Origin of the sequence: Methylobacterium sp. BTF04 (assembly GCF_010692745.1) — a bacterium.
Lineage (GTDB): Bacteria > Pseudomonadota > Alphaproteobacteria > Rhizobiales > Beijerinckiaceae > Methylobacterium.
The window spans coordinates 1-51,768 of the sequence record NZ_JAAHTB010000032.1 but is presented as its reverse complement, the minus strand read 5'-3'; the positions used below and the strand labels follow the sequence as shown (position 1 = coordinate 51,768).

Genomic DNA, 51,768 nt, shown 5'->3' with positions numbered 1-51,768 from the left:
ATGCTTTACGCTACGCTCGCCGCCTCAGATCCACTGCCCTCATGAATAAGACGGGCTATGCTGTCGGAGAACGCGGCACCTGGAATGAATTTAGAGAGCTTACCCGCGCAGCCAACGCATCGTCTTGACTAATATCGATGGGAACGGGCCGGTGCGGAGCATCGACGCCGATTTCTGCGACGAGCTGATCGGCGCGATGCGGGGATCGGTGGGGGTGGATAAAGGTAGCGGCCTCCAGCACGGTCGGGTCGCCCGTGAACGCCGAGGGCGAGCAGAACCGTTCGGGTCCGGCATTGTCCCTGATGCGCGCTGGTTCGCCCAGCCCATGACGCGCTCGATCTGCGCCTTGGACTTCCAAATCGATCATTGCGCCAGTCGCGGGACCGGCTGGCATCGGTCTACGCAAAGCCGCGATATTGGGTTATCTACAAAAACAGCGTGGTGTTCGCTGCGCGCAGAGCGCCTGTGTTTCTTGCATAAGCTCGTGTTCGCCAAGAGCGAACGGATCCGAACCCGGTCTTCGCCGGCCCGGTGGCCCGACCAAGCGGCGCTTCGACTCGGACAAGACCACTGAACTCCGGAGGTTCATGCGCATGACATCTGACGCGGCCGGCTCCGAATACGATGGCGAGGCCGCTGATCCGGAGGCACGGACAGCCCAGACATTCCCGCGCCTCAATGCAGAGATGGCCGGACGGCTTGCCACTTACGGCGTGGAAGAGACGCTCGCGGCCGGCACGGTGATCTTCGCGCGGGGACAGCGCAGCGTCGACTTCTTCTTCGTCCTCGATGGGCGCATCGAGATGTACGATTCCGATCGTTCGGGCGCACCGCACGTCTTCACCACCCATACCGACGGCCAGTTCACCGGCGAACTCGACCTGTTCAACAACCGGGAAATCCTGGTCTCCGGCCGAACCGCCACGGCGACGCGCGTCATCCGGATCGCCCGCGCCGGATTCCGCCAACTCGTCACGGGCGAGCCCGATATCGGCGAGATCATCATGCGGGCCTATATCCTGCGCCGCGTCGGGTTGATCCGGCACGGGACGGGGGGCGTGATCCTGATCGGACCCGGCCACCGGCGCGATACTCTCCGGCTTCAGGGCTTCCTTATCCGGAACGCCTATCCGCATCGCCTCCTCGACGTCGATACCGACCCGGACGCGAAGTGCTTCCTCGCTTGCTTCGATCTTCGGCCTGAAGACCTTCCGGTCATCATCGTTCCCGGTGCCGCGGCCTTGCGCAATCCGACGAACGCGGCGTTGGCTGACACGCTCGGGTTGACGGAGGCGATCGATCCGGCCCGCATCTACGACGTCGCCGTCGTCGGCGCCGGGCCAGCGGGTCTCGCCGCCGCGGTCTACGCAGCCTCGGAGGGGCTCGATACCATCGTGATCGAGGGGTTGGCACCCGGAGGGCAAGCCGGCACGTCGTCCAAGATCGAGAACTACCTCGGTTTTCCCACGGGCATTTCGGGCCAGGCGCTGGCGGGTCGTGCCCAGGTGCAGGCCCAGAAATTCGGCGCGCGCCTCGCCATCTCCCGCATGGTAGCGGCGCTCGATTGCAGCGGAGAGACCTATCGTCTGCAGCTCGACGACGGCAATTCGATCCCGGCGCGCGCGGTCATCGTCGCCACCGGCGCGCGTTATCGCAAGCTCGACGTCGCGGATTTCGAGCGCTTCGAGGGTCAGGGCATCCACTATGCCGCCACCGCGATGGAATCGAACCTGTGTGTCGACGAGGCGATCATCGTCGTCGGAGGCGGAAATTCGGCCGGCCAAGCCGCCGTGTTCCTGTCGCGCACCGCGGCACACGTGCATATCCTGGTTCGGGCCAATGGGCTCGCCGCGACCATGTCGGACTACCTCGTCCAGCGTATCGCCTCATCGCCCCGAATCACGCTCCACAGCCGAACGGAAATCACCGGGCTGTCCGGCGACGACAACCTGCGTGAGGTCACCTGGACCGATCGCGCCACGGGGCTGAGCGAGACGACGCGGATCAGCAACCTCTTCGTGATGATCGGCGCCGACCCGAATACCGGTTGGCTCGACGGCTGCCTCGCCCTCGATGCCAAGGGGTTCGTCCGGACCGGTGAAAGTCACGATGGCCGGGCGGCCGCGTCGCCCTACGCAACCACGCGTCCGGGAATCTATGCGGTCGGCGACGTGCGCGCCGGTTCGGTCAAACGCGTGGCGTCAGGGGTCGGCGAGGGGTCCGTGGTGGTCCAATCGGTCCACCAGTTCCTCAATCCCGGCATCGTGTGAGCGCGGTGTCACGACGCTGAGGCCCGCAATTACCCTGGGAGGTCTAATCGGCCCGGAACTGGGCCGGACCAACCGGCTTCAACCCGGTCAGGCACAGGCAAGGGAGCGCGCCGGCAGCGGCCGGCTTGTCTGGGATCGTCGTGCAGGTCAGCAGATGACAAAGCAGCTCGGCCATCTGACCGCGCTGATAGGGTTTCTGCATCACGGGTACGCCTCGATAGTCGGCCTCTAGCCCGGCGGTGCCGTAGCCGGTCGCGAACAGGAACGGGATGCCGCGCGTAGACAGCAGATCGGCCACCGGGTAGCTGCTCGTCGCGCCGAGATTGACGTCGAGAACGGCGAGATCGAACATCACCGTTCGCGCATAGGCCAAGGCCTTGTCGAGCCGCATCGCCACCACGACCTCGCAGCCGAGATCGAGGAGCATGTCTTCCGCCAACATGGCGACGAGGCTCTCGTCCTCAACCAGCAGGACGCGGCATCCCTCCAAAACGCTCATTCCGCCGACCGCCCTGCCACGACGTCCTGTCCGTGCCAGCCGAGCGCCGTCAGCGGAATATCGATCTGGCAGACCACGCCAGTAGGGGCGTAGGTGATGGTGGCGCTGCCATCGAACTCCATCGGCAGCTGCCGTTCGATCAACCGCGAGCCGAAGCCCTTCCGGGTCGGCTCAGACACGGACGGCCCACCGGATTCGGTCCAGATGAGGCCCAAGTGCTCGGCGCCGGAATCGTCATGCGCGACCGTCCAGGTAAGTGTGACCCGACCCGTCGGTACCGACAGGGCTCCATACTTGGACGCATTGGTCATCAACTCGTGGAGGGCCATGCTCAAGGTCACGGCAACTTTCGGATGCAGCCGCGTATCCGGACCGGTGAGGCGAAATCGTTCGGCATCCGGTTCTGCCAGGGCGTGCGGGGCCAAGGCGCGATCGATCACGCTCCGCAGGCCGGCACTCTCCCAATTGGCATCCGTCAGCACGTTATGGGCGTTCGAGAGGGCGGCGATCCGTGCATCGAAGACCTGGCGCACCGCCGGATCCGTTTGTCCCCGAAACGTCTGCGCGGCGATCGACTGAACCGTGGCCAGCGTGTTCTTGACCCGGTGATTCAATTCGTTGGTCAGCAACCGCTGGCGCTCCGCCGCCGCCTTTTCCTCACTGATGTCGCGCACCTCGATGATGGTGCCGATGATCTTGGTGGTGTCGTCGCGAATCGGGCTCGCGGTGAAGCCCACCGGATAGAAGCGGCCGTCCTTGTGGACGAAGACCTCTTCACCCTTCTCCTGATTGTTCTCGGGAAAAGCGCGGTCGATCGCGCAATCGGCGAGCGGGAACGGGCGCCCATCGGGGTAGGTGTGGTGGACGATGTCATGCAACGGGCAATCGCGCGCGACGACCTCGTCCAGGCCGAAGCCGGTCAGCAATTCGGCAGCCCGGTTCATGTAGACGCAGTGCTGCCGGTCATCCATCAGGAAGATCGCCACCGACGCGTTGTTGAGAACCGCGTTCAGCCGTCGCTCGGTCTCGAACAGTTCTGAGCCACGTCGCAACGTGGGGAGTGTGGCCGAGGCGGACGCAGACGACTTGAAGGATTGCCGGGTGGGCACGGGCAGCGCTCTCGTCCAAAGATGATCAACCAGCCCTCAACGCTGCATCTCCACACGTCGAGGGTCTCCAATCGCGCGAGCCTGCACACGCAGTGCATCGATCCTGGGATCGCACGCCGCTACCCACAATCCCGCCGTGATTGATTCGTTCCACGAACCATTCGGCAGTCGCGATCTGGCGGAATAGGGGTGGTCGGGGCTACCGGAATCGAACCGGTATGGGCAAAGCCCGAGGCATTTTAAGTGCCTTGCGTCTACCAATTTCGCCAAGCCCCGGCGACCTCAGCGGTAGCGGGCGCCGCCGATGAGATCAAGGCGTGCCGTCGTTGTGGGACCATCCGTACAGCCAGGCGTATCGGCGGGTCATGCCGTCCGGTCCGAGGCGGCGCATCACCGCGTTGCGAACCCGCCCGACGAGCGCACCGGCATGGTAGGTCCGACCATTGGCACGGGCCGCCGTGCGAACCCTTTTGGCGCGTGGGCTGCGCGCGCGCGCGTAGGCGTCGAGGGCATCGGGGATTGCTGCGCGCCCGAGGGCGGCGGCGAGGATCGCAGCGTCTTCGATGGCGAGCGCTGCCCCTTGCGCGAGGAACGGCAAGATCGGATGCGCAGCGTCACCGAGCAGCGCTACGCGGCCGCGTGCCATCGGCCTGGCGACCGGCCTGTCGACGAGCGACCAGACCAGCCAGGAATCAGGAATGGCGAGAAGATCGGCGAGCGGCCCGGCCGCGTCGCGAAACTGCGCGCGCAGGACGGCGGGCTCTCCGAGCTGGCCCCAATCCTCGCTGCCGAGCCGCTCGGGCACAACCGCCACGACGTTGATGTGCTGGCCACCCAGGATCGGATAATGCACCACATGCCGGCCACGGCCGAGCCAGAGACCGGTGGCATCACCCTGGAGTTCGGCCGGCGCGGCCTCCCGCGGCAGAACCGCTCTCCAGGCCGCCGCACCGCAGGTTTTGAGGGGCTTGTTGTCGAGGTGACCACGCAACCGCGAGCGCACCCCGTCGGCACCGACCACGAGGTCGGCACCGAGGGTCTCGGTTCGCGTGCCCTCCCCGCTCTCCAGGGTCAGGGTCACGGCATCGGGCGTTTCGACGAGGCCAGTGACGTTGCGCCCGACGAGGAGGCGGATCCCGGGGCGGCCGCGTATCGCATCGAGGAGCAGGGTCTGCAGGTCGGCCCGATGGATGACGTAATAGGGGGCGCCGAACGCCTCGCGGTGGTGTCCGCCGAGCGTCACGCCACCGATCTGGCGGCCGGTGGCCAGGGCCCGGACGACCACCTGCGGCGGTTCGCTCGCCGCTCGGCGCAGGGCCGGCCCGAGCCCGAGGCCGATCAGCACCCGGCTGGCGTTCGGCGAGAGCTGCAGGCCGGCGCCGACTTCGCTGAAGCCGGTGCGCCGCTCGATCAGCGTGACTGTGTGACCCGCCGTATCGAGGGCGAGCGCCGCGACGAGGCCGCCGATCCCGGCGCCGACGATGGCAATGTTCAGACCCGGCATGGTGGGAATGTGCCTGCGATCAGGCGGCGGCCGTGGTCCTGTCGTCCCACACGCAGGCCGCCGGTTCTGCGGTGCCCGCCTTCAGGCTCGGCCGGTGGCGGTACAAGGTCGAGCAATACTGGCAGATGATCTCGTCTTCGGTGCCCATGTCGAGGAACACGTGCGGGTGATCGAAGGGCGGGCGCGCGCCGATACACATGAACTCGCGCGAGCCGACATGGATCACCGCCACGCCGAGGTCGTTGTGGAAGTGCGGAACCGCCTTGTCAGCCATCGCCTCGTCCTGTCTGCCAGCCCGTCGCGACGGTTTAAGTTCCGCTTGGGCGCCCGAATGTCGAGACCTCCGTCTCTAGCCGCTCGCCGGTCCCCCGCCTAGTGCACCGCGGCAGGGTTGGACTCGCCCGCGTGCCACCGTACATAGGAGCCTTCCGATCCGGTACGCTTCACGAAAATCCGCCCCATGACTCAGAATGATCAGGCCGTTTCCGACAGCGGACGACGTGCCCCCCTGCCCCCGATCCATGGGCCTGAGGCATTCGAGGGCATGCGCAGGGCCGGGCGCCTCACGGCGGAAGCCCTCGATGTCCTGATGGAGGCCGTCGAGCCCGGCGTGACCACCGAGGCGCTGGACCGGCTCGCCTACACCTTCGCCATGGACAACGGCGCCTATCCGGCCTCGCTGTTCTACCGCGGCTACCCCAAATCGATCTGTACCTCGATCAACCATGTGGTCTGCCACGGCATTCCCAACGACAAGGCCCTGCGCGAGGGCGACATCGTCAATCTCGACATCTGCCTCATCCTCGATGGCTGGCACGGCGATACGAGCCGGATGGCCTATGTCGGCGAGGTGTCGCGCAAGGCGCAGCGCCTGTGCGAGATCACCCACGAATGCCTGATGCGCGGTATCGCGGCGATCAAACCGGGGGGGTCGACCACCGATATCGGGCGGGCGATCCAGGCCTATGCCGAGGCCGAACGCTGCTCGGTGGTGCGCGATTTCTGCGGCCACGGCCTCGGCCGGATCTACCACGACGCTCCCACCATCCTGCACTACGTCGAGCCGAGCTACGACGTGAAGTTCGCGCCCGGCCAGTTCTTCACCGTGGAGCCAATGATCAACCTCGGGCGGCCTGCGGTGAAGGTCCTCTCCGATGGCTGGACTGCGGTGACGCGGGACCGCTCGCTCTCGGCACAGTTCGAGCACACCGTTGCGGTGACCGAGACGGGGGCGGAGATCTTCACGTTCTCGCCCAAGGGGCTGCACCAGCCGGTCAATCCGGCGCCGTGAGCGCCCGGCCACCGCCCGACGCACCGTCGCTCCTCGGCGAGGGCGCTTCGCCGGCGGCGGCGGAGCCGCATTATCTCGGGCATCGCGACCGGCTTCGCGCCCGTTTCGCGCAAGGCGGTGCCGATGCACTGCCCGATTACGAACTCCTCGAACTTGCCCTGTTCCGCGCCATTCCGCGGCGGGACGTCAAGCCCCTCGCCAAAGCGCTGATCCGGCGCTTCGGCAGCTTTGCCGAGGTGGTGAGCGCCGAGCCAAGTCGGCTTGCTGAAATTGAAGGCATCGGCGCCGGGGTCATCGCCGATCTCAAGCTCATCGAAGCGGCAGGCCACCGGCTCGCGCGCGGGGCCATCTCCGCCCGGCCGCTGCTGTCCTCGTGGAGTGCGGTGCTCGAATATTGTCGCGCCACCATGGCGTTCGCCGCCCGCGAGCAATTCCGCGTGCTGTTCCTAGACAAGCGCAATCACCTCATCGCCGACGAGGTCCAGGGCCGTGGGACCGTCGACCACACCCCCGTCTACCCGCGTGAAGTCGCCCGCCGGGCGCTGGAACTCTCGGCCACCGCGATCATTCTCGCCCACAACCATCCGTCGGGCGATCCGACACCCTCGGCCGCCGATATCCGCATGACGCGCGAGATCGTCGGAGTGCTCGATCCCCTCGGAATCATCGTCCACGACCATGTGATCCTCGGTCGTGAGGGACACGCGAGCTTCAAAGGGTTGAAGCTGATCTGATCGTGCTAACGTTCCATTCCAACGGGGTCGGGGAGGCCTCGAAGACAGGTCGCTCGCCGATGGCGCGCCTCTTGCCTGGAACTTGGCGTTTAAGAAGGAGGCGCGAATGGCGCTCGCTGCGTACGACGAGATGACCGGGCTGCCCGACGGGGCGCTGAAAGACCCTGCCGTGCGCGAGGCCTACAACAATCTCAAGTCCTGGCTCGAGACCACGCCGCCCGAGCATTTCAACACCCGCCGCAGCCAGGCGGAGATGCTGTTCCGACGCATCGGCATCACCTTCGCCGTGTACGGCGCCAACGAATCCACCGAGCGGCTGATTCCGTTCGACATCATCCCGCGGGTGATCACCAAACCGGAATGGACCTTTCTGGAGCGCGGCCTCAAGCAGCGCGTCACCGCGATCAACGCGTTCCTGAAGGACATCTACGGCGCCCAGGAATGCATCAAGGCCGGCATCATTCCGGCCGACCTCGTCTATCGCAACCCGCATTACCGCATGGAGATGCGCGCCTTCCGGGTTCCGCACGATCTCTACGTCCACATCGCCGGCATCGATATCGTGCGCACCGGCGAGAACGACTTCTTCGTGCTGGAGGACAATGCCCGCACCCCGTCGGGCGTGTCCTACATGCTCGAGAACCGCGAAGTGATGCTGCGGCTCTTCCCCGAGCTGTTCTCGCGCCATCGCGTAGCGCCGGTGGAAAACTATCCGGATGCCCTGCTGGCGACGCTGCGGAGCCTTGCGCCCGCCAGCGCCACCCGCGACCCCACCGTCGCACTGCTCACGCCGGGCCGGTACAATTCGGCGTTCTACGAGCACTCGTTCCTGGCCGATAAGCTCGGCGTCGATCTGGTGGAGGCCTCCGACCTCTTCACCAAGGACGACGTGGTCTACATGCGCACCACCGAGGGGCCGCGCCGGGTCGACGTTCTGTATCGCCGCCTCGACGACGACTTCCTCGATCCGCTGGTCTTCCGCCCCGACTCGGTGCTGGGCGTTCCCGGCATCATGAACGCCTACGAGCGTGGAACGGTGACGCTGGCCAATGCGGTCGGCACCGGCATCGCCGACGACAAGGCGGTCTACAGCTACATGCCTGAGATCGTGAAGTTCTTCACCGGCGAGGAGCCGATCCTGCACAACGTGCCGACCTATCGCTGCCGCGAGAAGGAAGCGTTCGCCTACGTGATGGACAACCTCGCCGACCTCGTGGTGAAGGAGGTCAACGGCTCGGGCGGCTACGGCATGCTGGTGGGGCCGCACGCGACCAAGCGTGAGATCGAGGAGTTCGCGCGCAAGCTGAAGCACGCTCCCGAGGGCTTCATCGCCCAGCCGACGCTGGCCCTCTCCACCTGTCCGACCTTCGTTGCGTCGGGAGTGGCACCGCGGCACGTCGATCTGCGTCCGTTCGTGCTGTGCGGTTCGGATGAAATCCGGATCGTGCCCGGCGGCCTGACACGCGTCGCCCTCAAGGAAGGCTCTCTCGTGGTCAATTCGAGCCAGGGTGGGGGCACGAAGGATACCTGGGTGCTCGATGCCTGAGACGCGGCGGGGTTTCCCACCCCGCCGCCCTTTGCGATAGACCATTTCCAAGCCGCTGCCGTCTCCGGCATAGTTTCTTCAGCCCAACGGTCGCGGCGTCTCGCGTCGCCCGGCCGGTGTCTCAACGGTAGCCCATGCTGTCCCGGACTGCAGACAATCTGTACTGGCTCTCGCGCTACGCGGAACGGGCCGAGTTCGTCGCCCGCATCCTCGATGCGGCGCACCGCCTTGCGGCGCTGCCATCGAGCTATGGCGGCGGCGAGACCAATGAATGGGCCTCGGCGCTGGCCTCGGCCGGCGACCCCGAGGTGTTCAAGCCGCTCTACGACAGCGTCAACGAGGCGACGGTCTGCAACTTCCTCGCCTTCAGCCCGCACAACCCGTCTTCGATCCGCTCCTGCATCGAGACGGCGCGCGAGAACGCCCGCAGCGTTCGGACCGCGCTCACCACCGAAATGTGGGATGCAATCAACGGCGCGTGGCTCGAATTGCGCAACTACGAGGGGCGCGACCTCAACCGCGACGAGTTTTCCCGTTTCCTCGACTGGGTGAAGAGCATTTCGCTGGCCTTCGACGGCTCGGCCTACCGCACGATGCTGCGCAACGATGCCTATTGGTTCACGCGGCTCGGCACCGCCATCGAGCGCGCCGACAACACTGCCCGCATTCTCGACGTGAAGTACCGCATCCTGCTGCCGGCCACCGAGAAGATCGGCGGTAGCCTCGACTACTTCCAGTGGACCACGATCCTGCGCGAGGTCTCGGCCTTCAACGCCTATCACTGGGTCTACCGCGAGAGCGTGAAGCCGCTGCTGGTGGCCGACCTGCTGATCCTCAACCGGCAGATGCCGCGCTCGCTGACGAATTGCTACGGCATGCTCGTCGAGCATCTCGATCTCATCGCCGACGCCTACGGCCGACGGGGTGCGAGCCAGCGATTCGCCAGCAACACGCTGGCGCGGCTCGAGAGCGAGAACATCGACCGTATCTTCACCTCCGGCCTGCACGAGTTCGTTACGGCGTTCATTGCCGAGAACAACCGCCTTGGTGCTGCGGTCATCGAACAATATCTGGTGTAGTGGTCGCGGCCGAGCCGTCACCCGCGTAAAGGTCGCCTCATGCGAATTCGCGTCTTTCATGAGACCAATTACACGTACGAGCATCCCGCGCGCGGCCTGATCCAGGTCCTGCGTCTTCGCCCGCGCGATCACGACGGGCAGTATGTCCGGCGTTGGCGGATCGAGCCGTCGATCGACGGACGGATCAGTGAGCGCGAGGACGGATTCGGCAACGTGGTGCATTGGTTCACCGCCGACGAGCCGGCGGAATCGCTCACCATCCGGGTTACCGGCGAGGTCGACACCAACGAGATGCACGGGATCGTGCACGGGACCGTCGAGCGACTGCCGGAGGTTTTCTACCTGCGTGATTCCGATCTCGCACTCGCCAACGAACCGATCCAGCTGTTTGCGCGTGCGGTGGCGGCGGCCGGCGACCCGGCGCCGCTGCCCTGCCTGCATCGGTTGCTCGCGGCAGTCCACGACAAGGTTGTGTTCGAGCCGGGCCCCACCAGCGCCAGCACCACCGCCGCCCAGTCCTTTGAGCAGGAGAAGGGCGTCTGCCAGGACCTGACCCACATCTTCATCGCCGCTGCCCGGCACCTCGAGATTCCCGCCCGCTATGTCTCCGGGTATTTCCACCGCGCCGACGGCATGGTGGACCAGGAGGCCGGCCATGCCTGGGCGGAAGCCCTGGTGCCGGGCCTCGGCTGGATCGGTTTCGATCCGGCCAATGGGATCGGGACCACAGAGGCGCATATCCGCGTCGCCATCGGCCTCGATTACCTGGGTGCGGCGCCCATCCGCGGCAGTCGCATGGGTGGCGGCACCGAAACACTCGACGTAAAGCTCCGCGTCGAGCAAGCACAAGCGACGGTCCAGTCCTGAGTTAGGGACGGTCCGGACCGCTCCAAGGAAACCGGAACCATGACCTATTGCGTTGGCGTCCTCGTGGAGGAGGGCCTCGTGATGATCGCCGACACCCGGACCAATGCCGGGCTCGATGACATCTCGACCTATCGCAAGCTCCACCACTTCAACGTCCCGGGCGAGCGCGTCATGCTGCTGGCCTCGGCCGGCAATCTGTCGATCACCCAATCGGTGCTCAGCCTCCTGTCCGAGGGCGTGGAGGGCGATTCCGGCGAGCCCAAGATGAAGCTCGTCGAGGCGCCGACGATGTTCCAGGCGGCCCAGCTCGTCGGCCGGGCGATCCGCCAGGTCCGGGAAATCGAGAAGGCCGGTTTCGAGGCGGCGAACCTGCGATTCTCGGTGTCGCTGCTGTTCGGCGGTCAGATCGGCACCGAGCCGATGAAGCTGTACCTGATCTATTCGGCGGGCAATTTCATCGAGTGCAGCGGCGACGCGCCCTTCCTGCAGATCGGCGAGCACAAATACGGCAAGCCGATTCTCGATCGGGCGGTGAAGTACGAAACCGAACTCTACGATGCCCTCAAGGTCGGCCTCGTCTCGATGGATTCGACCATGCGGTCGAATCTCGGTGTCGGTCTGCCCATCGACATCGCCCTCGTGCGCCGCAATGCCCTCGACCTCGAAGTGAACCACCGCATCGAGGCGGGCGAGAGCTACTTCCACGATCTGCGCGAGCGCTGGTCGGCGGCTTTGCGGGCAGCGCACCGGGCGATTCCGCGTCCGCCCTATGGGCCGTCCGCTCCGAAGTAGGGAACGTCAGGTCGCCCAGGCGTCGAGCACGGCGCGTGTGGCACCCGCCGGGTCGTGGGTGCGCATCAAGCCACCCATCACCGCGCAGCCTGCGGCGCCGGCCTCCCGGCAGATCGTCATGCGTTCGGCGGTGATGCCGCCGAGCGCGATCACCGGGATACCGAAGCGAGCGGCGGCCGTGAGCGCCGCTGGTGTCAGGGCCGGGCCATATCCGGGTTTGCTCGCGGTCGCGAAAATCGGGCTCAACGTGGCATAATCGGCCCGGGCGCGGGATGCGGCTTCGACCTCACCGGGGCTATGAGCCGACACCCCGATCAGGCCGTCCGGGAGACATGCGCGTGCATCGGCGATCTCGGCCGGCCCAGCCCCCCCGGACAGATGCACACCATCGGCGCCGAGGGCGGCAGCCAGAACGGCGTCGCCGCCGATGCTCAAGCGACCGCCATAGGCCCGAACGAGCCCAAGCACGTCGCGGGCGAGATGCGCGCGGGATTCGGCCGCCATGTCGCGTTCGCGGAACCAGATCCAGCGGGCGCCGCCGGACAGGATCGCCTCCAGGATAGTCAGCAGGTGGTGCTCGTCACCGGATGGAAGCCCATGCCGATCCGTCACCACCAGAAGCGGTGACGGCAGCGCTCTCACGAACCGACCAGGCCGAGTTGCGGGCTCGACGGTTCGGCGCGGCCGCGCTTCGGAATGCGACCGGCGCAATGGGCGTGGCGTCCGGCCTCCACGGCGTACCGCATGGCGGACGCCATCCTGATCGGATCGTCGGCCTTGGCCACGGCGGTGTTGAGGAGACAGCCGGCGGCACCGAGCTCCATCGCGATGACGGCGTCCGAGGCCGTTCCGATGCCGGCATCGACGATGACCGGCACCCCGGCCCGTCGGCAGATCAGTTCGAGATTGGCCGGATTGGCCACTCCCATCCCGGAGCCGATGAGCGAGCCCATCGGCATTACGGCGGCGCAGCCGAGATCGGCCAAGCGCTGGCAGATGACCGGATCGTCGTTGCAATAGGGCAGAACCACGAAGCCGTCGTCCACGAGATGGCGGCAGGCCTCCATCAACTCGACGACGTCGGGATAGAGCGTGTCACGATCACCGATCACCTCGACCTTGATCCAGTTGGTATCGAGCGCCTCGCGGGCGAGTTCGGCGGTCATGATCGCGTCGCGCGCGGTTTCGCAGCCGGCGGTGTTGGGCAGGAAGCGATAGCCCTTCAGCTTGCGCACCGTGTCCGAGCCGTGGCCGTGGAGCGAGACCCGGCGGATCGAGGCCGTGACCACCTCCGCGCCGGACGCCGCTACCGCGTCCGCCATGATGCTCTGGGTCGGATAGCCCGCGGTGCCGATGAAGAGGCGCGAACGCAGGGTCACGCCGGCGATGACGAGGCCATCGTCGTAAGGTTCGGTCATGGTCAGCCTCCCTGCATGGCGCGTACGATTTCCACCCGGTCGCCGTCGCCGAGTGCCGTGGCAGCCCAGTCGCGCCGCCGCACCACCCTGCCGTTCACCGCGATCGCGATCCCCTGCGGGCTCTCGATGCCGGTCTCATCGGCCTCTGCCTGGAACAGGGTTTCGAGGTCGGCCGCCTCGCAGTCGCGGGGCTGGCCGTTGACGGTGAGCCTCATGCGAACACCCTCGCGGTGTTCCGTGGGGCGAAGCGCGACAGGCCGAAGTCACGCGCGTAGGCGGGCAGCGCGCCCGTCGTCACCAGGGTCGCGATGGCATCGGCCGTGGCAGGCGCCAGGAGGTAGCCGTTTCGGTGGTGGCCCGTGGCGACGACGAGACCGGAGGCGATCTCGCCGAGGATCGGCGCGTCGTCGTCCGAGGTCGGGCGATAGCCGCTCCAGACCGCCTCGACGGCCATCTCCTCGATGCCGGGCAGGACCCGGCGGGCGCCCTCGAGCAGCGCGTAGAGACCACCGGCGGTGACGCCGGGAGTAAAACCGCAATCCTCCACGGTGGCGCCGACGATGAGGTGGCCGTCGCTTTTCGGGGCCATGTGGACCTGTTCGGTCCAGACCATGTGGGACAGCGTGCCGGTGCGGGTGGTGGTGCGGAGGGCCAGCGACTGGCCCTTGATCGGCCGCACCGGCAGAGCGAGGTCGTCGGTGAGCAGTCCCGACTCACCGCTCCAGGCCCCAGCAGCGAGAATGACGGTATCGGCCAGGACGGTGTCCTGTGCGGTCCGTACACCGACCACCCGGCCTGCGGCGCGAATGAGAGCCTCGACGGCACAGTTCTCGATGATCGCCACCCCTGCGCGCCGGCAGGCGCGAGTGAGCGCGGCCATGACCTGACGCGGGTCGACCTGATGGTCGGCCTCGCAGAACAGGCCGGCGGTGACCGACGGACGCAGGGCCGGCTCGCGGGCCCGGACCTCGGGGCCGGTGAGCCAGCGCGCGGTGATCCCCGAGCGTTTCTGCAGATCGTGCCGGAATCGTAGGCGATCGACCTCGTCGCGGCCAATGGCGAGGACTAGGGTTCCCTCCTCGCGATAATCGATGTCGAGGCCAGAGGCGGCATGGAGATCGTCGCGAAAGCCGGGCCATTGCGACAGGCTCTCGAGCGCCAGGGGCAGCAGCGGATCCGAGCCCGGCTCGTGTTCGGCGGCCGGGGCCAGCATGCCGGTGGCGGCGAGACTGGCGCCTGCCCCGATGGTTTCGCGTTCGATCACCGTCACCGAGCGCCCGGCTTGCGCGAGACGCCACGCGATGGACAGCCCGATCAGGCCCGCACCGACCACCACGACGTCGCTGCGCTCAGGCATGCGTGACACCACCGATGGCTCGGACGGGCTGCGACGTGCTCCGATGGGGGATGTCGGGACCAGATCCAAGAAAGCCTCCGCGATGATCCGCAGAGATTGGTGGCCCTCAGCTTCTGGTGGAAGCGTGCCGGGCTCGTCGAGGAACCCGCGGTCCAATCCCTACGCCGGTATGAGCCGGTTCAGGTTCGAAGGATTTCCGCGCCGCCATCCGCGAACGGACGGCCATCGGTTTCTCAGCCCCTTGTCGGGGATCTCCCTGGAACGCCACCGATGTGGGGCCGGAGCGCGCCCGGGTCAACACCCGACGATGAATCAGCCAGCCGGCGGCGGACGGCTCGGACGGTAGACCCCCATCGGCTCGGGGAACCCGTCGAGGGGGTGCTCACCCAAAGGCTCGGGGTCGCCCCAGAGAAAATCGACGAAGGGCTTCGACATCAGCAGCGGCTCACCCAGGGTCTTGTTGAGCCGGGCGAGCCGGCTCGCGAGATTCACGTCGCGGCCGATGACGGTGAAGTCGAGGCGTGCGCCGGAGCCGACATTGCCGTAGGCCGCCTCCCCATGATGGAGCGCGATACCGCAGGCGACGGGCTGAGCGAAGCGCTCGAGCGCATTCGCCTCGTCGAGGGCAGCGAGAGCGCTCTGCGCCGCCGTCAAGGCGCCCTTGGCCGCCCCGCCGAGATCGTCGCCCGATTCGCGAAAGATCGCGAGCAGGCCGTCGCCGAGATACTTCAGGACCTCACCGCCTTCGCGTTCGATGGACGGCACCAGGCAGTCAAAGAAGATGTTGAGGAGATCGACGGTCTCCTCCGGCGTCATGTCGGCGGAGATGCGGGTGTAGTCGCGCATGTCGGCGAACAGGATCGCCGAGCGGATACGCTGGACGTGGCCGCGCCGGATCGAGCCGGCCAGGATCGCCTTGTGCGGCTCGTCGCCGACATAGATGCGCAGCACGTGATCGAGTTGCTTGTTGACGCTGCGCATCTCCATCACCGCCGCCAGCGTCGGGATGACGAAGCGCATGATCGCCACGTCCTCGTCGCGAAATCCGGTCTCGGCCCGCGTGGCGAAGGTGATGCCGTTGCGGGTGCCGTTGGTGAAGAACAACGGCGCGATGATGTACTGCGTGTACCCCTCGGCCTTCAGGTCCGGGATCACCGAGAAGGCGTCGTCGGCGGTCTCGGCGAGATCGAGGATCAGCCATTCACCGGTCTCGTGGACCCGATGGAAGGGGCTCTCGCGGTACGCCTTGTCGGACGCGTCCCCGTGCGGGAACAGCCGCACCGTGGAGCCGGCTTCGCGGGTCCAGAAGCGACCGACGCCGGAATACTCGGAATGCAGCGCGTCGATGGCGGTCGTGGCCCGGTCCACCGGCACACCGAGGGCGATGAGCCGTTCGGCCAGACCCGCCAGCAGATCTTCGGCCTTGGGCATCCGTGCGCCCTCGCTCAGCAGCCAGTCGCGCAAAGCCACGCATTGCTGGAGCGAACCGAACGGCACGTCGTTCGCCTCCGACCCGTCGGCTTCGGCGGTGGGTGGCGGGGGCTGGGGCGGGCCTCGATCGAGCATATGGCTAAGGTGGGTCTCGGGGCTCGCTTGGGCAACGGTCTCGGGCAGATGTTCTAGGACGGTATAGAACGGCCCCTCGATCGACTCGTCGATCGTCACGCGATGATCTTGCAGCATCGGGGACCGATCGGTAACGCCTTCTAGGCCGTCTGCTTCGTCAGCACGGCCGTAAGGGTCTCACGTGAGGCAACGCATCCCACCGGTCGCCCGTGAGCGACCGTTCCGGCTCCGTCATCGGATGCCGGATGCGAGGTGCCTAATATGCCTCGATTACAAACGACCATCCGGCTGCGTCGACTGCCGGCCCGCTACGGCGCCGTGGTGATGCCGCTCGTCCTGTCCCTGCTCATGACCTGCATCGTCTCGGCAGTGGCGATGATCCGGAACCGCGGCTTGAGTCAGGGAAGCCTGGCCCTGTGGCCAAGCACCTGGGCCTTATCCTGGATCTTCACGTTTCCGACCGTGCTGATCCTGCTGCCGCTGTTCCGCCGAATCGTAGGGCTGGTCGTCGAGGCACCGACACGCTGAAGGCCCGGCAAGTCGAAGCGCGGCTGCGGCCGCGCTTCGACTCTCTCAGGATCCGCTCAGTTGTCGAGAAAGCTCCGCAGCTTCCGGCTCCGGCTCGGGTGCTTGAGCTTCCGCAGCGCCTTCGCCTCGATCTGACGGATGCGCTCGCGCGTCACCGAGAATTGCTGGCCGACCTCTTCGAGGGTGTGATCGGTATTCATGCCGATGCCGAAGCGCATGCGCAGGACGCGTTCCTCACGCGGCGTGAGCGAGGCGAGCACACGGGTCGTCGTCTCACGCAGGTTGCTCTGGATCGCCGCGTCGATGGGCAGGACGACGTTCTTGTCCTCGATGAAGTCGCCGAGATGCGAATCCTCCTCGTCGCCGATGGGCGTCTCGAGGGAGATCGGCTCCTTGGCGATCTTGAGGACCTTCCGCACCTTCTCCAGCGGCATCGCCAGCTTCTCGGCCAGCTCCTCCGGGGTCGGCTCGCGGCCGATCTCGTGCAGCATCTGGCGCGAGGTCCGGACGATCTTGTTGATCGTTTCGATCATGTGCACCGGAATGCGGATGGTGCGGGCCTGGTCGGCGATCGAACGGGTGATCGCCTGTCGGATCCACCACGTGGCGTAGGTCGAGAACTTGTAGCCGCGGCGGTACTCGAACTTGTCCACCGCCTTCATCAGGCCGATGTTGCCCTCCTGGATCAGGTCCAGGAACTGCAGGCCGCGATTGGTGTACTTCTTGGCGATCGAGATCACGAGGCGCAGGTTCGCCTCGATCATCTCTTTCTTGGCCTGACGGGCCTCGCGCTCGCCCTTCTGGACCATATTGACGATCTTGCGGTACTCGCCGATCTCAAGGCCGGTCTCTGAGGCGAGCGTCAGGATCTGCTCGCGCAGGCGCACGACCTCCTTCTGGCCCTTCTCGACGAGGTTCTTCCAGCCACGTCCGCCGAGGCTGCCGACGCGCTCCATCCAGTTCGGGTCGAGCTCCCAGCCCTGGTAGTGGCGCAGGAACTCGTCGCGCGCGACGCCGTGGGTCTCGGCGTAGCGCATCAGTCGGCCTTCATGGCTGATGAGGCGCTTGTTGATGTCGTAGAGCTGCTCGACGAGCGCTTCGATGCGGTTCGCATTGAGCGAGAGCGACTTCACGTCGGTGACGACGGCGTCCTTCAACTCGTCGTGCTTGCGCTCCTGCGCGTCGGTCCGGGTACCGCCGCCGGCCTTGAGTTCGGCGTGCTCGATCTGGAGCTTGCGCAGCTTGCGGTAGTTGTTGGCGATGTTGTCGAACGTCTCGAGGACGCGCGGCTTGATCTCGGTCTCCATGGCCGCCAGGGAGACATTGTTCTCCATGTCGTCCTCGTCGTCGCCCTCGGGCGGCGCCGGAGTCTCGGCCTCGGCTTCCTCGGTCTCCTCGGTCCCTTCCGCGATCTGCATCGCGTTCTTGGCGTCGGGACCGGCATAGGTGGCTTCGAGGTCGATGATCTCGCGCAGGAGCACCCGGCCGTCGACCAACTCGTCCCGCCAGATGATGATGGCCTGGAAGGTCAGCGGGCTCTCGCACAGGCCAGCGATCATCGCCTCGCGCCCCGCCTCGATGCGCTTGGCGATGGCGATCTCGCCCTCGCGCGACAGAAGCTCCACCGAGCCCATCTCGCGCAGGTACATGCGCACCGGGTCGTCGGTGCGGTCGGTGGGCTCCTTGGTGGTGGTCTCACGCACGGCCAAGGGCTTGGCCGGCGCGATCTCGGCGACCTCGGTCCCCTCGGCGGCGTCCTCGTCCTCGGCGGCTTCGCCGTTGGCCTTGGTCTCGCCGGCCGTCTCTTCGGTTTCTTCCGCCTCGACGACGTTGATGCCCATCTCGGAGAGCTGAGACAGCACGTCCTCGATCTGATCGGGATCTGACTGACCGTCGGGCAGGACCTCGTTGATCTCCTCGTAGGTGATGTAGCCACGCTTCTTGGCGAGCTTCACCATCCGCTTGACGGAGGCATCCGTCAGATCGAGGAGCGGCCCGTCCGTCTGTTGCTCAGGTGCAGCATCCGTCTCGTCCCGTTCCGTTGCCTTCGTCGCCATGGTCCGCCTATTGTTGTCGTGTCAGCGCCCTGCGGGAGCGTGTGGCTCACTCCGCGTCGTGGACGCCGCAATGCATATATGTGTGCGGATCGCCGAAAAGCGCCCACGTCGATATCAGATCTCGGTATGCAAGCCAGACGCTTGACCGATTGTTAACCATGGGCCGCGTTTCGCGGCCGAATTCCGTTCCGTGATGGACTAGCGCGCCGCCGCTTCGTCTGCGCCCGGCACATCGTCCTCCGAATCCGCTCCCGCGACCACGGCCATACGTTGCTTGACGTCACAGAGCCAAGCAAAGTTGGCTTCCGTCTCATCCTCGACCATGGCACGCTCCGCCAAGCGGAGTTCGCTATTTAGCGCGCCAGACCTCCGGTGCAAGATCACGGCCTGACGCAATGCGTCTTCGAGACGCACGGGATCGGCATGCGCGTCAAGGGTCCATCGGTCCCCGGGCCGCACATGGCTGGCCAGCCGGGCCGCCGCATCGGTTAATCCGGCCCTGGCCAGACGGTTCTCCAACACCTCCACATCCGGCTGCCCCGCATCGGCATGCTGATCGAGCAGCAGAGAGCGCAGGGCCTGCGCATCGGAATCGCCGAGTTCGAGCTCGGCGAGATCCTCGGCCTCGATCCCGAGTAGTTCGGGGTGGATGAGAAGGCTCGATACGATCATCGCCTCGCGATCGCGGTACGGCACCGGTCCCGACGCGCTGGTCTCGCCGGCAAAGAGCGGATTGAACCGGGTGGTGATTCGCGGCGACGGCGGCGGGTCGCCGGGGCGCGGCATGCGCTGGAACGCCGGACGGCTTCCTCCACCGCGTGGCTCGTAGGCGCCGCGCCGACCCTGATTCGCCTGCGGCGAGAGTGAACGCAGCCGTCCTTCGATCTCATCGCGGTAGAACCGCCGCACGGTCTCGTCGCGAATTCCGGCCACCATCTCGCGGATCGTCTTGGCGAGGCCGGCCCGGCGCTCGGGCGTGTCGAGGGCGGCGCCATCGGTGGCACGCGACCACAGCACCTCGACAAGCGGGCGCGCGCCCTCCAGCACCCGGTCGATGGCGCCCTTGCCCTCGGAGCGCAGCAGGTCGTCGGGGTCCTGGCCCTCCGGCAGGATGGCGAAGCGCAGCGACTTGCCGGGCGTCAACCCAGGCAGCGCCACGTCGAGTGCCTTGAAGGCGGCCCGCTGTCCGGCGCCGTCGCCGTCGAAACACAGGATCGGCTCATCGGCATTGCGCCAGAGCAGGGCGATCTGATCCTCGGTGAGCGCCGTACCGAGGCCCGCCACCGCATTGGGGTGGCCGGCCAGCGTCATCGCGATCACATCGACATAGCCCTCGACCGCGATGATCGTGCCACGGTCATGGGCGGCTTTGCGGGCCCCGTGCAGGTTGTAGAGAATTTGGCCCTTGTGGAAGAGCGGCGTCTCCGGCGAGTTCATGTACTTCGCCTTGGCATCCTTCTGCATCGCCCGACCGCCGAAGGCGATGACCCGACCGCGACTGTCGGTGATGGGAAACATCACCCGATCGCGAAACTTGTCGTACGGGACCTTGATGTCGTCGCCGGTCACCAGAAGGCCGAGTTCGGCCATCAGGTCCTTGTCCACGTCCTTCGCGGCGAGATGATCGCGCAGGGCGTAGCGATCGTTGGCGGCATAGCCGATGCGGAACCGGCCTTGAATCTCGGGGCCGAGTTGGCGCCGGTCGAGATATGCGCGCGCCTCGCTGCCGGCGCGGCCCTTGAGCTGATCCTCGAAATAGGCGGCGGCCATCTCCATGACCTCGAAGGCGCCGGCGCGTTTCGTCTCCATCTCGCGCGAATCGGCGGTGGGGGCCGGCAGCGTGACGCCGGCTTCACCCGCCAGCCGCTCGACGGCCTCCGGGAAGCTCAGGCCCTCGGTTTCCATCAGGAAGGTGAAGACGTCACCGTGCTTGCCGGAGGAGAAGCAGTGGTAGAACTGCTTCTGGTCGTTCACATAGAAGGACGGCGTCTTCTCGGAGTTGAACGGCGACAGGCCGCGCCACTCGCGCCCGGCCTTCTTCAGCCGAACGCGCCGTCCCACCACGTCGGAGGCGGGCAGGCGCGCGCGGATCTCTTCGAGGATGTGGGGCGGGTAGCGCACGGGGGAACCGGACTTCTGCGGCCGCCCAGTGTAGCGGACCGCGCTTAAGGAGTCCCAAACGCCGAATGCGGAGGACCGATGCGTCTCACGCCTTGGCGTTCAGCACCTCTTTGACGAGCCCGCTCGCCTTCCCGAAATCCATCCGGCCGGCATAGGCGCCCTTCAGGGCGGCGATGACCTTACCCATGTCCTTGGGGCCGGCGGCCCCGGTCTCGGCCACGGCGGCTTCGATGGCGGTGCGCGTCTCGTCCTCGTCCATCTGCTGCGGCAGGTACGCCGCGATGATCGCGGCCTCGGCGCGCTCGTTCTCGGCGAGCTCCGGGCGGCCGCCCTGGTCATAGACGGTAGCGGATTCGTTGCGCTGCTTGATCATCTTCTGGAGCAGCGCGAAGATGTCTTCCTCGTTGGCCGGCTCCTTGCCGAGGCCGCGGGCCTCGATGTCCTTGTCCTTCAAGGCGGCCTGGATCATCCGGACGGTGGCGAGCTTCGCCTTGTCGCCGGCCTTCATGGCTTCCTTCATCTCGGTGGTGAGACGGGCGCGCAACATGGTGTGACTCCTGAAAAACCGATGAGCGGGGCGGCCTGCGAATTGCTGCGCGAACCTGTGGTTCTTGAGACGTGCCGCCGACAGAGCCACATTGACCCCATCGCGGCCCGCTCGCTATGAGCGCCGCACGACAAGCCACCCGCACGCGCCGTGTCATACGGCGCCGGGATCGGCCGGACATAAGCGAGATCACGCCGATGCTGCAAGATGAAGGCGTCCTGACGCCGCCCGCGTCTCCCGCTCCCTGGGCAGAGCCCGTCGTCACCGCCCTCCTCGTTCTAGCGGATGGCACGGTGCTGGAAGGGTTCGGCATCGGCCAGACCGGCGCCGCCGACGGCGAGGTCTGCTTCAATACGGCGATGACGGGCTATCAGGAGATCCTGACCGACCCGTCCTATGCCGGCCAGATCGTCACCTTCACCTTCCCCCACATCGGCAACACCGGCACCAACGACGAGGATCTCGAGAGCCTCGATGCGGCGCCGGCCTCGGGTGTACGCGGGGCTGTGATCGCGTCGGCGGTGACCAACCCGTCGAACTGGCGCTCGTCGAGCCACCTCGATGCCTGGTTGAAGGCGCGCGGCATCGTCGGCATCACCGGCATCGACACGCGCGCGCTCACCGCGCTGATCCGCGACAACGGCATGCCCAACGCCGTCATCGCCAACGATCCCAGCGGCAACTTCGACCGCGCGGCGCTGACGGCCCGCGCCGCCGCCCTCGCGCCGATGGAGGGGCTCGACCTGGTGCCCCCGGTGACCAGCCGCGCCCATTCCGAATGGTCGCAGACCACCTGGGCGGTGAAGAGCGGCTACGGCTCGCGGGTCTCCGGCGAGGGCTTCAAGGTCGTCGCGATCGATTACGGGGTGAAGCGCAACATCCTGCGGCTCCTGGCGGATGCCGGCTGCGATGTCACCGTGGTGCCCGCGACCACGAGTGCCGCCGACATCCTGGCGATGAAGCCCGATGGCGTGTTCCTCTCCAACGGCCCCGGCGATCCGGCGGCGACGGGCGAATACGCCGTTCCGGTGATCCAGGCGCTGCTCGCCGAGAAGGTCCCGACCTTTGGAATCTGCCTCGGGCACCAGCTGATGGGCCTCGCGCTCGGCGGTCGCACGGTGAAGATGGCCCAGGGCCACCACGGCGCGAACCACCCGGTGAAGGACAAGACCACCGGCAAGGTGGAGATCGTCTCGATGAATCACGGCTTTGCCGTCGATCCGGCGAGCCTGCCCGATACGGCGGTGGAGACCCACATCTCGCTGTTCGACGGTTCGAATTGCGGCCTGACGCTCACCGATCGGCCGGCGTTCTCGGTGCAACACCACCCCGAGGCCTCGCCTGGACCGCGCGACAGCCACTACCTGTTCGAGCGGTTCGTGGCGCTGATGCGCTCGGGAAAGGCCGAGACGGCGGCCAATTGACCACCGGCCTCTCCCTATCGGGAGAGGCTATGCATGGCTGCAGGCTTCGAGGCGCGTCACCAGGATCGCGAGTTCGCTCTGGCGAGAGATGTCGAGCTTGGCGAAAATCGCCCGTAGGTGCACCCTTGCGGTCCCCTCGGCTACGCCGAGAATCCTGGCCGCCTCGCGGGGCGCATGACCGCGGCCGACGAGCATGGCGATCCGTGCCTCGGCACCACTCAGTCCAAGCTGTTCGAGTTGCGGCGTGACCGAGCATGTCGCTCCGCCGAAGAGATCCCGCATCAACAGCAACGCACCGCCATCGCGCGCGCCCGTCCGCGCCGTGGAGGCTGCTTCGGCTGTCAACGGGACCGCCTCGACCAAAACCGGCGGCTTCTCATCCGTGCAGCGCAGGAGAATCGGCGATGCCGCGGCGCGGATCGGCTGGAGCGCGGCAACGATCAGGCGATCGAGCTTGGCTTGCTCGCCACCGACGATCGCCCGCAGGCTCCGGTCGGCCGCCAACCGGAGACAGGGCGCGATCATCCGCTCTGCCAAGGCATTGATCCGGCTGACGCAGCCCTGCCGATCAAGGCTGACCATGCCGAAGCGCATCCGTTCCAATCCGAGTTCCAGATCGGCGACGTCCTGCCGGGCCTTGCGCAGGGTCCTCGCCAGGGTGTGCGCTCGGACGACATGAGGGGCGAGGCATTCGAACTGCGTGATCTGAAGCGCGCTATAATCGCCATCGCGCAGGGAGCGGAACGCCCCGAAGGTGAACAGGGTCTTGTCGACCGGATCCAGCGCCATGTAGCCGGCAAAATCGCCGAGATCGTGCTGGCAGCAGAATTCCTGGAAAAACGGATCGCGGCGGCGCTCGTCGTTCGTCAGGAGATCGCCGTCGCGCGCGACGGCGCCGGGTTTCAAGCCGATCGCCTTCGCTTTGGCGATGCGGGTGTCGAAACGCCACCACGCGGTCTGATAGGCGGCCTGCGCCTCGGCAAGGGATTCGGAATGGATCGTCGAGGCGGTGCGGTTCGGATCGAGCGAGACGATGACGGAGCCCTGTGCTCCCAGGGCTGAACTGAGCGCGGCCAGCACCCGCGGCCAAAGACTTTCGTCGAGTGCCGCAGCGTAGCACAGCTCGATGAGCGGTCCCGGGTCGCACGCGAGCATGATTTCGATCCAGATGGCTGGCCCGACCCCGGGTGAGTATCCTATGAAACTCAGCATCTCCTCTGATTTGTCAATAAAAAAATCTGTTTATATAATACAGAAATCATATTTTCTATCGAAATTATGCATTAGCTGCATTAGCAAAATAATATAGGATAATTCAACGATAATTGATAATTCTATTTCAGTTTTTACCATCGATTATGTGGTCGGGAGAATAATTTGTTTTCACATCTACACCGACCACATTTGTACTTATCAAGAATTAGTTGTGCTGATCGCCGTGATTCGATTCCTGAATTGCGATCGCTGCCAGCGTATTTTGGTCCAACGCCCGACGCCAGGGATTCTCGACAGGCGGCACAGGCAACGGTGCGGTCTGGAGAGACACATAGGCGGCGGCAGGCCTGTGTGCATGGGTTCGGGACTCGCCTGCCGAAGCCGGGGCGAACCCGCCGCAGAGCGCCAGGGCCACGAAGACACTGGCGGAAAGCTTGAATGATTTCATCAGATCTTCCTCCACGAGGTTGGAACGGGAGGAGGATCGATCCGGGACCGCTGTCTGTCATGACTCGGATATGGTAGAGACTAAATGCCTAGGCCGACTGTTACCGGCATCGCATCCCGCGGCTCCGTCACAAAAAACCCGGCATTGGATTGCATCTCCCGCGCCGTTAACGGCCCGCTAACGACGACGTTCGAAGGATCGTCGCCGGGCCAATTCTTCGACGAATGCGGAGTTTCCACATGACGTTCGACGACGCGCGCGACGACTTCTCGCGCCTGCATCGCATCTTCACCTTCCATCTCGGCGTCGCGGTCGGCCTGGCCTGGATGACGGCCCTGTATTCGGCCTGCTATGCGCCCTGGGTGCGCAACATCCGGGCGCTGATCGAGCCGGGCGCCGGTCTCGACCGCGTCGAGAGCACCTGGTCGTTCCTGTTCATCCTCCCCGCGGTGCTCACCATCGCCTGGGTCAGCCTGTACTTCGGCCGCGAGATCCTGCGCCGCAGCCAGACCCTATCGAACGCCGCTATCGAGTTCGCTGCCGCAGCGCTCGTCGCTTTCGGCATCTTCTATCTCTCCATCGATCGTGCGGTGGCGGCTCTCTACGTCGGTCTCTGAGCCAGACTTCGGAAGGACGTCCTGCGCCCTCCCCCACTCTGCGTAGGCCCACTCTTCCAAACCTTGCCGCCTGCGTGTAAGTGCCGAGGTCAACGATAATCCTCGCCACTCCGCGCCCCTTCGCCCGTACCGGCTCCGGTACTTCGCGAGGCCGGGCGCGCGTGCCCGCAAGCCAAGGCGCCCGATGCCGAAACGCACCGACATTTCCACGATCCTGATCATCGGTGCGGGGCCGATCGTCATCGGCCAGGCGTGCGAATTCGATTATTCCGGCACCCAGGCCTGCAAGGCGCTCCGCGAGGAGGGCTACCGGATCGTGCTGGTGAATTCGAACCCGGCCACGATCATGACCGACCCGGACATGGCCGACGCCACCTATGTCGAGCCGATCACCCCGGAGATCGTCACCAAGATCATCGAGAAGGAGCGAAACGTCATTCCCGGCGGCTTCGCGCTGCTGCCGACCATGGGCGGACAGACCGCGCTGAACTGCGCGCTGTCGCTCAAGAAGATGGGCACCCTCGAAAAGTTCGACGTGCAGATGATCGGCGCGACGGCGGAGGCCATCGACAAGGCCGAGGATCGCCATCTGTTTCGCGACGCGATGACGAAGATCGGGCTGGAGACGCCCAAATCCGCAGTGGCCAACGCATCCGCCGCCAAGAAAGCCGATCGCGAGCGCTATCTCGGCGAAATCGCCAAGATGGAGGCCGCCAACCAGGGCGAGTCGCTGAAAACCGCCCTCGCCGCTTTCGAGAAGAAGTGGCATGCGGGCGAATCCGAGCGGCGCAAGCGCTACGGCGAGCACGCCATCGGGCAGGCGCTGATCGCGCTGGCCGAGGTCGGCCTGCCGGCGATCATTCGCCCGTCCTTCACCATGGGCGGCACCGGCGGTGGCATCGCCTACAATCGCGAGGAGTTCCTCGACATCGTCGAGCGCGGCATCGACGCGTCGCCCACCAACGAGGTCCTGATCGAGGAGAGCGTGCTCGGCTGGAAAGAGTACGAGATGGAGGTCGTTCGCGATAAGAACGACAACTGCATCATCGTCTGCTCCATCGAGAACATCGACCCGATGGGCGTCCATACCGGCGATTCCATCACTGTCGCACCGGCGCTGACGCTGACCGACAAGGAATACCAGGTGATGCGCGACGCCTCACTCGCGGTCCTCCGCGAGATCGGCGTCGAGACCGGTGGCTCGAACGTCCAGTTCGCCATCGACCCGGCCACCGGCCGCATGATCGTCATCGAGATGAACCCGCGCGTGTCGCGGTCCTCCGCCCTCGCATCGAAGGCCACGGGCTTCCCCATCGCCAAGGTCGCGGCCAAGCTCGCCGTGGGCTACACCCTCGACGAGATCGCCAACGACATCACCGGCGGCGCGACCCCGGCCTCGTTCGAGCCGTCGATCGACTACGTCGTCACCAAGATCCCGCGCTTCGCCTTCGAGAAATTCCCGGGCGCCGAGCCGACCCTGACCACGGCGATGAAGTCGGTGGGCGAGGCGATGGCGATCGGCCGCTGCTTTGCCGAATCGCTCCAGAAGGCGCTGCGCTCGCTGGAGACCGGTCTCACCGGCCTCGACGACATCGAGATCGAGGGCCTCGGCAAGGGCGACGACCACAACGCGATCAAGGCTGCTCTCGGCACCCCGACCCCCGACCGACTGCTCAAGGTCGGCCAGGCGCTGCGCCTCGGCGTCAGCCATGCCGAGGTCCACGCCTCCTGCAAGATCGACCCGTGGTTCCTCGAGCAGCTTCAAGGCATCATCGACCTCGAGAACCGGGTGAAGGCCCACGGCATCCCGACGACGCCCGGTGCCCTGCGTCAGCTCAAGGCTGCCGGCTTCTCGGATGCCCGCCTCGCCGTTCTGGCGAAGACCGATGAGGATATCGTCCGCGCGAACCGCCGCGCCCTCGGAGTCCGTCCGGTCTTCAAGCGCATCGACACCTGCGCCGCTGAGTTCAAGGCGCCTACGGCCTACATGTACTCGACCTACGTGGCGCCGTTCGCCGGCACCGTGGTCGACGAGGCCCAGCCGACCGATGCGAAGAAGGTGATCATCCTCGGCGGCGGCCCGAACCGGATCGGCCAGGGCATCGAGTTCGACTATTGTTGCTGCCACGCCTGCTTCGCGCTGACGGAAGCCGGCTACGAGACCATCATGGTCAATTGCAACCCGGAGACGGTGTCGACGGATTACGACACCTCCGACCGGCTCTATTTCGAGCCGCTGACGGAGGAGGATGTCCTCGAGATCATCGAGACCGAGCGCCAGGCCGGGACGCTGCACGGCGTCATCGTCCAGTTCGGCGGCCAGACCCCGCTCAAGCTCGCGCGCGCCCTGGAAGCGGCCGGCGTGCCGATCCTCGGCACCTCGCCCGACGCCATCGACCTCGCCGAGGACCGCGATCAGTTTAAGCGCCTCCTCGACAAGCTCGGGATGAAGCAGCCCAAGAACGGCATCGCTTATTCGGTGGAGCAGAGCCGCCTCATCGCGGCCGATCTCGGCCTGCCCTTCGTGGTGCGTCCGAGCTACGTGCTCGGCGGCCGCGCCATGGCGATCATCCGCGACGAGGTGCAGTTCGCCGACTATCTCCTCGACACCCTGCCGAGCCTGATCCCGTCCGACGTGAAGGCGCGTTACCCCAACGACAAGACCGGCCAGATCAACACGGTTCTGGGCAAGAACCCGCTCCTGTTCGACCGCTACCTGTCCGACGCCATCGAGATCGACGTCGATGCGATCTGCGACGGGCACGATGTGTTCATCGCCGGCATCATGGAGCACATCGAGGAGGCGGGCATCCATTCGGGCGATTCGGCTTGCTCGCTGCCCTCGCGCTCGCTCTCGCCTGAGATCATCGACGAGCTGGAGCGGCAGACTAAGGCCATGGCTCTGGCGCTCAAGGTCGGCGGCCTGATGAACGTCCAGTACGCCATCAAGGACGGCGCGATCTACGTGCTGGAGGTGAACCCGCGCGCCTCGCGGACCGTGCCGTTCGTCGCCAAGGTCATCGGCGAGCCCATCGCCAAGATCGCTGCCCGGGTCATGGCCGGCGAGCCCCTGGCGAGCTTCGGCTTGAAGGCGAAAGTGCTCGATCACATCGCCGTCAAGGAAGCGGTGTTCCCGTTCGCGCGCTTTCCCGGCGTCGACGTCTTGCTCGGGCCGGAAATGCGCTCCACCGGCGAGGTCATCGGCCTCGACCGAAGCTTCGGAGTCGCCTTCGCCAAGAGCCAGCTCGGCTCGGGAACGCTGGTGCCCAAGAGCGGATCGGTATTCGTATCGGTGCGTGATGCCGACAAGTCGCGCATCCTGCCGGCGATCCGCACGCTGTCGGAACTCGGCTTCGTCATCGTCGCAACGAGCGGGACGCAGCGCTACCTCACCGAGAACGGCGTGCCCACCGAGCGTGTGAACAAGGTGCTGGAAGGCCGTCCGCACGTGGTCGATTCGATCAAGAACGGCGACATCCAACTGGTGTTCAACACCACCGAGGGCGCCGGCGCTCTGTCCGACTCCCGTTCGCTCCGGCGGGCGGCCCTCTTGCATAAGGTGCCGTATTATACCACCTTGGCTGGGGCGATGGCAGCGGCTGAAGGGATCAAAGCCTATCTCGAAGGCGATCTCGAAGTCCGCGCTCTGCAAGAATACTTCTCGGCCTGAGGCGCCCAACTGCTTTCCGTATCGTACGGGGCAGCGACGCTGAAGTTCCGGCTCATCTAATTTTGGCCCGGAGGGAGCGAAGGTGCTCCTGACCGGGCCTATTCATTGTGGCGCGAGACGATGACCATAGACAAGGTTCCGATGACGGTGCGCGGCTATGCAGCGCTCGAGGCGGAGTTGAAGCATCGCCAGCAGGTGGAGCGTCAACGCATCATCTTGGCGATCTCCGAGGCCCGTGCGCTCGGCGACTTGTCGGAGAACGCCGAATACCACGCTGCCAAGGAGGCGCAGTCCCACAACGAGGGCCGTGTACTCGAGCTCGAGAGCATGATCTCGCGCGCCGAGGTGATCGACGTCACCAAGCTGTCGGGCACCAAGATCAAGTTCGGCGCCACCGTCCGCCTCGTCGACGAGGATACGGACGAAGAGAAGACCTACCAGCTCGTGGGCGAGCCGGAGGCGGATGTGCGTTCGGGTCTCGTCTCGATCACCTCGCCGATCGCACGTGCGCTGATCGGCAAAGGTGTGGGTGACACCGTCGAGGTCACGACGCCGGGTGGCGGCAAGTCCTACGAGGTCGTCGGCGTCCAGTACGGCGTCTGAGTCTTCCGACGATGCGCACCACCGGGCGCCGGACGGTCCTCGGCCTGCTTGTTGGGGTCTTCGCCTTGGCCGGGCCTGCCTTCGCACAGGGGGCCGCACCTTTCGAGGCGGCCCGCCTGTCGGCGATTCGTGTCGACGTGCAGCCGCTGATCGCGCAGGGCAACGGCCTCCAGGCCGAGGCTTTGCGGTCGGACCTGCTGGCGGCGCTCAAGGACGCTTTCGCCGATCGGCTCGGTGACCGCGGCCCGATCCTCGTGGTGCGGATCAAGGGCTTGTCGATGAATCCCTATGTCGGTGGTGGTGGCGGCCGTCACGGCTTCGGTGGCGGGTCTCAGAGCGACTATCTCGACGGTGAGGCCCTGCTCATTGGGGCGCGGGGCGAGGTCCTCGCTCGGCATCCGCAATTGTCCGCCCTGCCCGCGAGCTCCGGCGGCGCGTGGTATGATACCGAATCCGAGCGCCGGCGCGTGACAGCCATCGCCGAACATTATGCGGGATGGCTACGCCGGGCCTTGCCCACCGATTGACGCGAGCGTCTCAATGTCGGCAGCGTCCGCCATGATGTCAGCCTCCGGCGCACCCGTGCCGTCTCCCCCTCTCGATTTGAACCGGGCGACCACCTGGATCGTCACCGACGGCAAGGCCGGCGACGAGAACCAATGCATCGGCCTCGCCGAAGCGCTGGGGTTGCGCTTCGAGACCCGGCATATCGCGCCTCGTCCTCCGTTCGGCTGGATGGCGCCGTGGGGGCCGGTCGATCCGCGTGATCGGCCCGGCCGGAGCGGTGGTGTGCTGTCGGGGCCCTTCCCCGATATTCTGATCGCCTCGGGCCGCCGCTCGGTGCCGTATCTGCGCGCCGTGCGGAAGGCCTCCAACGGGCGGACCTTTACGGCCTTCCTCAAGGACCCGCGCACCGGCCACGACACTGCGAACTTCGTCTGGGTGCCGGACTATGACGATCTGCGCGGTCCCAACGTCTTCACGACGTTGACCGCCCCACACCAGGTTTCCGCGCGACGCCTCGCGGCGGCGCGCGTGCATCCCGATCCGCGTCTCGATGGTCTCGCCTGGCCGCGCATCGCCGTTCTGATCGGCGGCGACAGCCGTCACCTCAGCTACCGTCCCGCGGACATGCGCCGGCTCGTGCGCGACCTCACCAAGCTCGCCGAGGGCGGGTGTTCGCTGATGCTCACCGTGTCCCGACGCACGCCGCAGAACCTGCGCGAGGCGTTGCGCAAGCTGGTGGCGGCGAAGGGCGGATTCTTCTGGGATGGAAGCGGCGAGAATCCCTATATCGCGATGCTGGCCCTGGCCGAATCCATCGTGGTCACATCCGATTCGGCCAACATGGTCGGAGAGGCGGTGAGCACCGGGGCACCGGTGCTGCTGTTCGACCTACCCAAGACCTATATTCGGCACAGACGGCTGTTCGCCGGCTTGGCGATGGCAGGCGCCCTCAAGCCTTTCATCGGCCGACTCGAAGAATTGCACTACCAGCCCCTCGATGCGACGCCGGCCATCGCCGAGGCGATGGCCAGGGCCTACGCAGCGCATCGTGCGCTGTGGTCCTAAAACGTTCAGGCTGACGGAGACGACGTACCATGGCGCACACCCATTCCAAGCTGATCATCATCGGATCTGGGCCGGCCGGCTATACTGCGGCGATCTACGCCGCCCGCGCCATGGTCGAGCCGCTGCTCATTTCCGGCTTCCAGCCGGGCGGCCAGCTCATGATCACCACCGATGTCGAGAACTATCCGGGCTTCGCCGAGGCCATCCAGGGTCCCTGGCTGATGGAGCAGATGCGGGCGCAGGCCGAGCATGTCGGCACCATTATCGTGTCCGAGTACATCACCAAGGTCGACCTCCAGGTTCGCCCGTTCCGGCTCGAGGCCGATTCCGGCGAGACCTACACCTGCGATGCGCTCATCATCGCCACCGGGGCGCAGGCCAAGTGGCTCGGCCTTCCCTCCGAGGCGAAGTTCCAGGGCTTCGGGGTGTCCGCCTGCGCCACCTGCGACGGGTTCTTCTTCCGCGGCAAGGAAGTGGTCGTGGTCGGCGGCGGCAACACCGCGGTGGAGGAGGCGCTCTATCTCGCCAACCTCGCCTCCAAGGTCACTGTCGTCCATCGCCGGGGCGAATTCCGCGCCGAGCGCATCCTGCAGGAGCGCCTGTTCAAGCATCCCAACGTCGAGGTGCTGTGGCACCATGCGGTCGAGGAGATCTGCGGCACTCAGAAGCCGCCATCGGTGACCCACCTGCGTCTCAAGGATGTCCGCTCCGGTGAGATCGTCGAGCGTAAGGCCGACGGCGTGTTCATCGCCATTGGCCACCAGCCGGCGACGGGCATCTTCGAGGGCCAGCTTTCCATGCGGCACGGCGGCTACATCGATACCCAGCCCGGCTCGACCGCCACGGTGATTCCCGGTGTCTATGCCGCCGGCGACGTCACCGACGACATCTACCGCCAGGCGATCACCGCCGCCGGCATGGGGTGCATGGCAGCTCTCGACGCCGAGAAGTACATCGCAGCCCTCGAAGTCGGCGAGACACCTCAGCAGGCGGCGGCGGAATAGCGGAATTTTTGCACAGGGCCGGCATGTTACGCCTTGCCTAGGGCCGCAAGACAATCGCAAGGTCGACCCCGTAACCTAAGCGCTGACGGCATGGGCTGTCGGCGCTTCCCGCATGACACGATCGAACCGCGATACGCGGAGGTCGGGTCCGCCGGACCCGAAACCGGACGGGACGTTTTCGCGAGCATCGCCGAAGCGTCACGTTCTTTCGGGCGACTTGGTCGGCGTCGGGTTGCGTACGGGAGTGGACGCCTTGGACTGGGATAAGATCCGCATCTTCCTCAATGTCGCGGAAGCTGGCAGCTTCACGCGGGCGGGCGATGATATCGGGCTGAGCCAATCGGCGGTGAGCCGTCAGATCAGTGCCCTCGAGCGCGAACTGAAGGCGCCCCTGTTCCACCGCCACGCCCGCGGGCTGATCCTCACCGAACAGGGCGACCTGCTGTTTCGCGCCGCGCGTGACATGAAGCTGAGGCTGGAGAACACCAAAGCACGCCTCGTGGAGACGAGCGAGCGCCCGTCCGGCGACCTCAAGGTGACCACCACGACGGGACTCGGCACCTCATGGCTGTCTCAGCGCGTCGCCGAATTCCTCGATCTCTATCCGGACGTGCGGGTCCAGCTCATCCTCACCAACGAGGAACTCGATCTGGCCATGCGCGAAGCCGACGTGGCGATCCGCATGCGGCGGCCGGCGCAGCCGGACCTGATCCAGCGCCGGCTCTTCACCGTGCATTATCACGCCTTCGCGTCGCAGGATTACGTCAAGCGGTTCGGCGAGCCGAAATCCGTGGCGGATCTCGACAACCACCGTCTGGTTTCGTTCGGCGGCAATGAGCCGTCCTACCTGCTCGCGACGCATTGGCTCGCCACCGTAGGCCGCGAAGGCCTGGAGCGGCGCAACATCCATTTCACCGTCAACAACATCGCCGCCCTGCAGGAGGCGATGGAAACCGGCGCCGGCATCGGCATCCTGCCGGACTATGCGGTGGAAGGGCAGACCGGTCTGGTGCAGGTCATGCGCGACATCGAGATGCCGCACATGGAAAGCTACCTCGTCTACGCCGAAGAGATGCGGACCGTCGCGCGCGTTCAGGCGTTCCGCGATTTCCTCGTGGCGAAGGCGCAGCGCTGGACATACTGACCAGCGCTGCGGTCTCGGGCGTCACACGAACAGCCGCTCTTTCTCCAAGCCCTTGTAGAGCCCCGCCACCTGCTCGCCGTAGCCGTTGTAGATCAGCGTCGGTACACGCTGATCGCTGCCGAGGACGCGCTCCGTCGCCTGGCTCCAGCGCGGATGCGAGACGGCCGGGTTCACATTGGCCCAGAACCCGTACTCGGCCGACTGCAGACCTTCCCAGAAGGTCTTGGGGCGCTCGGCCACGAACGAGACCTTCACGATCGATTTTACCGATTTGAAGCCGTACTTCCACGGCACGACCAGCCGGATCGGTGCGCCGAACTGGTTGGCGAGGGGCTTGCCGTAAACGCCGGTGGCCACGAAAGCGAGATCGTTGGCCGCTTCTTCGAGGGTCAGGCCCTCGACATAGGGCCACGGGTACAGGAACGAGCGCTGGCCCGGCGCCATCGCCTTGTCGAGGAAGGTCTCCATCTGGATGTACTTCGCCCCGGACGCGGGCTTGGCCAGCCCCACGAGCTTCGACAGGGGAAAGCCGGTCCACGGCACCGACATCGACCACGCCTCGACGCAGCGGTGGCGATAGAGCCGCTCCTCCAAGGCCATCTTGCGGATCAGTTCGTCGACGCCGATCTCAAACGGCTTCTCCACGAGGCCGCCGATCTGGATCGTCCAGGGCCGGGTCTTGAGGGCGTTGGCTGCCGGAAGCACCGTCTTGGAGGTGCCAAACTCGTAGAAGTTGTTGTAATCGGCGCTGTACTTCTCCGGCGTCAGGGCACGGTCGAGGGTGTAGGTCTCGTTGCGCTTGGCCGGATACAGGTCGGCAGTGGGATCGGCGGCGGCGTAGGCGCGACCCGGCGCGAGCAGAGACCCGACGGCGAGTCCGGCCGCCCCGCCCAGCAACGCGCGCCGATCGAGGAAGACGCTTTCAGGGGTCGCGAGATGCTCCGGAATCTCCCAGCCGTGCCGACGCTTGATATGCATGTCGTTCTCCTGAACGGGTTCGGTGAAGGACCCGCATCGCGCCGTGACGCCTGTGCTCTGGACATCGTCCGACGCCGATGCGTACGCAAGCCGAGCCGACCTCACCATTCGGCGAGATCCGATGATGGGTTACACCAATCTGACGATCAGGATGCCGGCGGATCGTCGCGCAGCACCCGGCGCAGCACCTTACCGACGTTGGTTTTCGGCAGTGCGTCGTGGAACACCACCCGGCGCGGCACCTTGTAGCCGGTGAGCTGGGAGCGCGCGAAAGTACGAAGGCTATCGGTGGTCATCGCCGCATCCCTACGGACGACATGGGCGACGACCATTTCGCCGGTCTCGTCGCTGCGTGCCCCGACAACGGCGCATTCGAGCACGCCGGGATGTCCGGCGAGAACCTCCTCGATCTCGTTCGGATACACGTTGAACCCGGAGACGAGGATCATGTCCTTCATCCGGTCGACGATACGCACCTGGCCGTCGGGCTCGAAAACCGCGACATCGCCGGTGCGAAAGTAGCCGTCTGCCGTCGTGGCCAGGGCAGTCTCGTCGGGCCTCTGCCAATACCCACGCATCACCTGAGGCCCACGTACGCACAATTCGCCGGACTCGCCGGGTGCGACGTCGTGGCCGTCGAGGCCGCGGATCGCCACCTCCGTCGAGGAGACGGGACAACCGATGGTCCCGCTCCATTCCTTAACGTTTGGCCGGTTCACACAGACCACCGGCGAGGTCTCCGACAGGCCGTATCCCTCCACGATCGGGCTTCCGGTCACCGCCATCCATTTGGCGGCGACGGGCGCCTGCACCGCCATGCCGCCGGCAATGACGAAATCGATGTGACTAAAATTGACCTCTCCTATTTTCGGGTGGTTCACCAAGAGGTTGAACAGCGTGTTGACGCCAGCCAGATGAGTGAAGCGGTTGGCCTTCAGCGTCTTGACGAACCCGTCCGCGTCACGCGGATTCGGGATGAGAAGGCAGCAACCGCCGATCCGCATGAAGAGGAAGAAGCAGCAGGTCAGAGCGAAGATATGGTAGAGCGGTAATGCCGTCACTATCACCCGAGCGGCATGGTTGTCGGCTGTGAGCTGGAACCACGTCTGGCTTTGGACGACGTTGGCCATGATGTTGCGGTGGGTCAGCATCGCGGCCTTGGCGACGCCCGTCGTACCCCCAGTATATTGGAGGAAGGCGAGGTCGCCGGGGTCGATCGTCACGCTCGGCTTGGCGAGTTCCCGGCCCTGGCGCAGCACGGCGGCGAACCGGAAAGTACGATCCGCCGGAAGGCTATGGGGCCGCACCGCCTTCTTCAAATGGCGCGAGGCGAGGTCGATCACACGCCCCTTCAGGCCGAGGCCATCGCCCGGACCGGCGACCACGATACGTTCGAGGCTGAGGTCGGGGAGTGCTTCCGCGACCGTGTGGGCGAAGTTTTCCAACACGAAAAGCGCGCGGGATCCTGAATCGTTGAGCTGGGCGATGAGTTCGCGCGGGGTGTAGAGCGGGTTGACGTTGACTACGACGCAACCGGCGAGCAGCACCCCGAAGATCGCTGCCGGATAGGCCGGGACGTTGGGCATCATGATCGCGATGCGGTCGCCCTTGGCAAAGCCCTGCGCCGCGAGCCACGCGGCGATCGCGCGTGCGGAAGACCCGAGCGCCGCGTAGGCGACCCGGGTGCCGAAGCACTGGATTGCCGGTCGCTCGGAGTAATGCCGCATGCTGTCTTCGAACAGATCGACCAAGGTGCCGAGACCGTCGATGTCGATCTCCGCTGGGATGCCCGGCGGATACGCCGCGAGCCACGGGCGCGCAGCATCCGCCTCTCGCACTGGTCGATCTCGGACCAAGTGATCTCGGACCACGCGATCTTGGACCATTTCGATCCTCCCTTCGATGTGCCGCAGCGGCTTGGTGCCACTTTCGTTCACATCTAAACTATCTTCCCGTATCCCGCCGTCCGGATCAAGTCGGCAGCGTCAGGTTGATCGATGCCGCGCCCGGATGTCGAGCCCGTCGCGGTGAGAATCCAATCGAGACATCCGTGCGGCAGGAACGCCACGAAGACCAAGGCGGCGGCCAGCAGGGCGTCCGTCTCACTGAGCGGCCGGCGCGGCCAGGCGCCGAAGCCGAGCGCGTCGGCAAGTCCAAGCGTGGCGAGGGCGAACCACAGGCTGAGGTAGCGCATCGCGATATGCCCGGTGCCGCGCAGAAGCCTGCGGCGCCACGAATCGTTGGCTACGGGTCGACGTACCACCAGCAAGTTGCCGGCCCCGAATACCAGACCGAACAGAAAGGCTGCCGCAGCCGCTCCGAGCCCATAGGCGATCGCCATCGGCTGCTGGCCGAGGAAGGCGATGCCGCCGGTGGCGAAGGCGCTACGCAGAACGAAGCCGCCGAAGGTCGGATACAGGCTCGCGCCGAGCAGAAGCCCGATCGCGACGGCGCCTCCGAGAAGACGCCGGACGAGGCCGGCCTTGCCGGTCCGGATCATCGCGAAACCGATTCGCGCCAGTCCGTAGACGAGGGCCGCCGCAAAGAGCGGGTAGCGGTCGAGGAAGAAGCCGTAGAACCGCGCTTCGATCAGCGGCGGCAGGACGGTATGCTGGTCGAGCCCCGTCGACCACGCCAGCAGGACCGCCAGAATCGCCACCGCCGCCGGGCCGAAAGCCTGCACGGCGGCGGACACGGCGCTCAACCTTCGTAGTTGTCGCGTACCAGACGGTCGAGCAGGCGCACGCCCCAGCCCGCACCCCAGCTCCGATTGATCTCGCTCGACGAGGACGACATGGCGACGCCTGCAATGTCGAGATGGGCCCACGGGACGTCGTTGACGTAGCGCTTGATGAAGGATGCGGCGGTGGCCGCACCGCCATGGCGTCCACCGGTGTTCTTCATGTCGGCGAACTTCGAATCGATGGCCTTGTCGTAGGCCGGGATCAGCGGCATCCGCCACACGGCCTCGCCGGTGGCCTCGCCGGCGGCGGTGAGCTTGGCGGCCAAGGCGTCGTCGTTCGAGAACAGGCCGGCGATGTCCTGGCCGAGCGCGACGATGATCGCCCCGGTCAACGTCGCCAGATCGATCATGAACGTCGGCTTGTAGGCGTTCTGGATGTGCCAGATCACGTCGGCGAGCACGAGGCGCCCTTCCGCGTCGGTATTGATGATCTCGATGGTCTGGCCCGACATCGACGTGACGATGTCGCCGGGGCGGTAAGCGGCGCCGTCGGGCATGTTCTCGACGATTCCGATGGCGCCGATCACGTTGACCTTGGCCTTACGGGCGGCCAGCGCATGCAGGGTTCCGACGACGCAGGCGGCGCCGCCCATATCGCCCTTCATGTCTTCCATGCCGGCAGCGCCCTTGATGGAGATGCCGCCGGAATCGAAGCACACGCCCTTGCCGATGAAGGCGATCGGCGCGTCCGCAGCGTCCGCGCCGTTCCAGCGCATCACGACGACGCGGGGCTCCCTGACGGAGCCGCGGGCCACGGCCAGCAACGCCCCCATGCCGAGCGCCTCGAGCTTGCCGGGACCGAGCACCTCGACCTCGACCCCGAGTTTGGTCAGGGCCTCGGTGCGGCGGGCGAACTCTTCCGGATACAGGACGTTCGGCGGCTCGTTGACGAGCTCGCGGGCCAGGATGACACCGTTGGCGACCGCGTCGGTGGCCATCACAGCGGCATCTGCGGCGCCCGGATCGGAGACCATCAACGTCAGCGTGGTGCCCTTGGACTCCTCGCCTTCGGGCTTCTTCTTGGTCTTGTAATGGTCGAAGCTGTAATGCCGCAGCCGCGCGCCGAGGGCGAAGTCGGCGGCGTTTTCGGCCGTGACGTCGAGGCCGGGGAAGCCGAGCGCCACATGAGCGACGCGACCCGAGACCTTGCCGGCGGTGAAGCCGCCAAGCGCCGGCCAATCGATCTTCGCGCGATCCTTCTCCGAACCGAGGCCGATAACCAGAAGGCGGTCTGCGTCGAGGCCGGACGGCGCCGGCACTGCGAGGGCCGACAGGGACTTGCCCTTGAAACGCTCGCTCGCGGCGGCGCGGGCCAGCAGGTCTGCGGCGGCCTGACCGACCGTCTGGACGACGGCGGGTGCAAGGAGCAGATCGTCACCGACGAACAGGACGAGGTCCCCCTGCCCCACCGGGCCCATCGGCCCGAATGCGATCGTGATTCCGTCCGCCATGACGCTGCTTTCCGAATATTCAAGTGCCGAAGGTGCGTTCGATGAGGTGCGGCGCGGCACGATGCGGTGCCCGGGCCCTCAGGAGTTCCTGTGTACCTTGTGAGGCTGAGAACGCAACGCGAGGGGAGCGTCGCGAAACGGCCCGAATTGGCGCGCTCACGAGGGGCTCGACGTGCGTGCGGGGGCGGCGCTAGATCGATCGTCGCCGGAGGCTTGCGCTGCCGGCGGGTCCGATTTCCCGGCCGCGAGAACCGATGACGCAGATCGAGCGCTACATCTTCAGAATCGCGCTTGGAGCTTTCCTCGCCTGCCTGATCGGCCTCACCGGCACGATCTGGGTAACGCAGGCCTTGCGCGAACTCGACCTGATCACGGCCAAAGGCCAGACGCTGATCATCTTCTTTCTGATCACCAGCCTGTCGCTGCCGACCCTCGTTACCGTTATTGCACCCGTCGCGCTGTTTATCGCCGTCGTCTATGCGCTGAACCGGCTCAACGGTGATTCCGAGCTGATCGTGATGTCGGCCGCCGGGATGCAGCCACGCCGTATATTGCGCCCGTTTCTCACCCTTGGGCTCGCCGTGAGCCTGGCGGTGGCGTTCCTGACGATCCAGGTGATGCCGTCCTCGTTCCAGGAATTGCGCGACGTTCTCACCCGCGTGCGTGGCGATTTTATCGCCAACGTGGTGAAGGAAGGCCAGTTCACCAGCCTGGACAGCGGCATCACCTTCCACTTCCGCGAGCGCGGCCCCGGCGGCACGCTGCTCGGCATCTTCATCCAGGACAAGCGCGAGGCCGGAAAGTCGGTGGTCTACCTCGCCGAGCGGGGCCAGGCGGTGGAGTATGGCGGCCAGAGCTATCTCGCTCTGGAGAAGGGCAGCGTGCACCGCCAGCAGAAGGACAGCCGCGATTCCTCGATCATCACCTTCGAGCGGTACACCGTCGATCTGGCCGCCTTCACGCCTCCGGATTCCGACGTGACCTACAAGCCGCGCGAGCGTTCGACGACACAACTCATCTTCCCCGACACGAGCGAAGGCTATTACCGGCTTCAGAAGGGCCGCTTCCGGGCGGAACTCCACGACAGGCTGTCCTCCTGGCTCTACCCGCTGGCGCTCACCTTCATCGCGTTTGCCGCGCTCGGAGATCCGCGTACCACGCGCCAGGGGCGCGGCCTCGCGGTGGCGGGCGCCGTCCTCGCGGTGGTGGTCCTGCGCATCGCGGGCTTTGCGGCCACCAGCGCTGCGGCAAGGAGCCAGGCGGCGGTCGTGGCGATCTACGCGGTGCCGCTCCTGGCCATCGCGATCTCCAGCCTGATGATCTTCAACGGTGCTGCCGTGCGCGCCTGGAACGCCCGGGTGGCCAAGGCGTTCGGCGCCCTTGTCGCAGCGCTCCTGCGGCGGCCACGCCTCGGCACGGGTTGAGGGCGCGCTCGCGATGCTGATCGGCGCCACCCTCGGTCGTTATTTTGCCATGCGCTTCGTGCGCACGATCCTCGGGGTGTTCCTCACCGTCTTCACCCTGGTCTACACCCTCGATTTCGTCGAGCTGCTGCGGCGTGCCGGTGATGCCGAGGGCGCGTCCACAGGTTTGATGGCGCAGCTTTCGCTCTACCGCACGCCAGCCGTGGCGGAGGGTGTGCTGCCATTCGCGATCCTGTTCGGCTCGATGGCCGCCCTCCTCCAACTCTCGCGCAAGCTCGAACTCGTGGTGGCCCGTGCCGCGGGCATTTCAGCCTGGCAGTTCCTTCAGCCCGGGCTCTTCGTCGCCCTAGCGATCGGCGCCCTCACGGTCGGGGTCTACAACCCCGTCTCGGCGATGATGAAGCAGCGCTCCACCGAGATCGAGGCAAAGATTTTCGCCAAATCCACCAAGGCCGGGTCCGGCAAGGATCTGTGGATTCGCCAGCGCGGCCTCGACGGGCAGGCGATTATACGCGCCGAGACGGCCATCGAAGGCACCACCACCCTCGCCGGCGTGTCGGTCTTCACGTTCGACGATGCCGGCCTCTTCGTTTCGCAGATCGAGGCAGCGCGGGCGACGCTCCACGACGGCTATTGGGAGCTGCAGGATACCCGCGTCCATCCCCTCGGCGACCCGCCCGAGAGCTTCGACACCTACCTGATCGCCTCAAATCTCGATCGCGCCCAGGTCCGGCAGCGGTTTACCCCCGCGGAATCTGTGCCTTTCTGGCAACTTCCCGAGACCATCGCACGCACGGAGAGGGCTGGGTTGGATGCGACGCGCTATCGACTCCAGTATGATGTGCTCATGGCGAGACCGATCCTCTTCGTCGCCATGGTGCTCGTGGCGGCCAGCGTTTCCTTAAGGTTCTTCCGCTTTGGTGGAGTGGGCAAGCTCGTGCTTGGCGGTGTGGCGGCGGGGTTCCTCCTTTACGTCGCCCGACAGGTCATGGAGGGCCTCGGCGCTTCTGGGATCGTGACGCCGACGGTGGCGGCCTGGTTCCCGGCCGTGGTAGGAAGTCTTCTCGGTACGCTTACGCTTCTCTATCAGGAGGACGGCTGATGTCGGGCTCTGGGTCGGGAAGCGGAGTGGGATCGTGGCTGGAGTTGGGACTCGCGTTGCGTAAGGTCGCCGACATCGCGTTCGCCGCCGGATGGGTGGCATTGCTCACAGCCGCCGTGCCCACGGTGGCCGTAGGGCCTGCGGCTGCGCAATCCGCCAATGCGCAGGCTCCGAAAGCTCAGTCTCTCAAGGCGCAGGCCCCGAAGGGCCCGTCTCCGGCTGCCGGTAAGCCCGGCGAGCGCCTGCTCGTCGAAGCGGCCGAGCTCATCTACGACAACGACAAGAACAACGTCACGGCGCGCGGCAACGCCGAGCTGCATTACGGTCCGCGGACTCTCCAGGCCGACCGCGTGCTCTACGACCGCAATACGAGTCGCGTCTTCGCCGAGGGCAACGTCCGCCTCACCGACGAGACCGGCGCCGTGTTGACCGGCGACAAGATGGAGCTGACCGACGACTTCAAGAACGGCTTCATCGATGCGCTGCGCATCCAGCAGACCATCGAGTCGAAGGGCCAGCCGGTCCGCACCCGATTCTCCGCGCCCCGGGGTGAGCGCATCGACGGTGAGCGCACGAGCTTCGAGTACGGCACCTACACCGCCTGCGAACCGTGCAAGAACCACCCCGAGACGCCGCCGCTCTGGCAGATTCGTGCGGCGAAAATCATCCACAACAACGAGACCCACATCATCTCGTTCGAGGAATCGACCCTCGAGGTCGCCGGTATCCCGCTCGCCTATCTGCCGTATTTCGAGGCGGCCGACCCCACCGTGAAGCGTAAGACCGGCTTCCTGACGCCGCGATTCATCTCGTCGACGGCGCTCGGGCGGGGCGTATCCACACCCTTCTTCATCAACCTCGCACCGAATTACGATCTCACGCTCTCGCCGGCCTTCCTGAGCAATCAGGGCGTACTCGGGCAGGCCGAATACCGTCACAGGCTCGATACCGGTTCGTTCAACCTGCGCGTCAGCGGCATTTTCCAGACGACGCCGAGCGCCTTCCTGCCCGGCCCGCTCGGCGCGGGCGACCGCGATTTTCGTGGATCGGTGGAATCGAAGGGCGAGTTCTACATCAGCGACCGCTGGCGCACCGGCTGGGATGTGGTCGGCGTCACCGACAAGTGGTTCCTCGACAATTACCGCATCCGAAACCAGAACATCACCACCGACTATTTCCGTGAGGCTGTCTCTACCGGGTTCCTGATCGGACAAGGCGATCGCTCGTGGTTCGAGGCCCGCGGCTACTACTTCAAGGGTCTGTCGAGCTTCGATTGGCAGAAGGAGCAGCCGCTGGTCGCTCCGGTCATCGATTACGACAAGCGCATCAACGGCCCCGGCTTCCTCGGGGGCGAGGTTCGCTTCGAGTCGAACATCACCCACTTGAGCCGTGAGGCCACGGATTATCAGGGCATCCCGCGCACCGGCGCCTATCTGCTGAGCCCGAGCGCCAACGGCATCAACTATCCGCTCTACGAGACCTGCCTGACCTTCACCCGCAGCACCTGCCTGGTGCGTGGACTGGCTGGCACTGACACGCGCCTCTCGGCTCAGGTGTCCTGGCGCCGGACCTTCATCGACGATGCCGGCCAGGTCATCACGCCGTTCGCCTATCTGCGCACCGATGCGTTCTTCGTCGATCCGCGCAATTCGGGCTATCAGAACGCGTTGGTGCAGAACATCGGACGGCAGGACGAGGATTTCTCAGGCCGAGTGATGCCGGCCGTCGGTGTCGACTACCGCTATCCGTTCGTCAGCAATTTCGGGCCGCTGGGTGTACACACCCTGGAGCCCATCGCCCAGCTGGTGCTGCGCCCGAGCGAGACCCATATCGGCCGCCTGCCCAACGAGGATGCGCAGAGCCTCGTCTTCGACGACACCTCGCTGTTCGAATGGGACAAGTTCTCCGGCTATGACCGGGTCGAGGGTGGGGTACGCACCAATCTCGGCGCGCAATATTCGGTGGTGACGCCTGCGGGCTGGTACGCCAACGTGCTGTTTGGCGAGTCGATTCAGCTTGCCGGCGTGAACTCGTTCCGGCGCGGCGACATTGCCAATGTCGGCCTCGATTCCGGCCTCGACAAGCGGTTCTCCGACTATGTCGGTCGTGTCCAGGTCTCACCGAACCAGAACATCTCGTTCATCACCCGCGCCCGCTTCGACCAGCAGGATTTCCACGTGAGCCGCTTCGAGACCGGCATCACCGCCCGCCTCGCGCCGTTCGCGCCGGTGGATCTGTCGCTGTTCTATTCGTTCTACGAAGCGCAGCCGGCTCTCGGGTTCGTCCACAAGCGTGAGGGCGTGACGGCGTCGGCCACCTACCACGTGACGCCGAACTGGTTCGTCACCGGCTCGGCACTGGTCGATCTCAGCCACTATCTCGACGTGCGCGACAACTTCGCCGATGCCTACACCGCGTTCCTCACTAATCCGGTTGGTGTAGCGCCGGTCTACGTCAATCCCGGCAAGGCCTATCTCTCCGGCATCAGCCTCGGAGCTGGCTATCAGGACGAGTGCACGACGGTGTCGCTGAATTATATCGTCTCGCCGATCGCCGCGGCCCTCGGCACCGCCGAGCGCAACCGTACGGTGCTCCTGCGCGTCGAGCTCAAGACCCTCGGCGAGGTGGATTTGCGCCAGAACGTCGGTACGGCGACCACATCGGACGGCATCGCCACCGTCCGTTGACAACACCGACCTTGCCTCGACGCGCCCGACCTGCGACGCGGTCGGAGCGCTAGAGCCTGCTACGGAAAAGTGGAACCCGCTTTTCCGTAGCTGACATGCGATAGCAGTACGATAGAGCCAGTGGCGGTTTTCATGAAGACGCACCTGGCGCTTGAGCGAGGACGAGACCCGCATTGATAGAGCATAAGCCGATCGCCCTCACCCTCGGCGATCCGGCTGGGATCGGGCCGGAAATCGCCCTGATGGCATGGCAGGCCCGCGACACCGGCCCCGGCCTGCCGCCGTTCTTCCTTGTCAGCGATCCGGATTTCGTCGAGCGGAGCGCCAGCGAACTCGGGTTCTCCATCCCCATCGCAGAGGTCGGACCGGACTACGCCACCGAGGTGTTCCCCCGGGCGCTACCGGTGATGCCGCTCCCATCCGGCGCCCGAATCGGCGCGATCGCCGGACGACCCGATCCCGCCAATGCCGGAGCGACGCTGGAATCGATCACCACCGCCGTCGGCTTGGTCCGCGCCGGCATCGCCACCGCGATGGTGACCAATCCCATCGCCAAATATGTCCTGACCCAGGTCGGCTTCGCCTATCCCGGTCACACCGAGTTCCTCGCCGCTCTTTCGGTGGAGCCGGGCGAGCCCGTACCCCTGCCGGTGATGATGCTGTGGAGCGAGACCCTCGCGGTGGTGCCGGTGACCATCCACGTGGCGTTGCGCCGGGTGCCTGAACTCCTCACCCAGGACCTCGTCGTGCGCACCGCCCGCATCGTCGCCGCCGATCTGACGCAGCGCTTCCGCATCGCGCGTCCGCGTCTCGTCCTATCAGGTCTCAACCCGCATGCAGGCGAGTCCGGAACCATGGGAACTGAGGATCGCGACGTGTTGGAGCCGGCTGTGGCGCAGCTCCAGGACGAGGGTATCGATATCCGCGGCCCGCTACCCGCGGACACCCTGTTCCATGCCCGCGCCCGCGCGACTTACGACGTGGCGCTGACGCCGACCCACGATCAGGCGTTGATCCCGATCAAGACCATCGCTTTCGACGAGGGCGTCAACGTCACCCTCGGCCTGCCGTTCATCCGGACCTCGCCGGACCATGGCACGGCCTTCGATATCGCCGGCAAGGGGCTGGCCCGGCCCGACAGCCTCATGGCCGCCCTCCGGCTGGCCGCGCGCCTGAGCGGATTCCACCCATGAGCGACGATGGTCTCCCCCCGCTCCGCGACGTCGTGCGCAAGTACGATCTGGAGCCCAAGAAATCACTCGGCCAGAACTTCCTGTTCGATCTCAACCTGACGGGGAAGATCGCCCGCTCGGCCGGTCCGCTCGAGGGCGTCACCGTCGTCGAGATCGGTCCGGGACCGGGCGGCCTGACGCGGGCGTTGCTGACGGCCGGAGCCGCGCGCGTTATCGCTATCGAGCGCGATCCGCGCGCCCTGCCCGCGCTCGCCGAGATCGCCGCCCACTATCCGGGCCGGTTGGACGTGGTCGACGCCGATGCGCTCACCTTCGATCCGGTCCCGCTGATCGGAACCGGTTCGGTGCGGATCGTCGCCAACCTGCCCTACAACATTGGCACTCCGCTGCTCACCGGGTGGCTCACTGCGCCGGTCTGGCCGCCGTGGTGGGATTCGCTGACCCTGATGTTCCAGCGCGAGGTCGCCGAGCGCATCGTCGCCGACGAATCCGACCGCGCCAATTACGGTCGGCTCGGCGTACTGTGCGGGTGGCGCACGCAGGCCGATATTCTGTTCGACGTTCCGCCCTCTGCCTTCGTGCCGCCGCCCAAGGTAACCTCGAGCGTGGTTCGGCTATCGCCGCGGGCCGAGCCTTTGCCGTGCCGCGTCGAGGCGTTGGAGCGCGTCACCCGCGCGGCCTTCGGCCAGCGCCGCAAGATGCTGCGTCAGAGCCTCAAGGCGGCAACCGCAGATCCGGCCCATCTTTTGGAGGCTGCCGGTATCATCGAGACCGCACGCGCCGAAGAGGTGCCAGTTTCGGGCTTCGTCGCCATGGCGCGGGCGCTGGCAAAGTAAAAGGCCGCGCAGCTGATGCTGCGCGGCCTTTTAAATGACTGGTCAGACGTGGTGCTGAGCGGATCAGCGCCCCTGCTGGATCGCCGACAGAATCCAGCGGCCGCCGCGCTCGCGCACGAAGGTCCACAATTCCAGCGCCTCCGGCTCGCCGGTCTCGACGACGCGGTTGCTGCGACGGTCCATCGTCACGTCCTTGATCGCATAGCGCATGGCTACGGTGGCGTATTCCGCATTACCCTCGGCCCAGGATTCCGACAGGTCGCCCTGCAGGAGCTTCACGTCGGAGAGCCGGTTCACGACGCCCTTGGCTTCGTTGCCCCGCAATTCCTCGACGAAGTAGCCAACCATCTCCGGCGTCGCGAGATTGCGCAGAGCTACCACGTCCTCGCGGCCATAGGCCTCTTGGACCCCGTTGAGCGCGATCTCGAAGCTTTGGAAGTCGCCGGGTCCGATATCGACCGGGCGCTGCGGCTGGGCCTGAGCTGGGCCGGGCCGGGCTGTGCCGTAGCTGGCGGCTCCGCCGAGTCCGCTGCTACCGAGCCCGCCGCCGTTCGTGCCGGAATTTCCGGGGCCGGCATCGCCGGTACGGGCATAGGCCGGAGTTGCCGGAGCACCCTGGCGGCGACGGAACCAACGCACCGCGAAGGAGACGATCAGCACGACAAGGCCGACCTGCAGGATCAGGCCGAGGAAGGATGCGATGCCACCGAGGCCGCCAAAGAAGCCGCCACCCAGCAACGCACCGAGCAGGCCCGCGCCGAGAAGCCCGGCGAAGAAACCGCCGCCGAAGCGACGCCCCTGTACCGGTGCGGTCATACCGGGATTCCCCATGGCGGGACCGGGCTGGGTCTGCGAACGCTGGATCGGTGCCGGGGCCCCGGGGGCGGTGGTCGTAGCCGACGGCGGCGCGTAGGTGCGCGAGCCGCGTGAGCCCATGCCACCGCCGCTGCCAGGACGCGCCTCGACGATGGGCGCAGCGATGGCCAGCGACGCGGCAAGCGCGAGGATGGTCGCCGTACGCTTGCGACGCGTGGTGGAGGTGAGCATGAAATCGCCTCTGTTGAAGATCGTTGGAAACCCTGGCGGAAACGCCGGTCCTGATATGGTGACGTTCGCGCGCGAGTTTTAGTCCGGGCGCCGGTTCGCTTTCGTGTCGAACAACGCAGTGACTATCGGTGAGAGACGGTCCGAGCGTCAGATCGCGGCTGGGAAGATGAGACGCACCACGGTGCCGGAGCCGGGGCTGCTGTCGAGGGAGACGGTACCGTTCTGGCGCTTCATCAGGCCGTGGACGATGGCGAGACCGGTTCCACGCCCGGCTTCCCGGCTGGTGATGAAGGGGGCGAGTGCGCGCGCCGCCATCTCCTGCGTCATCCCCTGGCCGTCGTCGGTGATGGAAATGCCGACGGCGCCGTCGCCCGGTCGCTGCAGGCCGCGGTCGCCGGGGGGCACGGCGAAGGTGGCGATGGTGATCCGGCCGGCCTTCGGCATCGCTTCGCAGGCATTGGCGACGATGTGGTTGAGGGCGAGTTCGACCTGCGTCGGGTTGCTGAGTCCGGCGGACAGCACGGGCGCCGTCGTGATGTCCAGGACGATCCGTGTCGGCAGGGTCGGGCGAATTTGCGCCCCGAAGTCTTCGATCAGTCGATTCAGATCCACCGGCCGCACGTCCGGGGCGATCCGGCGCGAGAAGGCGAGGAGTTGCCGGGTGAGAATCGTGGCGCGTTCGGCCGCATCGGTGGAACGGGTCACCGCCCGCTGGATGAACGGGTCCTCGCGGTCGCCGAGGCGGCGCTTGAGCCCGTCGATGTAGCCGATCAGGATCTGCAGGAAGTTGTTGAACTCGTGCGCGACGCTATTCGTCAGTAATCCCAGCGCCTCGCGCTGTCGCGACAGGGCCAGCGCCCCTTCGGCATCGCGGCGCCGGGTGACATCGACCACCTGCATCAGACGTAGACCCGAGCCTGCAACATTGGCGACGAAAAGTTGCGCCCAGAAGGTGGAACCGCCTTCGGCAAATGCCAGGATCTCCGCGCCTCCCGGTTTCTCGCCGGCCAGGGCCTGCTCCAGGAGCGTTCGCGCGCCGCGGTCGTGATCCGGGCCGAGGAGGCAGCTTACGGCGTCGCCGACCCCGTGGCCGGTGAGCACGAGGAATGCCGGATTGGCAAAGACGATTCGGGCGTCCGAAGCTGCGCCATCGAGGATGGCCGCTGCGAGGCCTGACGCCGTCAGGAGAGCGGCGAGCGCCGGGTCCGGTGCGGTCTCGTCCAGTCGAGGCAATGCCATGGCGGGTCCGCACTCGCGAGGCGCGCGACCCCGGATAGGCTCAGCCATAACCCTATCCGCAGGCGGGGCAAAGCCGCGCCCCTGTGGCTTCGGCTCAGCGGCTCAGCAGGCCGGCGCCCTACTGGCGGACCCACATCACCCGGCCGATCCAGGCGATGTCACCGACATTGATCAGGCGGTCGGGATGCTCGGGATTGAGCGAGGCGAGTTCGATGGTGCGGGCGGTCTTGCGCTTGAGCTCCTTGGCCAGGACCTCGCCGGCGGAGAGGCGCACCACCACGCGGTCGCCCTTGCGCACGCTGGCCGAGGGCGAGACGATGAGGACGTCGCCGTCGCGATAGAGCGGTGCCATCGAATCGCCCTGCACCTCGAGGGCGAAGGCGCGATCGTCCCCGAGATCGGGAAACTCGATCTCCTCCCAGCCGGGACCGCTCGTGGGCATGCCCTCGTCGGTGAACAGGCGTCCCGATCCCGCCTGGGTCATCCCGATGAGGGGGATCATCGTGCGGGCGGGCCCTTCGCGGACCTCGATCAGGCGCAGGAAATCGTCGAGGCTGGCGCCGGTGGCGGAGAGAACCTTTGAGATGGATTCCGTGGACGGCCAGCGCTTGCGCCCATCCGGACCGACCCGCTTCGAGCGGTTGAAGCTCGTGGCGTCGAGGCCGGCGCGGCGCGCAAGGCCCGATGCGGAGAAGCCGTGACGTTCGGCCAGCCGATCGATCGCGGTCCAGATCTGCTCGTGCGACAGCATGACGGGCCCGAGTCATACAGACAAGCTAAGACGGCCTGCCTAATCTTAGGAAAGTAGAACTAAAATTTTCGAAAAGCAACGCTGAGTCCCGACGGGACGATGATTCCGTGTGCGTAGTCCGGCTGCGGTTGCGACGGTGCGATGCGCGTTCTATCGCGATCCGACATGCTGTCGGCCGCCGCCCGGGCGCTGCCTTCAATTCTGCAGGAGGGACGACGGATGTCGCTCATCTATAAGTTGTGCCCACGCGACCTTTGGCAGGCCGCCGAGGGAGAAGGTCGCTTCACCGGAGCCGCCATCGACCTTCAGGATGGTTTCATCCACTTCTCCACCGCCGCCCAGGTCGCCGAGACCGCCTCGAAGCACTTTGCCGGTGCAAAAGACCTCGTACTGGTAGTGATCGACGGCGACGAACTCGGCCCTGCCCTGCGCTACGAGGTATCGCGCGGCGGCGATCTGTTTCCGCATCTCTACGGCCCCCTCGAACTCACGGCGGTGCGGTCGGTGATCGCTCTGCCTTTGGGCCCCGACGGCCGCCATGTCTTTCCGGACGGGGTTCTGCCCGAGGAGATCCGGTCGTGATCGACGCGCTGTTCCCACTGGTGAAGCCACTCCTGCATCGGCTCGACGCCGAGACGGCACATGCCGTTACGATCCGGGGCCTCGGATTGCTTCCGCCGCGCGCACCGGTGCCGGATGACGCGCGTCTCGCCGTCTCGGCGTTCGGGCAGCGCTTTCCCAATCCGGTCGGCCTCGCTGCCGGCTTCGACAAGGGCGCGCAGGTCCCCGACGCACTTCTTGGGCTCGGCTTCGGATTCGTCGAAGTCGGCGGCGTGGTGCCCCTGGCCCAGCCCGGCAACCCGCGTCCACGCGTGTTTCGGCTGATGCGCGACGGTGCCGTGATCAATCGCTTCGGCCTCAACAGCGAAGGCCTCGACGTGGTGAAGGCGCGTCTCGTCGCCCGCCGGGGACGCCCGGGACGGGTCGGGGTCAACATCGGCGCCAACAAGGAATCGACGGATCGGCTCGCCGATTACGTTGCCTGCACCACCGCTCTGGCCCCCGTGGTCGATTTCGTGACGGTGAACGTCTCGTCTCCCAACACGCCCGGTCTGCGCGACCTCCAGGGCGAGGCCTTTCTCGACGAGTTGCTCGCCCGGGTCGTCGCGGCGCGGGATGCCGCTCGGCCCGAGACGGCGATCCTGCTCAAGATCGCGCCGGATATCGGCCTCGACGCCCTCGACGCAATGACGGCCACGGCTCTCCGCCGCGGCGTCCAGGCGCTCGTCGTTTCCAATACCACCATCGCGCGGCCCGCGACCCTGGCCGAGACGACCCTCGCGCGCGAAACCGGCGGCCTGTCCGGCCGGCCGCTTTTTGGACCTTCGACACGTCTTCTCGCCGAGACCTATCTGCGGATCGGCGGGCAGATCCCCCTCGTCGGTGTCGGCGGTATCGATTCCGCGGACAGTGCCTGGACGAAGATTCGCGCCGGCGCGACCCTGCTGCAGCTCTACTCGGGACTGGTCTATGGCGGGCCTGGGCTCGTGACGACGATCAAGGCCGGCCTGACTGCGCGAATGAAGGCCGAGGGTATCGATCACCTCGCGGATGTCGTCGGCAAGGGCGCGACGGATCTCGCGCGGATGGCTGGATAAGTGTCGACCGAAGGGCGCGTGATCGATGCGTGCGTCCCGGCGCTCTAAACCGGCCGCCGCCGCCGCCCGGTGCCGGCGAAGACCACGCCCCCGGCGGCGAGCCCGATCAGCATCCACTTGATGGGGAGCAGATCGGCGTGCTCGCTGCGCACCGGCAGCACCGCCATGCGTCCGTTCCCAAGCGCCACCCCGGCCTGACCCGATGCCTTCGCGTCGGCCACCTGCTCCGGCGTCACCGCCCATTCCAGGTCCATCGCATAATCGCGTGCCATCACGGCGAGGCCCACCGCTACGCCGGCCCCTATCGCCGCAAGCACCCTGATCGGTGTCCGCATCTCACTCGGTTCTCCGTCGCACTTCATCTCGGCGATACAGCGCCGTGCGTGAGCGCCACGCATAGCCGGTCCGCGTGGGGCGATGCGCCTTCTTAACCCTTCGGAATTCGGTGCGGTATCTTGGCGCAAAGGTCATAAGCGATTTCAGCCGCTTAGAGCCACCTCCAACCTTTGGGGTCGGTCGTGAAGAGAATTACCAGACAGGCGTTAGCTCAGCGCTTTCGCATCGTATGGCTTGGGCCTACCGTAGCATTCGTCGTCAATCCCGTTAAAGGGGCCGCAAAGCTGATAGCCGATCTCACAGTCTTTCAGTTGCGGATCGCCAACGACGACTATTTTTGCCAAAAACTCAGTTCGGTGCCGGGGTGTCTTATGAAACGTATCGTTGTAATCAACGCATCCCCATAGATAGATTTGTGTTTCATCCAATAATACTAAAACCATTTCGTCAGCGGACACAGCGAACTTCTCGGAAGCAGCTTCATTTCCTGGGCCAAGGAACAATCGGCCGGGACTACCAGGCACTTTATCCGCAACATCGGCTTCAAAATCCAGCGGCTGGCTTGAATATTTTCTGAGCAGGCCAACGCGAGTGATCATGTGCTTGGTCGGTGTACTGCCAACGTTGTGCCAGACGCAACGAAAGCTCCACGACTGTACGCGATCTGTGATGAAGTTCACTTCGGGTTTATGAACAAAGGGTTTGAGAACGACATAAGGGCGCAACTGGCGGGCGGCGGTTTTATCCGAGCCGCGTACCAGCGCACGGGTGGCGAGCCACAGGGCATATGTCGCGAAGAACAATCCCGCAGTGAACACAACCAGAATCGTGTCCGTGATCTTGAGCTTTAGGCCCGCGAACGGTGGCCAGAACTCGGTTCCTTCCTCGCTGCCATTCTCTGCCTTGGCTTGGCTTTTCCCTTCGGCGCTTGGGGGCAGGACGCTTGGCTGGACGGGCGTCGAATGCACGGCGGATTTTGGCTCGGGCTCAGGTGCCTGCTCGGGCTGAGTTGTACTTTGGGGCCGATGCTCGAGCTGGACTGGTGGAGCCTGTACCGTCTGCTCTGATAGTTTTGTAGGCGCCTCCTGCGCTACGGCACTCGCCGCAAGTAGGCATAGTAACCACGCGACCGCCAGACGCCCCATACCGTTCCTCTACGTTTCCTCAAGCGGAGCCGCAGTGACACCGATTACCGCCAGGCTGGCAAGGGCTAGGCGGTGTGGACTCTTGGGATTCCCGAGGCCGGTCGAATGTGATTCAAGGCTGTCTTTTGGAAGCAACCTTGGGTGTCTTGGATCGTCTGGTTCTCAACGAAGCGTCATGGGAGCGGATGGCTCCGCT

The 51,768-nt window shown here is 65.9% G+C and carries 46 protein-coding genes, 1 tRNA gene and 1 riboswitch; of the genes, 23 read left to right on the top strand and 24 right to left on the bottom strand.

Going from position 1 to position 51,768, the window contains the following annotated elements; genetic code table 11:
• The first annotated feature begins 593 nt into the window (after positions 1-593).
• Positions 594-2,270 carry an FAD-dependent oxidoreductase gene (locus G3T14_RS17325; RefSeq protein ID WP_163643783.1) on the top strand — a complete coding sequence of 559 codons (1,677 nt, stop codon included), beginning with the start codon at positions 594-596 and terminating at the stop codon, positions 2,268-2,270.
• A 43-nt stretch (positions 2,271-2,313) separates the two neighbouring features.
• On the opposite strand, the gene G3T14_RS17320 is transcribed toward G3T14_RS17325, so the two are convergent.
• The 5 genes from G3T14_RS17320 to G3T14_RS17300 form a co-directional block, all read right to left on the bottom strand.
• Positions 2,314-2,769 (bottom strand): response regulator, encoded by a 456-nt coding sequence (locus G3T14_RS17320; protein WP_163643782.1) that lies wholly within the window; start codon positions 2,767-2,769, stop codon positions 2,314-2,316.
• A complete protein-coding gene (locus G3T14_RS17315; RefSeq protein ID WP_163643787.1) occupies positions 2,766-3,884 on the bottom strand; it encodes an HWE histidine kinase domain-containing protein in 1,119 nt (372 codons plus the stop codon). The genes G3T14_RS17320 and G3T14_RS17315 overlap by 4 nt, the downstream gene beginning before the upstream one ends.
• Before the next feature lie 184 nt (positions 3,885-4,068).
• Positions 4,069-4,154, bottom strand: a tRNA-Leu gene (locus G3T14_RS17310).
• Between the two features lie 34 nt (positions 4,155-4,188).
• On the bottom strand, positions 4,189-5,382 hold the full coding sequence (locus G3T14_RS17305; protein WP_163643781.1) for an FAD-dependent monooxygenase: 1,194 nt from the start codon (positions 5,380-5,382) through the stop codon (positions 4,189-4,191).
• Between the two features lie 19 nt (positions 5,383-5,401).
• Positions 5,402-5,656 carry a zinc-finger domain-containing protein gene (locus G3T14_RS17300; protein ID WP_163643780.1) on the bottom strand — a complete coding sequence of 85 codons (255 nt, stop codon included), beginning with the start codon at positions 5,654-5,656 and terminating at the stop codon, positions 5,402-5,404.
• Between the two features lie 186 nt (positions 5,657-5,842).
• On the opposite strand from G3T14_RS17300, the gene map reads away from it, so the two are divergent.
• From map to G3T14_RS17270, 6 genes are all read left to right on the top strand, one after another.
• Complete coding sequence (gene map / locus G3T14_RS17295; protein WP_163643779.1) at positions 5,843-6,673, top strand: type I methionyl aminopeptidase; 831 nt, start codon at positions 5,843-5,845, stop codon at positions 6,671-6,673.
• The gene (gene radC, locus G3T14_RS17290) at positions 6,670-7,407 is read left to right on the top strand and encodes a DNA repair protein RadC (RefSeq protein ID WP_163643778.1); all 738 of its coding nucleotides are present in this window, start codon (positions 6,670-6,672) and stop codon (positions 7,405-7,407) included. The genes map and radC overlap by 4 nt, the downstream gene beginning before the upstream one ends.
• 106 nt (positions 7,408-7,513) lie before the next feature.
• Positions 7,514-8,953, top strand: coding sequence for a circularly permuted type 2 ATP-grasp protein (locus G3T14_RS17285; protein WP_163643777.1), 1,440 nt, complete (start codon positions 7,514-7,516; stop codon positions 8,951-8,953).
• A 134-nt stretch (positions 8,954-9,087) separates the two neighbouring features.
• Entirely contained in the window at positions 9,088-10,032 is a 945-nt protein-coding gene (locus G3T14_RS17280; RefSeq protein ID WP_163643776.1) for an alpha-E domain-containing protein, read from the top strand.
• A gap of 39 nt (positions 10,033-10,071) precedes the next feature.
• Complete coding sequence (locus G3T14_RS17275) at positions 10,072-10,899, top strand: transglutaminase family protein (protein ID WP_163643775.1); 828 nt, start codon at positions 10,072-10,074, stop codon at positions 10,897-10,899.
• Between the two features lie 39 nt (positions 10,900-10,938).
• Entirely contained in the window at positions 10,939-11,691 is a 753-nt protein-coding gene (locus G3T14_RS17270) for a peptidase (RefSeq protein ID WP_163643774.1), read from the top strand.
• 6 nt (positions 11,692-11,697) lie between these two features.
• Here G3T14_RS17270 and G3T14_RS17265 read toward each other — a convergent pair whose 3' ends face one another.
• The 5 genes from G3T14_RS17265 to G3T14_RS17245 form a co-directional block, all read right to left on the bottom strand.
• Positions 11,698-12,333 carry a thiamine phosphate synthase gene (locus G3T14_RS17265; protein ID WP_163643773.1) on the bottom strand — a complete coding sequence of 212 codons (636 nt, stop codon included), beginning with the start codon at positions 12,331-12,333 and terminating at the stop codon, positions 11,698-11,700.
• Positions 12,330-13,109, bottom strand: coding sequence for a thiazole synthase (locus tag G3T14_RS17260; RefSeq protein WP_163643772.1), 780 nt, complete (start codon positions 13,107-13,109; stop codon positions 12,330-12,332). Before G3T14_RS17260 ends, G3T14_RS17265 begins: the two co-directional genes overlap by 4 nt.
• A 2-nt stretch (positions 13,110-13,111) precedes the next feature.
• The gene (gene thiS, locus G3T14_RS17255) at positions 13,112-13,324 is read right to left on the bottom strand and encodes a sulfur carrier protein ThiS (protein ID WP_163643771.1); all 213 of its coding nucleotides are present in this window, start codon (positions 13,322-13,324) and stop codon (positions 13,112-13,114) included.
• Positions 13,321-14,535 carry a glycine oxidase ThiO gene (gene thiO, locus G3T14_RS17250; protein WP_348645296.1) on the bottom strand — a complete coding sequence of 405 codons (1,215 nt, stop codon included), beginning with the start codon at positions 14,533-14,535 and terminating at the stop codon, positions 13,321-13,323. Before thiO ends, thiS begins: the two co-directional genes overlap by 4 nt.
• 69 nt (positions 14,536-14,604) lie before the next feature.
• Positions 14,605-14,733, bottom strand: a riboswitch (TPP riboswitch).
• 45 nt (positions 14,734-14,778) lie between these two features.
• Complete coding sequence (locus G3T14_RS17245) at positions 14,779-16,032, bottom strand: adenylate/guanylate cyclase domain-containing protein (protein WP_163643786.1); 1,254 nt, start codon at positions 16,030-16,032, stop codon at positions 14,779-14,781.
• 261 nt (positions 16,033-16,293) lie between these two features.
• Between G3T14_RS17245 and G3T14_RS17240 the strand changes: the two genes are divergently transcribed.
• On the top strand, positions 16,294-16,560 hold the full coding sequence (locus tag G3T14_RS17240) for a DUF2798 domain-containing protein (RefSeq protein WP_163643769.1): 267 nt from the start codon (positions 16,294-16,296) through the stop codon (positions 16,558-16,560).
• A gap of 56 nt (positions 16,561-16,616) precedes the next feature.
• Here the strand turns inward: G3T14_RS17240 and rpoD are convergent, their stop codons facing one another.
• The 3 genes from rpoD to G3T14_RS17225 all read right to left on the bottom strand — a co-directional run bounded on the left by rpoD (position 16,617) and on the right by G3T14_RS17225 (position 21,285).
• Entirely contained in the window at positions 16,617-18,617 is a 2,001-nt protein-coding gene (gene rpoD / locus G3T14_RS17235; RefSeq protein WP_163643768.1) for an RNA polymerase sigma factor RpoD, read from the bottom strand.
• Between the two features lie 198 nt (positions 18,618-18,815).
• Positions 18,816-20,738 carry a DNA primase gene (dnaG, locus tag G3T14_RS17230; RefSeq protein WP_163643767.1) on the bottom strand — a complete coding sequence of 641 codons (1,923 nt, stop codon included), beginning with the start codon at positions 20,736-20,738 and terminating at the stop codon, positions 18,816-18,818.
• An 85-nt stretch (positions 20,739-20,823) separates the two neighbouring features.
• Complete coding sequence (locus G3T14_RS17225; RefSeq protein ID WP_163643766.1) at positions 20,824-21,285, bottom strand: GatB/YqeY domain-containing protein; 462 nt, start codon at positions 21,283-21,285, stop codon at positions 20,824-20,826.
• Positions 21,286-21,482: 197 nt separating this feature from the next.
• Between G3T14_RS17225 and carA the strand changes: the two genes are divergently transcribed.
• The gene (gene carA, locus G3T14_RS17220) at positions 21,483-22,709 is read left to right on the top strand and encodes a glutamine-hydrolyzing carbamoyl-phosphate synthase small subunit (RefSeq protein WP_163643765.1); all 1,227 of its coding nucleotides are present in this window, start codon (positions 21,483-21,485) and stop codon (positions 22,707-22,709) included.
• Between the two features lie 27 nt (positions 22,710-22,736).
• Here carA and G3T14_RS17215 read toward each other — a convergent pair whose 3' ends face one another.
• On the bottom strand, positions 22,737-23,864 hold the full coding sequence (locus G3T14_RS17215; protein WP_163643764.1) for a LuxR family transcriptional regulator: 1,128 nt from the start codon (positions 23,862-23,864) through the stop codon (positions 22,737-22,739).
• A gap of 265 nt (positions 23,865-24,129) precedes the next feature.
• A complete protein-coding gene (locus G3T14_RS17210; RefSeq protein ID WP_163643763.1) occupies positions 24,130-24,372 on the bottom strand; it encodes a hypothetical protein in 243 nt (80 codons plus the stop codon).
• A gap of 239 nt (positions 24,373-24,611) precedes the next feature.
• On the opposite strand from G3T14_RS17210, the gene G3T14_RS17205 reads away from it, so the two are divergent.
• The 7 genes from G3T14_RS17205 (at position 24,612) to G3T14_RS17175 (ending at position 32,982) form a co-directional block, all read left to right on the top strand.
• On the top strand, positions 24,612-24,989 hold the full coding sequence (locus G3T14_RS17205; RefSeq protein WP_163643762.1) for a hypothetical protein: 378 nt from the start codon (positions 24,612-24,614) through the stop codon (positions 24,987-24,989).
• A 184-nt stretch (positions 24,990-25,173) separates the two neighbouring features.
• Positions 25,174-28,659, top strand: a complete 3,486-nt coding sequence (gene carB, locus G3T14_RS17200; RefSeq protein ID WP_163643761.1) for a carbamoyl-phosphate synthase large subunit — start codon at positions 25,174-25,176, stop codon at positions 28,657-28,659.
• A 126-nt stretch (positions 28,660-28,785) separates the two neighbouring features.
• A complete protein-coding gene (gene greA, locus G3T14_RS17195; RefSeq protein WP_348645297.1) occupies positions 28,786-29,262 on the top strand; it encodes a transcription elongation factor GreA in 477 nt (158 codons plus the stop codon).
• 11 nt (positions 29,263-29,273) lie between these two features.
• Entirely contained in the window at positions 29,274-29,789 is a 516-nt protein-coding gene (locus G3T14_RS17190; RefSeq protein ID WP_163643759.1) for a hypothetical protein, read from the top strand.
• Positions 29,790-29,823: 34 nt separating this feature from the next.
• On the top strand, positions 29,824-30,834 hold the full coding sequence (locus tag G3T14_RS17185; RefSeq protein WP_163643785.1) for a mitochondrial fission ELM1 family protein: 1,011 nt from the start codon (positions 29,824-29,826) through the stop codon (positions 30,832-30,834).
• A 29-nt stretch (positions 30,835-30,863) separates the two neighbouring features.
• Positions 30,864-31,838 (top strand): thioredoxin-disulfide reductase, encoded by a 975-nt coding sequence (gene trxB / locus G3T14_RS17180; protein WP_163643758.1) that lies wholly within the window; start codon positions 30,864-30,866, stop codon positions 31,836-31,838.
• 253 nt (positions 31,839-32,091) lie between these two features.
• Positions 32,092-32,982 (top strand): LysR family transcriptional regulator, encoded by an 891-nt coding sequence (locus G3T14_RS17175; protein WP_163643757.1) that lies wholly within the window; start codon positions 32,092-32,094, stop codon positions 32,980-32,982.
• 21 nt (positions 32,983-33,003) lie between these two features.
• On the opposite strand, the gene msrP is transcribed toward G3T14_RS17175, so the two are convergent.
• From msrP to G3T14_RS17155, 4 genes are all read right to left on the bottom strand, one after another.
• A complete protein-coding gene (gene msrP / locus G3T14_RS17170) occupies positions 33,004-33,960 on the bottom strand; it encodes a protein-methionine-sulfoxide reductase catalytic subunit MsrP (RefSeq protein WP_163643756.1) in 957 nt (318 codons plus the stop codon).
• Positions 33,961-34,106: 146 nt separating this feature from the next.
• The gene (locus G3T14_RS17165; protein ID WP_348645295.1) at positions 34,107-35,798 is read right to left on the bottom strand and encodes an AMP-binding protein; all 1,692 of its coding nucleotides are present in this window, start codon (positions 35,796-35,798) and stop codon (positions 34,107-34,109) included.
• Positions 35,799-35,899: 101 nt separating this feature from the next.
• Entirely contained in the window at positions 35,900-36,655 is a 756-nt protein-coding gene (locus G3T14_RS17160; RefSeq protein ID WP_163643754.1) for a hypothetical protein, read from the bottom strand.
• Positions 36,656-36,660: 5 nt separating this feature from the next.
• Positions 36,661-38,154 (bottom strand): leucyl aminopeptidase, encoded by a 1,494-nt coding sequence (locus G3T14_RS17155; RefSeq protein ID WP_163643753.1) that lies wholly within the window; start codon positions 38,152-38,154, stop codon positions 36,661-36,663.
• 254 nt (positions 38,155-38,408) lie between these two features.
• Between G3T14_RS17155 and lptF the strand changes: the two genes are divergently transcribed.
• From lptF to rsmA, 5 genes are all read left to right on the top strand, one after another.
• The gene (gene lptF, locus G3T14_RS17150; protein ID WP_163643752.1) at positions 38,409-39,578 is read left to right on the top strand and encodes an LPS export ABC transporter permease LptF; all 1,170 of its coding nucleotides are present in this window, start codon (positions 38,409-38,411) and stop codon (positions 39,576-39,578) included.
• Positions 39,579-39,591: 13 nt separating this feature from the next.
• The gene (gene lptG / locus G3T14_RS17145; protein ID WP_163643784.1) at positions 39,592-40,680 is read left to right on the top strand and encodes an LPS export ABC transporter permease LptG; all 1,089 of its coding nucleotides are present in this window, start codon (positions 39,592-39,594) and stop codon (positions 40,678-40,680) included.
• The gene (locus tag G3T14_RS17140; RefSeq protein WP_163643751.1) at positions 40,680-43,367 is read left to right on the top strand and encodes an LPS-assembly protein LptD; all 2,688 of its coding nucleotides are present in this window, start codon (positions 40,680-40,682) and stop codon (positions 43,365-43,367) included. Before lptG ends, G3T14_RS17140 begins: the two co-directional genes overlap by 1 nt.
• Before the next feature lie 173 nt (positions 43,368-43,540).
• Positions 43,541-44,560, top strand: a complete 1,020-nt coding sequence (gene pdxA, locus G3T14_RS17135; RefSeq protein ID WP_163643750.1) for a 4-hydroxythreonine-4-phosphate dehydrogenase PdxA — start codon at positions 43,541-43,543, stop codon at positions 44,558-44,560.
• Complete coding sequence (gene rsmA / locus G3T14_RS17130) at positions 44,557-45,396, top strand: 16S rRNA (adenine(1518)-N(6)/adenine(1519)-N(6))-dimethyltransferase RsmA (protein ID WP_163643749.1); 840 nt, start codon at positions 44,557-44,559, stop codon at positions 45,394-45,396. Before pdxA ends, rsmA begins: the two co-directional genes overlap by 4 nt.
• 63 nt (positions 45,397-45,459) lie before the next feature.
• On the opposite strand, the gene G3T14_RS17125 is transcribed toward rsmA, so the two are convergent.
• The 3 genes from G3T14_RS17125 to G3T14_RS17115 form a co-directional block, all read right to left on the bottom strand.
• A complete protein-coding gene (locus tag G3T14_RS17125) occupies positions 45,460-46,443 on the bottom strand; it encodes a TIM44-like domain-containing protein (protein ID WP_163643748.1) in 984 nt (327 codons plus the stop codon).
• Positions 46,444-46,590: 147 nt separating this feature from the next.
• On the bottom strand, positions 46,591-47,682 hold the full coding sequence (locus G3T14_RS17120; RefSeq protein ID WP_163643747.1) for an ATP-binding protein: 1,092 nt from the start codon (positions 47,680-47,682) through the stop codon (positions 46,591-46,593).
• Between the two features lie 118 nt (positions 47,683-47,800).
• Positions 47,801-48,433 (bottom strand): helix-turn-helix transcriptional regulator, encoded by a 633-nt coding sequence (locus G3T14_RS17115; RefSeq protein ID WP_163643746.1) that lies wholly within the window; start codon positions 48,431-48,433, stop codon positions 47,801-47,803.
• A 219-nt stretch (positions 48,434-48,652) separates the two neighbouring features.
• Between G3T14_RS17115 and G3T14_RS17110 the strand changes: the two genes are divergently transcribed.
• Positions 48,653-49,015, top strand: a complete 363-nt coding sequence (locus G3T14_RS17110; protein ID WP_163643745.1) for a DUF952 domain-containing protein — start codon at positions 48,653-48,655, stop codon at positions 49,013-49,015.
• Complete coding sequence (locus G3T14_RS17105) at positions 49,012-50,091, top strand: quinone-dependent dihydroorotate dehydrogenase (RefSeq protein ID WP_163643744.1); 1,080 nt, start codon at positions 49,012-49,014, stop codon at positions 50,089-50,091. The genes G3T14_RS17110 and G3T14_RS17105 overlap by 4 nt, the downstream gene beginning before the upstream one ends.
• Before the next feature lie 44 nt (positions 50,092-50,135).
• On the opposite strand, the gene G3T14_RS17100 is transcribed toward G3T14_RS17105, so the two are convergent.
• Both G3T14_RS17100 and G3T14_RS17095 read right to left on the bottom strand, forming a co-directional pair.
• Positions 50,136-50,426, bottom strand: coding sequence for a hypothetical protein (locus G3T14_RS17100; RefSeq protein WP_163643743.1), 291 nt, complete (start codon positions 50,424-50,426; stop codon positions 50,136-50,138).
• Positions 50,427-50,633: 207 nt separating this feature from the next.
• Positions 50,634-51,395, bottom strand: coding sequence for a hypothetical protein (locus tag G3T14_RS17095; RefSeq protein ID WP_163643742.1), 762 nt, complete (start codon positions 51,393-51,395; stop codon positions 50,634-50,636).
• Between the last annotated feature and the right edge of the window lie 373 nt (positions 51,396-51,768).

Excerpts from the sequence above, each read along its gene's own strand:
- G3T14_RS17325 (WP_163643783.1), top strand. The coding sequence starts at position 594 with ATGACATCTGACGCGGCCGGCTCCGAATACGATGGCGAGGCCGCTGAT.
- G3T14_RS17320 (WP_163643782.1), bottom strand. The coding sequence starts at position 2,769 with ATGAGCGTTTTGGAGGGATGCCGCGTCCTGCTGGTTGAGGACGAGAGC.
- G3T14_RS17305 (WP_163643781.1), bottom strand. The coding sequence starts at position 5,382 with ATGCCGGGTCTGAACATTGCCATCGTCGGCGCCGGGATCGGCGGCCTC.
- G3T14_RS17300 (WP_163643780.1), bottom strand. The coding sequence starts at position 5,656 with ATGGCTGACAAGGCGGTTCCGCACTTCCACAACGACCTCGGCGTGGCG.
- map (WP_163643779.1), top strand. The coding sequence starts at position 5,843 with ATGACTCAGAATGATCAGGCCGTTTCCGACAGCGGACGACGTGCCCCC.
- G3T14_RS17285 (WP_163643777.1), top strand. The coding sequence starts at position 7,514 with ATGGCGCTCGCTGCGTACGACGAGATGACCGGGCTGCCCGACGGGGCG.
- G3T14_RS17280 (WP_163643776.1), top strand. The coding sequence starts at position 9,088 with ATGCTGTCCCGGACTGCAGACAATCTGTACTGGCTCTCGCGCTACGCG.
- G3T14_RS17275 (WP_163643775.1), top strand. The coding sequence starts at position 10,072 with ATGCGAATTCGCGTCTTTCATGAGACCAATTACACGTACGAGCATCCC.
- G3T14_RS17270 (WP_163643774.1), top strand. The coding sequence starts at position 10,939 with ATGACCTATTGCGTTGGCGTCCTCGTGGAGGAGGGCCTCGTGATGATC.
- G3T14_RS17260 (WP_163643772.1), bottom strand. The coding sequence starts at position 13,109 with ATGACCGAACCTTACGACGATGGCCTCGTCATCGCCGGCGTGACCCTG.
- thiS (WP_163643771.1), bottom strand. The coding sequence starts at position 13,324 with ATGAGGCTCACCGTCAACGGCCAGCCCCGCGACTGCGAGGCGGCCGAC.
- G3T14_RS17245 (WP_163643786.1), bottom strand. The coding sequence starts at position 16,032 with ATGCTCGATCGAGGCCCGCCCCAGCCCCCGCCACCCACCGCCGAAGCC.
- G3T14_RS17240 (WP_163643769.1), top strand. The coding sequence starts at position 16,294 with ATGCCTCGATTACAAACGACCATCCGGCTGCGTCGACTGCCGGCCCGC.
- rpoD (WP_163643768.1), bottom strand. The coding sequence starts at position 18,617 with ATGGCGACGAAGGCAACGGAACGGGACGAGACGGATGCTGCACCTGAG.
- G3T14_RS17225 (WP_163643766.1), bottom strand. The coding sequence starts at position 21,285 with ATGTTGCGCGCCCGTCTCACCACCGAGATGAAGGAAGCCATGAAGGCC.
- carA (WP_163643765.1), top strand. The coding sequence starts at position 21,483 with ATGCTGCAAGATGAAGGCGTCCTGACGCCGCCCGCGTCTCCCGCTCCC.
- G3T14_RS17215 (WP_163643764.1), bottom strand. The coding sequence starts at position 23,864 with ATGCTCGCGTGCGACCCGGGACCGCTCATCGAGCTGTGCTACGCTGCG.
- G3T14_RS17210 (WP_163643763.1), bottom strand. The coding sequence starts at position 24,372 with ATGAAATCATTCAAGCTTTCCGCCAGTGTCTTCGTGGCCCTGGCGCTC.
- G3T14_RS17205 (WP_163643762.1), top strand. The coding sequence starts at position 24,612 with ATGACGTTCGACGACGCGCGCGACGACTTCTCGCGCCTGCATCGCATC.
- carB (WP_163643761.1), top strand. The coding sequence starts at position 25,174 with ATGCCGAAACGCACCGACATTTCCACGATCCTGATCATCGGTGCGGGG.
- G3T14_RS17190 (WP_163643759.1), top strand. The coding sequence starts at position 29,274 with ATGCGCACCACCGGGCGCCGGACGGTCCTCGGCCTGCTTGTTGGGGTC.
- G3T14_RS17185 (WP_163643785.1), top strand. The coding sequence starts at position 29,824 with ATGTCAGCCTCCGGCGCACCCGTGCCGTCTCCCCCTCTCGATTTGAAC.
- trxB (WP_163643758.1), top strand. The coding sequence starts at position 30,864 with ATGGCGCACACCCATTCCAAGCTGATCATCATCGGATCTGGGCCGGCC.
- msrP (WP_163643756.1), bottom strand. The coding sequence starts at position 33,960 with ATGCATATCAAGCGTCGGCACGGCTGGGAGATTCCGGAGCATCTCGCG.
- G3T14_RS17155 (WP_163643753.1), bottom strand. The coding sequence starts at position 38,154 with ATGGCGGACGGAATCACGATCGCATTCGGGCCGATGGGCCCGGTGGGG.
- lptF (WP_163643752.1), top strand. The coding sequence starts at position 38,409 with ATGACGCAGATCGAGCGCTACATCTTCAGAATCGCGCTTGGAGCTTTC.
- lptG (WP_163643784.1), top strand. The coding sequence starts at position 39,592 with ATGCTGATCGGCGCCACCCTCGGTCGTTATTTTGCCATGCGCTTCGTG.
- G3T14_RS17140 (WP_163643751.1), top strand. The coding sequence starts at position 40,680 with ATGTCGGGCTCTGGGTCGGGAAGCGGAGTGGGATCGTGGCTGGAGTTG.
- rsmA (WP_163643749.1), top strand. The coding sequence starts at position 44,557 with ATGAGCGACGATGGTCTCCCCCCGCTCCGCGACGTCGTGCGCAAGTAC.
- G3T14_RS17125 (WP_163643748.1), bottom strand. The coding sequence starts at position 46,443 with ATGCTCACCTCCACCACGCGTCGCAAGCGTACGGCGACCATCCTCGCG.
- G3T14_RS17120 (WP_163643747.1), bottom strand. The coding sequence starts at position 47,682 with ATGGCATTGCCTCGACTGGACGAGACCGCACCGGACCCGGCGCTCGCC.
- G3T14_RS17115 (WP_163643746.1), bottom strand. The coding sequence starts at position 48,433 with ATGCTGTCGCACGAGCAGATCTGGACCGCGATCGATCGGCTGGCCGAA.
- G3T14_RS17110 (WP_163643745.1), top strand. The coding sequence starts at position 48,653 with ATGTCGCTCATCTATAAGTTGTGCCCACGCGACCTTTGGCAGGCCGCC.
- G3T14_RS17100 (WP_163643743.1), bottom strand. The coding sequence starts at position 50,426 with ATGCGGACACCGATCAGGGTGCTTGCGGCGATAGGGGCCGGCGTAGCG.